The organism is Duganella kummerowiae (assembly GCF_053572355.1).
The window spans coordinates 1-56910 of record NZ_JBKFEH010000008.1; the positions used below are offsets into that span (position 1 = coordinate 1).

At 66.7% G+C, this 56910-nt stretch carries 49 protein-coding genes, 1 rRNA gene and 1 pseudogene (1 of these 51 only partly in view); 21 read left to right on the forward strand and 30 right to left on the reverse strand.

What is annotated here, in order from left to right; translation table 11 throughout:
• Positions 1-67 (reverse strand): 16S ribosomal RNA (locus tag ACLB1G_RS07805); the annotation flags it as partial.
• A 481-nt stretch (positions 68-548) separates the two neighbouring features.
• On the opposite strand from ACLB1G_RS07805, the gene ACLB1G_RS07810 reads away from it, so the two are divergent.
• A complete protein-coding gene (locus ACLB1G_RS07810) occupies positions 549-1007 on the forward strand; it encodes a hypothetical protein (protein ID WP_491626640.1) in 459 nt (152 codons plus the stop codon).
• Between the two features lie 118 nt (positions 1008-1125).
• Here the strand turns inward: ACLB1G_RS07810 and ACLB1G_RS07815 are convergent, their stop codons facing one another.
• Together ACLB1G_RS07815 and ACLB1G_RS07820 are read right to left on the reverse strand one after the other, a co-directional pair.
• Positions 1126-1725: a LysE family translocator gene (locus ACLB1G_RS07815; RefSeq protein ID WP_491626641.1), complete on the reverse strand. Its 600-nt coding sequence runs from the start codon at positions 1723-1725 to the stop codon at positions 1126-1128.
• 128 nt (positions 1726-1853) lie between these two features.
• Positions 1854-1967, reverse strand: a pseudogene (locus ACLB1G_RS07820) (isopenicillin N synthase family oxygenase); the annotation flags it as partial.
• A 175-nt stretch (positions 1968-2142) separates the two neighbouring features.
• Between ACLB1G_RS07820 and ACLB1G_RS07825 the strand changes: the two are divergent.
• From ACLB1G_RS07825 to ACLB1G_RS07835, 3 genes are all read left to right on the forward strand, one after another.
• A complete protein-coding gene (locus tag ACLB1G_RS07825) occupies positions 2143-3117 on the forward strand; it encodes an alpha/beta fold hydrolase (protein WP_491626642.1) in 975 nt (324 codons plus the stop codon).
• Between the two features lie 133 nt (positions 3118-3250).
• Complete coding sequence (locus ACLB1G_RS07830; protein WP_491626643.1) at positions 3251-5992, forward strand: sensor histidine kinase; 2742 nt, start codon at positions 3251-3253, stop codon at positions 5990-5992.
• Positions 5989-7008, forward strand: coding sequence for a response regulator (locus tag ACLB1G_RS07835; protein WP_491626644.1), 1020 nt, complete (start codon positions 5989-5991; stop codon positions 7006-7008). Before ACLB1G_RS07830 ends, ACLB1G_RS07835 begins: the two co-directional genes overlap by 4 nt.
• Before the next feature lie 7 nt (positions 7009-7015).
• On the opposite strand, the gene ACLB1G_RS07840 is transcribed toward ACLB1G_RS07835, so the two are convergent.
• The 8 genes from ACLB1G_RS07840 to ACLB1G_RS07875 all read right to left on the reverse strand — a co-directional run bounded on the left by ACLB1G_RS07840 (position 7016) and on the right by ACLB1G_RS07875 (position 17328).
• Positions 7016-8254 carry an aminotransferase class I/II-fold pyridoxal phosphate-dependent enzyme gene (locus ACLB1G_RS07840; RefSeq protein ID WP_491626645.1) on the reverse strand — a complete coding sequence of 413 codons (1239 nt, stop codon included), beginning with the start codon at positions 8252-8254 and terminating at the stop codon, positions 7016-7018.
• Positions 8255-8300: 46 nt separating this feature from the next.
• Positions 8301-9665, reverse strand: a complete 1365-nt coding sequence (locus tag ACLB1G_RS07845; protein ID WP_491626646.1) for a sensor histidine kinase — start codon at positions 9663-9665, stop codon at positions 8301-8303.
• Positions 9649-10344, reverse strand: a complete 696-nt coding sequence (locus tag ACLB1G_RS07850) for a winged helix-turn-helix domain-containing protein (RefSeq protein WP_491627258.1) — start codon at positions 10342-10344, stop codon at positions 9649-9651. Before ACLB1G_RS07850 ends, ACLB1G_RS07845 begins: the two co-directional genes overlap by 17 nt.
• 229 nt (positions 10345-10573) lie before the next feature.
• The gene (locus ACLB1G_RS07855; protein ID WP_491626647.1) at positions 10574-11692 is read right to left on the reverse strand and encodes a glycosyltransferase family 4 protein; all 1119 of its coding nucleotides are present in this window, start codon (positions 11690-11692) and stop codon (positions 10574-10576) included.
• Between the two features lie 7 nt (positions 11693-11699).
• Positions 11700-12854 (reverse strand): glycosyltransferase family 4 protein, encoded by a 1155-nt coding sequence (locus ACLB1G_RS07860; RefSeq protein ID WP_491626648.1) that lies wholly within the window; start codon positions 12852-12854, stop codon positions 11700-11702.
• Positions 12851-13786, reverse strand: a complete 936-nt coding sequence (locus ACLB1G_RS07865) for an NAD-dependent epimerase/dehydratase family protein (RefSeq protein ID WP_491626649.1) — start codon at positions 13784-13786, stop codon at positions 12851-12853. Before ACLB1G_RS07865 ends, ACLB1G_RS07860 begins: the two co-directional genes overlap by 4 nt.
• Before the next feature lie 9 nt (positions 13787-13795).
• A complete protein-coding gene (gene gmd, locus ACLB1G_RS07870) occupies positions 13796-14839 on the reverse strand; it encodes a GDP-mannose 4,6-dehydratase (RefSeq protein WP_491626650.1) in 1044 nt (347 codons plus the stop codon).
• 173 nt (positions 14840-15012) lie between these two features.
• Complete coding sequence (locus ACLB1G_RS07875; protein ID WP_491626651.1) at positions 15013-17328, reverse strand: NADP-dependent malic enzyme; 2316 nt, start codon at positions 17326-17328, stop codon at positions 15013-15015.
• Positions 17329-17576: 248 nt separating this feature from the next.
• Between ACLB1G_RS07875 and thiL the strand changes: the two genes are divergently transcribed.
• Entirely contained in the window at positions 17577-18542 is a 966-nt protein-coding gene (thiL, locus tag ACLB1G_RS07880) for a thiamine-phosphate kinase (protein WP_491626652.1), read from the forward strand.
• A gap of 101 nt (positions 18543-18643) precedes the next feature.
• Here the strand turns inward: thiL and ACLB1G_RS07885 are convergent, their stop codons facing one another.
• Positions 18644-21223, reverse strand: coding sequence for an EAL domain-containing protein (locus ACLB1G_RS07885; protein ID WP_491626653.1), 2580 nt, complete (start codon positions 21221-21223; stop codon positions 18644-18646).
• 441 nt (positions 21224-21664) lie between these two features.
• Here ACLB1G_RS07885 and ACLB1G_RS07890 point away from each other — a divergent pair, with 441 nt between their 5' ends.
• From ACLB1G_RS07890 to ACLB1G_RS07905, 4 genes are all read left to right on the forward strand, one after another.
• Positions 21665-22153, forward strand: coding sequence for a CinA family protein (locus ACLB1G_RS07890; protein ID WP_491626654.1), 489 nt, complete (start codon positions 21665-21667; stop codon positions 22151-22153).
• A 74-nt stretch (positions 22154-22227) separates the two neighbouring features.
• Positions 22228-22956 (forward strand): P-loop NTPase family protein, encoded by a 729-nt coding sequence (locus ACLB1G_RS07895; protein WP_491626655.1) that lies wholly within the window; start codon positions 22228-22230, stop codon positions 22954-22956.
• A 6-nt stretch (positions 22957-22962) separates the two neighbouring features.
• Positions 22963-23487 carry a hypothetical protein gene (locus ACLB1G_RS07900; protein WP_491626656.1) on the forward strand — a complete coding sequence of 175 codons (525 nt, stop codon included), beginning with the start codon at positions 22963-22965 and terminating at the stop codon, positions 23485-23487.
• Positions 23484-23990 carry an LURP-one-related/scramblase family protein gene (locus tag ACLB1G_RS07905; protein ID WP_491626657.1) on the forward strand — a complete coding sequence of 169 codons (507 nt, stop codon included), beginning with the start codon at positions 23484-23486 and terminating at the stop codon, positions 23988-23990. Before ACLB1G_RS07900 ends, ACLB1G_RS07905 begins: the two co-directional genes overlap by 4 nt.
• Positions 23991-24006: 16 nt before the next feature.
• On the opposite strand, the gene ACLB1G_RS07910 is transcribed toward ACLB1G_RS07905, so the two are convergent.
• On the reverse strand, positions 24007-24921 hold the full coding sequence (locus ACLB1G_RS07910; RefSeq protein ID WP_491626658.1) for a LysR family transcriptional regulator: 915 nt from the start codon (positions 24919-24921) through the stop codon (positions 24007-24009).
• 113 nt (positions 24922-25034) lie between these two features.
• Between ACLB1G_RS07910 and ACLB1G_RS07915 the strand changes: the two genes are divergently transcribed.
• The 4 genes from ACLB1G_RS07915 to cysS all read left to right on the forward strand — a co-directional run bounded on the left by ACLB1G_RS07915 (position 25035) and on the right by cysS (position 29898).
• Positions 25035-26150 (forward strand): porin, encoded by a 1116-nt coding sequence (locus ACLB1G_RS07915; RefSeq protein WP_491626659.1) that lies wholly within the window; start codon positions 25035-25037, stop codon positions 26148-26150.
• A 16-nt stretch (positions 26151-26166) separates the two neighbouring features.
• Positions 26167-26952, forward strand: coding sequence for a substrate-binding domain-containing protein (locus ACLB1G_RS07920; RefSeq protein WP_491626660.1), 786 nt, complete (start codon positions 26167-26169; stop codon positions 26950-26952).
• A gap of 51 nt (positions 26953-27003) precedes the next feature.
• Positions 27004-28302, forward strand: a complete 1299-nt coding sequence (locus ACLB1G_RS07925) for an MFS transporter (protein ID WP_491627259.1) — start codon at positions 27004-27006, stop codon at positions 28300-28302.
• 201 nt (positions 28303-28503) lie between these two features.
• Positions 28504-29898: a cysteine--tRNA ligase gene (gene cysS, locus ACLB1G_RS07930; protein WP_491626661.1), complete on the forward strand. Its 1395-nt coding sequence runs from the start codon at positions 28504-28506 to the stop codon at positions 29896-29898.
• Positions 29899-29922: 24 nt separating this feature from the next.
• On the opposite strand, the gene fabF is transcribed toward cysS, so the two are convergent.
• On the reverse strand, positions 29923-31185 hold the full coding sequence (gene fabF / locus ACLB1G_RS07935; RefSeq protein ID WP_491627260.1) for a beta-ketoacyl-ACP synthase II: 1263 nt from the start codon (positions 31183-31185) through the stop codon (positions 29923-29925).
• Positions 31186-31305: 120 nt separating this feature from the next.
• Between fabF and ACLB1G_RS07940 the strand changes: the two genes are divergently transcribed.
• Genes ACLB1G_RS07940 through ACLB1G_RS07950 form a run of 3 tightly spaced genes read left to right on the forward strand, consistent with a single transcriptional unit; the run spans position 31306 to position 33803 of the window.
• The gene (locus tag ACLB1G_RS07940) at positions 31306-32337 is read left to right on the forward strand and encodes a helix-turn-helix domain-containing protein (protein ID WP_491626662.1); all 1032 of its coding nucleotides are present in this window, start codon (positions 31306-31308) and stop codon (positions 32335-32337) included.
• 45 nt (positions 32338-32382) lie between these two features.
• Positions 32383-32703 (forward strand): ArsR/SmtB family transcription factor, encoded by a 321-nt coding sequence (locus ACLB1G_RS07945; RefSeq protein ID WP_491626663.1) that lies wholly within the window; start codon positions 32383-32385, stop codon positions 32701-32703.
• Positions 32700-33803 carry a cation diffusion facilitator family transporter gene (locus tag ACLB1G_RS07950; protein ID WP_491626664.1) on the forward strand — a complete coding sequence of 368 codons (1104 nt, stop codon included), beginning with the start codon at positions 32700-32702 and terminating at the stop codon, positions 33801-33803. Before ACLB1G_RS07945 ends, ACLB1G_RS07950 begins: the two co-directional genes overlap by 4 nt.
• 3 nt (positions 33804-33806) lie before the next feature.
• Here ACLB1G_RS07950 and cysK read toward each other — a convergent pair whose 3' ends face one another.
• Genes cysK through tcdA form a run of 3 tightly spaced genes read right to left on the reverse strand, consistent with a single transcriptional unit; the run spans position 33807 to position 36239 of the window.
• Positions 33807-34739: a cysteine synthase A gene (cysK, locus tag ACLB1G_RS07955; RefSeq protein ID WP_491626665.1), complete on the reverse strand. Its 933-nt coding sequence runs from the start codon at positions 34737-34739 to the stop codon at positions 33807-33809.
• 42 nt (positions 34740-34781) lie between these two features.
• Entirely contained in the window at positions 34782-35336 is a 555-nt protein-coding gene (locus ACLB1G_RS07960; RefSeq protein ID WP_491626666.1) for an FKBP-type peptidyl-prolyl cis-trans isomerase, read from the reverse strand.
• Between the two features lie 45 nt (positions 35337-35381).
• A complete protein-coding gene (gene tcdA / locus ACLB1G_RS07965) occupies positions 35382-36239 on the reverse strand; it encodes a tRNA cyclic N6-threonylcarbamoyladenosine(37) synthase TcdA (RefSeq protein WP_491626667.1) in 858 nt (285 codons plus the stop codon).
• A gap of 84 nt (positions 36240-36323) precedes the next feature.
• Between tcdA and pdxH the strand changes: the two genes are divergently transcribed.
• A complete protein-coding gene (gene pdxH, locus ACLB1G_RS07970; protein ID WP_491626668.1) occupies positions 36324-37577 on the forward strand; it encodes a pyridoxamine 5'-phosphate oxidase in 1254 nt (417 codons plus the stop codon).
• 51 nt (positions 37578-37628) lie between these two features.
• Positions 37629-38897 carry a class I SAM-dependent methyltransferase gene (locus ACLB1G_RS07975; protein ID WP_491626669.1) on the forward strand — a complete coding sequence of 423 codons (1269 nt, stop codon included), beginning with the start codon at positions 37629-37631 and terminating at the stop codon, positions 38895-38897.
• A 60-nt stretch (positions 38898-38957) separates the two neighbouring features.
• On the opposite strand, the gene msrA is transcribed toward ACLB1G_RS07975, so the two are convergent.
• On the reverse strand, positions 38958-39485 hold the full coding sequence (msrA, locus tag ACLB1G_RS07980; RefSeq protein ID WP_491626670.1) for a peptide-methionine (S)-S-oxide reductase MsrA: 528 nt from the start codon (positions 39483-39485) through the stop codon (positions 38958-38960).
• Positions 39486-39601: 116 nt separating this feature from the next.
• Here msrA and ACLB1G_RS07985 point away from each other — a divergent pair, with 116 nt between their 5' ends.
• The 3 genes from ACLB1G_RS07985 (at position 39602) to ACLB1G_RS07995 (ending at position 44442) form a co-directional block, all read left to right on the forward strand.
• Positions 39602-40105: a flavin reductase family protein gene (locus ACLB1G_RS07985; RefSeq protein ID WP_491626671.1), complete on the forward strand. Its 504-nt coding sequence runs from the start codon at positions 39602-39604 to the stop codon at positions 40103-40105.
• Positions 40106-40195: 90 nt separating this feature from the next.
• Complete coding sequence (locus ACLB1G_RS07990; RefSeq protein ID WP_491626672.1) at positions 40196-41380, forward strand: acyl-CoA dehydrogenase; 1185 nt, start codon at positions 40196-40198, stop codon at positions 41378-41380.
• Between the two features lie 413 nt (positions 41381-41793).
• Entirely contained in the window at positions 41794-44442 is a 2649-nt protein-coding gene (locus tag ACLB1G_RS07995; protein ID WP_491626673.1) for a TonB-dependent receptor, read from the forward strand.
• Between the two features lie 59 nt (positions 44443-44501).
• Here the strand turns inward: ACLB1G_RS07995 and ACLB1G_RS08000 are convergent, their stop codons facing one another.
• From ACLB1G_RS08000 to ACLB1G_RS08055, 12 genes are all read right to left on the reverse strand, one after another.
• On the reverse strand, positions 44502-45188 hold the full coding sequence (locus tag ACLB1G_RS08000) for an OmpW/AlkL family protein (RefSeq protein WP_491626674.1): 687 nt from the start codon (positions 45186-45188) through the stop codon (positions 44502-44504).
• Between the two features lie 23 nt (positions 45189-45211).
• Positions 45212-46564, reverse strand: a complete 1353-nt coding sequence (locus tag ACLB1G_RS08005) for an SGNH/GDSL hydrolase family protein (protein WP_491626675.1) — start codon at positions 46562-46564, stop codon at positions 45212-45214.
• 292 nt (positions 46565-46856) lie between these two features.
• The gene (locus tag ACLB1G_RS08010; protein WP_491626676.1) at positions 46857-48371 is read right to left on the reverse strand and encodes an alpha/beta hydrolase family protein; all 1515 of its coding nucleotides are present in this window, start codon (positions 48369-48371) and stop codon (positions 46857-46859) included.
• 220 nt (positions 48372-48591) lie between these two features.
• Entirely contained in the window at positions 48592-49623 is a 1032-nt protein-coding gene (locus ACLB1G_RS08015; protein ID WP_491627261.1) for an L-threonylcarbamoyladenylate synthase, read from the reverse strand.
• Between the two features lie 68 nt (positions 49624-49691).
• Entirely contained in the window at positions 49692-50882 is a 1191-nt protein-coding gene (locus tag ACLB1G_RS08020) for a 5-(carboxyamino)imidazole ribonucleotide synthase (RefSeq protein WP_491626677.1), read from the reverse strand.
• Between the two features lies 1 nt (position 50883).
• The gene (gene purE, locus ACLB1G_RS08025) at positions 50884-51387 is read right to left on the reverse strand and encodes a 5-(carboxyamino)imidazole ribonucleotide mutase (RefSeq protein WP_491626678.1); all 504 of its coding nucleotides are present in this window, start codon (positions 51385-51387) and stop codon (positions 50884-50886) included.
• Between the two features lies 1 nt (position 51388).
• Positions 51389-52285, reverse strand: coding sequence for a phosphoribosylaminoimidazolesuccinocarboxamide synthase (locus tag ACLB1G_RS08030; RefSeq protein WP_491626679.1), 897 nt, complete (start codon positions 52283-52285; stop codon positions 51389-51391).
• Positions 52286-52396: 111 nt separating this feature from the next.
• Positions 52397-53461 (reverse strand): class II fructose-bisphosphate aldolase, encoded by a 1065-nt coding sequence (fba, locus tag ACLB1G_RS08035; RefSeq protein ID WP_491626680.1) that lies wholly within the window; start codon positions 53459-53461, stop codon positions 52397-52399.
• A 97-nt stretch (positions 53462-53558) separates the two neighbouring features.
• Positions 53559-55007, reverse strand: a complete 1449-nt coding sequence (pyk, locus tag ACLB1G_RS08040; RefSeq protein ID WP_491626681.1) for a pyruvate kinase — start codon at positions 55005-55007, stop codon at positions 53559-53561.
• 137 nt (positions 55008-55144) lie between these two features.
• Positions 55145-56359, reverse strand: coding sequence for a phosphoglycerate kinase (locus tag ACLB1G_RS08045; protein ID WP_491626682.1), 1215 nt, complete (start codon positions 56357-56359; stop codon positions 55145-55147).
• Positions 56360-56425: 66 nt separating this feature from the next.
• Complete coding sequence (locus tag ACLB1G_RS08050) at positions 56426-56758, reverse strand: AzlD domain-containing protein (RefSeq protein WP_491626683.1); 333 nt, start codon at positions 56756-56758, stop codon at positions 56426-56428.
• Positions 56751-56910: the 3' end of an AzlC family ABC transporter permease gene (locus tag ACLB1G_RS08055; protein ID WP_491626684.1), read on the reverse strand. 596 nt of this gene lie beyond the right edge of the window; the window shows 160 of its 756 coding nt (coding positions 597-756); the start codon falls outside the window, past its right edge; its stop codon occupies positions 56751-56753. Before ACLB1G_RS08055 ends, ACLB1G_RS08050 begins: the two co-directional genes overlap by 8 nt.

Below are 56910 nucleotides of genomic sequence, written 5' to 3' on the forward strand. Positions count from 1 at the left end.
GTTCGACTTGCATGTGTAAGGCATGCCGCCAGCGTTCAATCTGAGCCAGGATCAAACTCTTCAGTTTAATCTCTGTTGTTTGTCGGATCATTTCTGATCCAAACTCGTCCCATTGGTCCGAGTTTGCCCACTCAAAATACTGACTTCAATACTTTTTGTGAACATTTGATTTTTTAAGTTTCGCGCCATCCGTAGACTGCGCGTGCACTTCATCAAACGTCCACACTTATCGACTGTAAATTGTTAAAGAACTTCGGTCCTGCGTCGCTGACGAAGCGTTGTGTTCGTTCAGCAGAGAAGCGAGATTATGCAGCGTTTCGTTTATCTCGTCAACCCCCGTTCAACTTCGCGTTTTGCTGCGTTGTCTTGCGAGGGACAGAACTGTAACTCAAAAGGCACGCACCTGACAAGTAGGCATCTCGACGATGCTATCTTGGCATGGCGAGGTATTGAGAGAACGACACTAGTTCTTTTTGCGAAATCTTGATTTCCATAAAGAATTAAATGGCATAATAGGGCCTGTAGTCTCCCAACCTGTACCGACTCCCATGAACGACGTAGCCGCCACCCTGGAACTCCTTGACGAGCAAGCGAAGGCTTGCCGCTGGATCCTTGCGAAGACCTGCGGCTGGGGCCTGGCGGCCGCCGTGGTAGGCATGTTCGGCGAAGATTTCCTGGCCGGCGCCCGTCCCCTGTTCCCCATGATCGACCAGAACTATGCGCTCTGGCAAAATGGCTACATCCTGACACTGGCCCTGATTGCTGTGATCTGGTTCGCCGCCGTGGTGCAGAAGATCAACCAGCACCAGGAAGTACGCCAGCGCATACGCCAGTTGCGCCAGATGGAAATCGAACGGGAACGACGCGAACGCCTGCGCGCCGAACGGGCCGAGGAACGCCGCCTGGCCGCTGCAGCGGCGGCCGAAGCGAGGCGAAAGGAATCGCGCGCCGCTGTCGTGATGTCGCGTCCAACCAAGGCCACCACCGGCGGCCGCTTCGATTACTAAGCCCAACCGGGCCGCTTCAGCGCGGACAGGGCAAGGCGCAGCAGGCTGCGGCAACCAAGCGGCACGCCAACATGGCGGGCAGCCGCAACGACGCCATGCTCATATTGCCTCTCCCCTGTTATAACCAGATCGCCAGCGCCGAATACACGGTCAGCGCCACCATCACCCCGCAAAACACCTTGCGCCACAAGGGCTGCGACAGATAGCGCCGCAGCAGCGCGCCGGCCCCTGCCCACACCGAAATGCACGGCAAGTTCACGGCGCAGAACACCAGGCAGTACACGGCCACCGCCAGCGGCGCCGACATGCCCTGCGGCAGGAAGGCCGATCCGCCGGTAATCGCCATCACCCAGGCTTTCGGGTTACAGAACTGGAACAGCGCCGCCGCCACGAAGCCCATGGGCTGCGGGGCCTGCTCGGCCTGGCGCTCGAAGGACATGGCGCGCAGCTGCCACGCCAGGTACAGCAGGTAGCCGGAGCCGGCCGCCTTGAGCGCCAACTGCGCCGCCGGCAGCGCCATCACCAGCGCGCCTATGCCGGCCGCGCAAATCGCCAGCAGCACCCCGAAGCCGATGGTGATGCCAAGCATGTGGGGGATCGAACGGCGGAAACCGAACCAGATCCCGGACGAGGTCAGCATGATGTTGTTGGGCCCCGGTGTGATCGAGGACACGAAGGCGAACATCGCCAGCGGCAGGAAGGGAAGCAGGGCTTGCATGGTCGTTCTCCTGGAATCGGGACATCCATGCTAGCCCAAGCCACCAGTACAGTACCGCTACACTTTTACCAATAATCTCCGCTGTAGTGATGGTGCTTGTACCAGTACACTCACCAGCTGGTCGTCCTCCAGCGCATCAGCATGTCCCCGATATTGCAGGTGATGACATCGTCGTCCGGCTCCATGCTGGTCCATTCCTGCGTCTCCATTTCCTTCCCGGGGCAGACCTGCAGCCCGCCCCGTCGCCGGCCTGAGCCGCGCTGGCGGATGGTCTCCACCTTTAGGCATAACCACATTTCTGCAAAGGGGGATTGCACCTTTGGGCGTATCCACTTTCGGGTGGACGCCCTACCATGGCTCTACCGGCTCGATAACGGTCAACGCCGCAAACAACCAACCACAGAAAGGTAGTCCATCATGTCCACCAGCGAACAAGAACAGATCAACCCCGCCCGCCGCTCCGCACTGATGGGCAGCGCCGGCCTGGCCGCCGTGGCGGCCGCCGCACTGGCCACCGTCGGCGCCGACGCCGCGGCCGCCCCGGCTAAGGTCGAACTGACCGCCGACACCATCAACACCCGCGATGGCGTCATCATCTACTACAAGGACTGGGGTCCGAAAAACGGCCAGCCGGTGGTCCTCAGCCATGGCTGGCCGCTGAGCTCGGACAGCTGGGAATCGGCCGCGTTCCACCTGGCCAACAACGGCTTCCGCGTCATCACCCACGACCGCCGCGGCCATGGCCGCTCCAGCCAGCCCTGGGACGGCAACGACATGGACCACTATGCCGACGACCTAGCCCAGCTGATCGAGAAGCTGGACCTGAAGAACATCATCCTGGCCGGCTTTTCCACCGGCGGCGGCGAAGTGGCGCGCTACGTGGGCCGCCACGGCACCAAGCGCATCGCCAAGCTGGGCCTGATCTCGGCCGTACCGCCGCTGATGCTGAAAACCGCCGACAACCCGGGCGGCCTGCCAATCGAAGTGTTCGACGGCATCCGCGCCGGCTCCGTGGCCGACCGTTCGCAACTCTACCTGGACATCGCCTCCGGCCCCTTCTACGGCTTCAACCGCCCCGGCGCCAAGAAATCGCAGGGCCTGGTGCAATCGTGGTGGTCGCAGGGCATGCAGGGTGGCCACAAGAACACCTATGACTCGATCAAGGCGTTTTCCGAAACCGACTTCCGCGAGGATTTGAAAAAATTCGACAAGCCGACCCTGATCATCCACGGCGACGACGACCAGATCGTGCCCATCGATGCGGCCGGCAAGGCTTCCGCCAAGATCGTGAAAAACGCCAAGCTGATCGTCTACCCCGGTGCCCCGCACGGCCTGACCGAGACCCACAAGGACAAGTTCAACGCCGACTTCCTGGCCTTCGCCAAATCGTAATCCGATAGCGTCGCGCCATCACCACAAGCCGCCCGCGAGGCGGCTTTTGTCCGTGGATAATCGTGGATAGTTTCCACACGGATATGCTAAGCTGGTCGCTACCCTGCGCCCCGCGCCAGCTTCGCTACCTGTCATGACCACGGCCTCCCTGCAGCACCTGTTCGCGCCGCCCCCGGATCCTGCCCTGCTCCACTACGGCCAGTACACGCCCTCGCTGGTGGCCCTGTCCGTGCTGGTGGCCATCTTCTCATCCTACATGGCGCTGCAGACCACGGCCCAGGCCCAGGCCGGCCGTAGCCGCTGGCTGCGCGCCGCTATGCTGGCCAGCGGCAGCCTGGCGCTGGGTTTCGGCGTGTGGGCCATGCACTTCATCGGCATGCTGGCCTTCGACCTGTGCACCAGCGTCGCCTACGATCCCGTCATTACCCTGCTGTCGGTGCTGCCCAGCCTGGCCGCATCGGGCGTGGCCCTGGCCATCATCGCGCGCCGCCGGCTGCAGCGCTGGTCGCTGCCGGTGGGCGGGCTGCTGATGGGGGCCGGCATAGGCGCCATGCACTACACCGGCATGGCCTCCATGCAGGTGGCGCTGGAGCTGCGCTACGATCCCTGGATGTTCGCCCTGTCCATCGTGGTGGCCGTGGCGCTGGCCACGCTGGCGATCTGGATCAGGTTCGGACTGCGCGGCCTGCGTGGCCCGCGCCTGCCGCGTGTCGCACGCGGCCTGGCCAGCGCCTGCGTGATGGGCTGCGCCATCGCCGGCATGCATTACACCGGCATGGCGGCGGCGCGCTTCGTGGGTGTGATCCCGCCCGGCCAGCGCTACACCACCAACACCACTTTCCTGGCGCTGGCCCTGACCGTGATCACGGTGGCCGTCACCATCCTGGTCCTGGCCGTCAACGGTCTGCTGCGCTACCGCGAACTGTTCCTGCAAAAAAGCGAGAGCGAGGCCGGCATGCGCACCCTCCTCACCACCACCGCCGACGCCGTCATCACCGTCGACCGCCAGGGCACTATCGAGGAATTCAACGCCGCCGCCGAGCGCATGCTGGGCTGGGCTCGCGAGGATATCCTGGGCAAGAACATCCGCGTGCTGATGGGCGACGTGGCGCGCGCCGAACGCGATGGCCTGCTGCACTACCTGCGCCACCACGGCGCGCCCGCGCTCGCCGGACGCGAGGTGACGGCGCTGCGGCGGGACGGCAGCCTGCTGCCCATCCGCTACGTGCTGGGCCACGCGCGCCTGGCGCGGCGCGAGATATTCGTCCTGTTCGTCACCGATATCAGTGAGCGGCGCGCCATCATGCAGGCCCTGCGCGACAGCGAACAGCAGTTCCGCACCCTGATCGGCAACATCCCCGGCGCCGCCTTCCGCGCCAGCACCGATTTCAGCCAGCCGCCCGCATTCGTCAGCGACGGCATCGCGCGCCTGACCGGCTATCCGGCCAGCGACTTCGTGGGCGCAGCCCCGGCACGCGACTACTTTGAACTGCTGGCCCCAGCCGACAGTGCCACACTGCGCGCCACCATCGCCGCCAGCCTGGGCACCGGCATGCCCTACCAGGTCGAATACCGTATCCAGCATGCCGACGGCAGCCTGCGCTGGGCGCTGGAATACGGCGCCGTCACCCGCGACGACGCCAACCCCGAACGCAGCTGGATAGACGGCGTGGTGCTGGATATCAGCGAACGCCACCAGATGGAGCAGGAACTGCGCATGGCCAAGGAGCGCGCCGAACAGGCCGCCGCCGCCCGCGCCAGCTTCCTGGCCAACATGAGCCACGAAATCCGCACGCCCATGAACTCCATCCTCGGCTTCACCGACGTGCTGCTGGACAGCCAGCTGGACGAAGCCCAGCGGCGCCACCTGGACACCGTCCGCACCCAGGGCCGCGCCCTGCTGCGCCTGCTGAACGAAGTGCTGGACACGGCCAAGCTGGACAAGGGAGCGCTGGAGCTGGAGCCGGACGACTACAGCCTGCTGGCCCTGATCGACGAACTGGCCTCGACCCATGGCGGCAATGCGCGCGCCAAGGGCCTGTCCATCGATATCCATTACGATCCGGCGCTGCCGGCCGCGCTGCACGGCGACCAGCTGCGCATGCGCCAGATCCTCGGCAACCTGCTGGACAACGCCATCAAGTTCACCGCCAGCGGCGGCGTCACGCTGCGGGCCTGGGCCGCCCAGGGCCAGCTGCAGCTGGCGGTGCAGGACACCGGCATCGGCATCGCGCCCGGGCGCCTGGAAGCCATCTTCGATCCCTTCACCCAGGCCGACAGCTCGATGGCGCGCCGCTACGGCGGAACCGGGCTGGGCACCACCATCAGCCGCCAACTGGTGGGCCTGATGGGCGGCCGCATCTGGGCCGAAAGCGTGGTCGGCGAAGGCAGCACCTTCCGCGTCAGCCTGCCGCTGCAGCCTGCCCGCCGCGCTGCCATGGCCGCCACCGCCCCCGGCCAGGCTTACGTCCTGCCGCCACCGGGCAGAGGGAGGCCCGCCGACGCGCCGCAACAGCTGCCGCCGCCGGCCCGGCCCGAGGCCGTGGACGCACTCCATCCGCCGCGCGCGCCGCAGCCGGCCCCTCAGGCGCCCGCCGCCGGCACGGACGCCAGTCCCGACCTGGCCGCCGCCCGCCAGGCCGGCGCGCAACTGATATCATCCCTGCAGCGCGGCGCCCTCGACGATGGCGCCATGGAAGCCATGCAAGCCAGCCTGGCGGCCGCTCCCGGCGCCGGTGACGCCGAACAGGCCGCCGCACGCGCGCATGCGCTGGCGCTGTCCCAGATCCAGCGCGCCATCGCCGATTTCGACTTCGGCCTGGCCGAGGAAAAGCTGCAGACCCTGCTCAACACCCTAGCCACGGACCCGCCATGACCACCTCCTCCCCGTCGCTGCCGCTGATACTGGCGGTGGACGATGAAGCTTCCAACCTGCAGCTGCTGCGCCAGGTGCTGCAGAACAGCTACCGCCTGCTGTTCGCCAAGGATGGTCCGCGCGCGCTGGAACTGGCGCGCCAGGAACAGCCGGACCTGATACTGCTGGACGTCATGATGCCGGGCATGACCGGCTACGACACCTGCCACCAGCTCAAGGCCGGCCGCGACACGGCCGCCATTCCGGTGATCTTCGTCACCGCCCTGAACGACTCCGCCGACGAGGTGGAAGGCTTCGACGTGGGTGCCGTCGACTACATCACCAAGCCGCTCAGCCCCGCCATCGTGCGGGCCCGCGTGCGCACCCATCTGTCGCTGGTGCGCGCCGAGGAACTGAAGCGCTCGCGCCTGGAAATCGTGCAGCGCCTGGGCCTGGCTGCAGAGTACAAGGACAACGAGACCGGCCTGCACGTGATACGCATGAGCCACTACGCCCGCATCCTGGGACTGGCCTGCGGCATGACGGAAGCCGAGGCCGACGACCTGCTGCACGCCGCGCCCATGCACGACGTGGGCAAGATCGGCATCCCCGACCGCATCCTGCAGAAACCGGGGCCGCTGGATGCGGAGGAATGGAAAACCATGCAGTCGCACGCCACCATCGGCGCCGACATCATCGGCGTGCACCAGCGCGGCATGCTGAAGATGGCGCACGAACTGGCCCTGACCCACCACGAGAAGTGGGACGGCAGCGGCTATCCGAACGGGTTGGCGGGGGAGGAGATCCCGCTCAGCGGCCGCATCGTGGCAGTGGCGGACGTGTTCGACGCCCTCACCTCGGCCCGCCCCTACAAGAAAGAATGGCCGGTGGAACAGGCCGTCGAGCACATGAAGGCGCAGCGCGGCCTGCACTTCGACCCGCGCCTGGTGGACCTGTTCCTGGCCCGGCTGGACCAGGTGCTGGAGATCAAGCAGCGCTGGGCGGAACAGCCCGCGCCGGCGGCGCCGCCGGCTTAGAGGTCTTTCAGGCGGCCAGTTCCGGCTCGGCGCGCAGCACCGCCTGGCGCCCGGCCAGGCGCGCCATCACGCCCACCACCCGGTCGATCTGCTCGCGCGTGTGGCCGGCGTTCATCATGAAGCGCAGCCGCGCCTGGCCCACCGGCGCCGCCGGGAACTGGATCGCGTCCACATGGATGCCCTCGGCGCGCAGCTCGCGCGCATAGCGGCGGCACAGTTCCGCATCGCCGATCAGCACCGGCAGGATGGCGGTCTCGGTGCCCAGGAAGGTGTAGCCCAGCGGCGCCATGCGCGCGATGAAATAGCGCTGGTTGTCCCACAGCCGCTGGCGGCGCTGCGGTTCCTCCTCCAGCAGGTCGAGCGCGGCCACCAGCGCCGCCGCCTGGTCCGGCGGCGGCGGGCAGGTGAAGCCGTAGGCCGAGGAAGTCAGGCGTATGACGTCGGCCACTTCCTTGTCGACGGCGACAAAGCCGCCGATCGCGCCCAGCGCCTTGCTCAGCGTGCCCATTTGCATGATGTGCTCGCTGTAGCAGCCGTAGTGCTCGGACGTGCCGCCGCCGCTGGCGCCCAGGATGCCGGTGGCGTGGGCGTCGTCGATGTACAGCAGCGCGCCGTGGCGCTCGGCCAGCTGCACCAGTTGCGGCAGCGGCGCGATGCCGCCCTCCATGCTGAACACGCCATCGCTGACGATGATGGGCGTATGACCCTCGGCGTCGCCGGCCTTCAGCAGCGACTCCAGGTGGTCCATGTCACGGTGGCGGTAGGTGTGGCGCAGCGCGCCCGACATCTGTATGCCCTCGCGTATGCTGATGTGGTTGTACTCGTCCGAATAATAGGCGTACTTGTGGCGCTTGCGGGGCCGGAAGCCGTGCAGGCGCGCCACCAGGGCGGCCTTGACCAGGGTCGACAGCACGCCGATGTTGGCCATGTAGCCGGTCACGTACAGCACCGCGTCGCTCTTGTGCTTGAGGGCCGCCAGGCGCGCCTCCAGGGTGCGGTAGACTTCCAGGTCGCCGCCCAGCAGGCGCGATTCGCAATTGCCCACGCCGTAGCGGTCCAGGCCGCCCTTGGCCGCAGCCACCAGGCGCGGGTGGTTGGCCAGCGCCAGGTAGTTGTTGGTGCTGAAGGACACCACCTGCTCGCCGCCGCTGACGAAGCAGGGGTCGGGCAAGGTGCTGTGCACCGCCGATTCGTGGTGGGTGGGATGGTGGCGCAGCCAGGCTGCGATGTCGGAAAGATCATGCATGCCGCTATGGTAGGCGGCCGCGCCTTGCCGCCGGATTACGGCCGCATTACGGATTGGATAGCCAGGCCGGCAGCAGCAGGCGCGCCACCAGGCCGGGATGGCCATCCTCCAGCGCCAGCGCGCCGCCGTGCAGTACGGCGGTGGCGCCCACGATGGCCAGCCCCAGGCCATTGCCGGGCAGGTGGCGGCTCTGGTCCAGGCGGTAGAAGCGCTGGGTGACGCGGCCCATTTCCTCGGCCGGAATGCCGGGGCCGTTGTCGCACACGGCGATCCAGGCCTGGGCCCCCGCGGCGCCGGCGCGTACGGTCACCACGGCGCCGGCGCCGGCATACTTCAAGGCGTTGTCCAGCAGGCTGGCGACGGCGCTGGCCAGCAGGTTGCGGTCGCCGTCCACCAGCACCGGCCCGCCCTGCTCCAGCACCAGCGCCACCCCCGCATCCTCGGCGCTGGCTTCGTACATCTCGGTGATGTCGGCCGCGATGCGGCGCAGGTCGATGCGCTCGAAGGTGTGTGGGCGCATGCCGGACTCGGCCTCGGCGATCTGCAGCAGGCGCTCGAACAGGCGTATCAGGTCGTCGATATCGTCGATGGCGTCGTGCGCGGCCGTCCCCAGGGTGGCCACCGTCGGACTGTGCCGCAGCGCATCGTCCAGTTTGCTCCGGACCCGGCTCAGCGGCGTGCGCAGGTCGTGCGCGATCGCGTTCGAGACATGGCGCACGCCGTCCATCAGGCGCTCGATGCGGTCCAGCATGCGGTTGATGTCGCCGCTCAGCAGCGCGAATTCGTCGTTGCCGCTGACCGGCACGCGCGGACTCAGGTCGCCGGTCTCGACCTGGGCCGCGGTACGGCGGATGGCGCCCAGGCGACCTTCGACCTGGCGCCGGAACAGCAGCGCGCCGGCCACCGTCAGCAGCAGCGAGACGGCGGCGCCGGCCGCCAGCGCGCGCGCCACCAGGCCGCGTATGGCTTGCTGCTCTTCCTGGTCACGGCCCACCACCAGCAGCCCGCCCGGCGGCAGGCGGCGCACGTACAGGCGGGCGTCGATGACACGGCCGGCACGCGTCACGTCGGCGCTCAGCAAGCCCTGCTCCAGCGCCGGCCAGCGCGTCAGGTTGCCGGCCACCTGGCGGCCCTGCGGGTCCAGCAGCAGATAGATCTCGCGCTCGCTGTCGATGCCGTCGCTGAGCTGCTGGCGCACGGCCCCGGCCAGCGCCGCCATGCCGTCGTCCAGGCGCTGCGCCAGGCGTTCGGACTGCGCCACCAGCTTGCGGTCGATATCGCCATCGAGCACGCCTATGGTGCCGAAATAGAAGACCGCCGACACCGCCGCCATCGAGGCCGTGCCGAGCAGGCCGTAGCCCAGCACCAGCTTGGCGGCGATCGAGTCGTGCAGCTTAAACAAGGCCTGCATCCGGCGCCGGTCCGAGGCGGTAGCCCACCCCGCGCAGGGTGTGGATCAGGGTCACCGGGTAATCCTTGTCGATCTTGGCGCGCAGGCGGCTGATCTGCACGTCGATCACATTGGTTTGCGGGTCGAAGTGGTAGTCCCACACGGATTCCAGCAGCATGGTGCGGGTCACCACTTGGTTGGCGTGCCGCATCAGGCATTCCAGCAACCGGTATTCGCGCGGCTGCAGCGCGATGGCCTTGCTGCCGCGCGTCACACGCAGGGTGCGCAGGTCGAGCACCAGGTCGGCCACCTGCAGGGTGGTGGCGTCGGCTCCCGGGCTGGTGCGGCGCAGCAGGGCTTCGATGCGGGCCAGCAGCTCGGAAAAGGCAAAGGGCTTGGACAGGTAGTCGTCGGCGCCGCCGCGCAGGCCGGACACGCGCTGCTCGATATGGGTCATGGCGCTGACGATGATGACCGGGGTCTGCTTGCCCAGCGCGCGCAGGCGGCCGACTATGGACAGTCCGTCCACTTTACCGGGCAGCATGCGGTCCATGACGATCACGTCCCAGTCCTCGCCCACGGCGTGGTCCAGCCCGTCCGGGCCGTTATCGCAGGACGTGACCAGCCAGCCCGCTTCGCGCAGGCCCTTGCAGATGTAATTGGCGGTATCGGCTTCGTCTTCTATGACCAGGCAGCGCACATGGTTCTCCAGGCTGGGCAGCAAGCCTGCATTGTAACCGGGCGCGGCGTTGTGGGTGAGTGTGAGGGTGGTGGTGTAGCGGGGCGGGGTGAACTCCCGTCCGGCAGCGTCGTTGCGTCGCACGACAGTCAGCACTCAGGGTTGTCTTGTGGGACCGCTACCGGAGCCGGGAGTTCGATGGCCATCTTAAGCGCAGCCTGGCGGCGCACGTTTGCGCCAGATCAAACTGTCACGCTGCCGAGGACAGCAGCTCTCGGTACAGCTCAGTATAACTACGGGCCATGCGCTGCGCCGTGAACAGTTCCCAGTAGCGCGCCTCGGCCCGCATACCCATGGCTGCAGCGCGCTCGGGCTGCTCCCACAGGGTGCGCATGGCCGCCGCGAAGGCCTGCGGATCGCTGGGCGGCACCACCAGGCCGGTCTCACCGTCGATGTTAATGTAGGTGGTGCCGGTGCCGATCTCGCTGGAGATCATGGGCTTGCCGAACATGGCGCCTTCCAGCAGCGAAATGCCGAAGGCTTCGGAGCGCAGGTGCGAGGGGAACACCATGGCGTAGCTCAGCTGCAGCAGGGCGATCTTGTCTTCCTCCGCCAGCGCCCCGGCGAAAATCAGCTGGCGCAGGCCCAGCCGCTCGGCGTGGGCCTTGAGTTCCTGCTCGATGGGGCCGGCGCCGACGATCACCACCGGATACTCGGCCAGGGCCAGGGCGTCCAGCAGGATGTGCAAGCCCTTGTAGTAGCGCAGCACGCCCACGAACAGGAAGAAGCGCTCGCCGCAGCGGTCGCGCCAGTAGTCCAGCCGCTCCTGGCGCGGCGCCGCGTAGATGGCGCGCTCCAGGCCGAACGGGATGGTGCAGGTCTTGTGGCGGTAGCGCTGCAGCACCGGGGACGAGGCCAGGTAGTTGGGCGAAGTGGCCACGATGCGGTCCACGCTGGCCAGGAAGCGCCGCTTGAGTGGAGCGTACACGCGCAGCAAATTCTTTTGGCGCACGATGTCGGAGTGATAGGTCACCACGCTGGGGGTGCGGATACGCGCCATGAAATGCGCCAGGTCCATGTACGGCCACGGGAAGTGATAGTGGATCACGTCGGCCTGGCGCGCCAGTTCGGCCAGGCGGCGTATCGCGGACCAGGAAAAGCCGGTCGACGCCACTTCGAAGTCCAGCCCGACCCGGTGTACCGTGTGGCCGTCGATCTCCAGCGTGGCCGGGACCGGATCGCGGCTCAGGGTCAGCACCTCGTTGTGCACGCCCTCGCGCGCCGTGCCCACGCACAGCTGGCGTATCACCTGCTCCACCCCGCCCCAGGAGTCGGGATAGTAGGTCTTGTAGAAATGCAGTACGCGCATGCAGCTCCTAGCGGCCAGCCAGCACCCGGCGGTACACGTCCACCGTGCGGCGGGCCGTATCGTCCCAGGTCAGTTCCAGCGCGCGGCGGGTCCCGGCCGCGCGCAGCCGGGTGCGCAGCTGCTCGTCACGCGCCAGCTCGAGCATGGCGGCCGCCAGCTCGGGCACCGAGAGCGGATCGACTTCCAGCGCCGCGCCGGCGCACACCTCGGGCAGCGAGGTGGCGTTGGACGACACCACCGGCACCCCGCTGGCGAAGGCCTCCACCACCGGCAGGCCGAAGCCTTCATACAGCGAGGGGAACACGAACACGCCGGCGCCCGCGTACAGCTGGCGCAGCTCGGCGCTGTCGGTCAGGTTGCTCAGCCACACCACGTTTTCGCCGCGCTGGCGGGCCGCCTCGATCTGGCGTATCAGGTCGTCGCTGCGCCAGCCCGGCATGCCGACGATGACCAGCTGGCGTGCGGCCCGCACCACAGGCGGCAGCGCCAGGTAGGCTTGCAACAGGCGCTCGATATTCTTGCGTGGCTGCAGGGTGCCGACCGACAGGTAATAGCCCGGCTTGAGGCCGTGGCGCGCCAGGGTGGCGTGCACCTCCTGCGGCGCCGGCGCCTCGAACCAGGCCCGGTCCACGCCGTAGGGCACGACGGTGATGCGGCGCTCGTCCACGCCAAAGCACCGCACCAGTTCCGGCACCGTGAAATGGGAACCGGCGATCACATGGTCGGCCTTGCGCGCGGCCTTGACCTGCAGCCAGTTCTTCAACTTGCGCAGGCGCGGGCTGCACCATTCGGGATGCAGGATGGTGAGCGCGTCGTGCAGGGTGGCCACCACCGGGCAGGCCATGCGCACGATGCGGTAATCGGTGGCGTGGTAGAGGTCCAGCGGGCCGCCCGGCGCCTGCAGGTGGGCGCTGGACGGCAGCAGCAAGTCGCCCAGCATGGCCAGCGGGAAGGAAATCGGGAATGGCCGCCCGACTTCCAGGCGCGCGCCGCCGCCCGGCGGCGCAAAAGAAAACGGCTGCACCTGGCAGCCGGCTTGAGGCAGATGCGCCAGCATCGCCCTGCTGTACACGCCTATGCCGTCGAGCCGGTTGCCGGTCAGGGCCGGTTCCACCGTGGTGGTGGACAGCCCGACCCGCAGCAGGGAGGAAGCGCCGCTCACGCCTGGTACATCCAGCGCAGCGTCTCGGCCAGCGGCGGCGGCGCGATCGCGCCCACGGCCTGCTCCAGGCGGCGCTTGTCGCCGACCAGGCGCACCACCTCGTTGGCCCGCACGAAGGCTGGATTGACGGTCACGGCGATGCGGTAGCCGGCGATCTCCGCCATCATGTCCAGCGCCTCGCCCAGCGAATAGGCGTTGCCGGAACTGACGTTGAAGGTCTGGCCGGCCGGCGCGGCGGCCAGCAGGGCGCGGTAGGCGGCGGCCACCACGCGCACGTCGGAAAAGTCACGCCATACGTGCAGGTTGCCCAGCTCGATGCCGGGCGCCTGGCGGCGGAAGTGCGCGACGATCTTGGGCAGCAGGAAGTTCTCGGCCTGGCCCACGCCCGTATAGTTGAACGGCCGCACGATGATGATGGGCAGCTTGTCCTGCCACAGGCGTGCCATGTACTCCATGGCCAGCTTGCTGACGGCGTAGTCGTTGGCGGGCGCGGCCGGTACGTCTTCGTGGATCAGGCCGACATCGGTATTGCCGTAAATATTGGCGCTGGACGCCAGCAGCACGGCCGAAGGCCGCTCGGCCTGCGGCAGGGCCGCCAGGGCTTCCAGCAGGTGGCGCGTGCCCACCACGTTGACGCGGTAGAACTCCCCGGCATCGGCATGCGCCACGAAGGCGATTGCGGCCAAGTGCACCACCACGTGGGGGCGCACCTGCTGGACCAGCGCCGCCACGGCGGCGCGGTCGGTCAGGTCGACCGGATGCAGGCCCGGCGCGGGCGCGTTGCCGGGCGAGCTGGTGCCATGGATCTCGTAGCCGGCGGCGCGCAGCTCCTGTTCCACGTAGCGTCCGGTGAAACCGGCCAGGCCGGTCACCAGGGCGCGCTTGCCGGCGCCTTCCTGCAGGGGCGCAAGGAGTTGCAGCGCGTCAGCCATGTGCGCCTCTCAGAACGAGAAGCCGGCGCGGTTACGGCGCAGGTCGGCCTCGACCATCATCTGGCACAGCTGCTCCAGGGTGGTGTGCGGCTTCCAGCCCAGTTCGGCGGTGGCCTTGGCCGGATTACCGATCAGCAGCTCGACTTCGGCCGGACGGTAGAATTGCGGATTGACCCGCACCAGCACCTTGCCGGTTTTCTGGCAGGTGCCGACTTCATTCTCGGCCGTGCCGGTCCATTCCAGCGCCACGTCGACCGCCTTGAAGGCCATGCTGACGAAGTCGCGCACGGTCTCGGTGCGGTTGGTGGCCAGCACATAGGTGCCGGGCGCGTCGGCCTGCAGGATGCGCCACATGCCTTCCACGTATTCCTTGGCATAGCCCCAGTCGCGCTTGGCGTCCAGGTTGCCCAGTTCCAGCACGTCCAGCTTGCCCAAGTGGATCTTGGCCACCGAATCGGTGATCTTGCGGGTCACGAACTCACGGCCGCGCAGCGGCGACTCGTGGTTGAACAGGATGCCGGAGGAACCGAAGATGCCGTAGGACTCGCGGTAGTTGACCGTCATCCAGTGCGCGTACAGCTTGGCCACGCCATACGGGCTGCGCGGGTAGAACGGGGTATCCTCGACTTGCGGGATGGCTTGCACCTTGCCGAACATTTCCGAGGTGGAAGCCTGGTAGAAGCGGATCTTCGGATTGACGATGCGGATCGCCTCCAGCAGGTTGACGGCGCCCAGGCCGGTGATCTCGGCGGTGGTGACCGGCTGCTCGAAGGACACGCCGACAAAGCTTTGCGCGGCCAGGTTGTAGACCTCGTCCGGCTGCGCGGTCTGCATCAGGCGGATGCTGGAACCGAGGTCGGTCAGGTCGTACTCGACCAGCTTGAGCGCAGGGTGGGATTGTATGCCCAGCTCCTCGATGCGCCAGAAATTGACCGAACTGGTTCGGCGGTAGGTGCCGGTCACGTGATAACCCTTGCCCAGCAACAGTTCAGCGAGGTAGGCGCCATCCTGGCCGGTAATCCCGGTAATAACCGCTCTTTTTTGAATTTGCATAGTAGTAATCAATCACATCCGCTTCATAACGACCCGATATTGTAACAGAGCGCACATGCCACGTTTCTCACGAATTATTGCGATTACAACAGTTACACAATGTTACATAGCAGAAAATGCAAAGGCCGGCGCGCCTCCGTGGAAACGCTACCGGCCTCGTATCGCGGCGGTGCTTACACCTTGCGTTCCGCCACCGCATCCACCACGCACAGGGCGGTCATGTTGACGATGCGGCGCACCGTGGCCGACGGGGTCAGGATGTGCACCGGCTTGGCGCAGCCCAGCAGGATGGGACCGACCGCGATGCCGTTGCCGGCCGCCGTCTTGACCAGGTTGTAGGCGATGTTGGCCGAATCGATATTCGGCATGACCAGCAGGTTGGCGTCGCCGGTCAGGTGCGAGCCGGGCATGATGGACTGGCGCAGCTTGGAGTCCAGCGCCGTGTCGCCATGCATTTCGCCATCAATTTCCAGTTCCGGGGCGCGCTGCTGCACCAGTTCCAGGGCGGCGCGCATTTTCTGCGCCGAGGCGCTGTCGGACGAGCCGAAATTGGAGTGCGACAGCAGGGCGGCGCGCGGCGACAGGCCGAAGCGGCGCATCTCGTCGGCCGCCATCACGGTGATCTCGGCCAGCTGTTCGGCGGTCGGGTTCTCGTTGACGTGGGTGTCGGTCATTACCAGCTGGCGCTGCGGCAGTATCAGCACGTTCATGGCGGCGTACACCTTGGCGCCCTCGCGCAGGCCCAGCACCTGGTCGATATAGTGCAGGTGCAGCTGGGTGGTGCCGAAGGTGCCGCAGATCATGCCGTCGGCGTCGCCTTTATGGATCATCATGGCGCCGATCAGCGAGTGGCGGCGGCGCATTTCCAGCTTGGCGTATTCCTGGGTCACGCCCTTGCGCGCGGTCATCTGGTAATAGGTCTGCCAGTAGTCGCGGTAGCGGTCGTCGTGGTCGGGGTTGATCACGTCGAAGTCCACGCCCAGCTTCAGGCGCAGGCCGAACTTGGCGATGCGCGACTCCAGCACGGCCGGACGGCCGACCAGGATGGGGCGCGCCAGGCGCTCGTCGACGATCACCTGCACCGCGCGCAGCACGCGCTCCTCCTCGCCCTCGGCGTACACGATGCGCTTGAGCTCGGGCTTGGTGGTCTTGGCCACCTGGAACAGCGGCTTCATGAAGGTGCCGCTGCGGTACACGAATTGCTGCAGGCTGTCGGCGTAGGCTTCCAGGTCCTTGATCGGACGGGTGGCCACGCCGCAATCCTCGGCGGCCTTGGCCACGGCCGGCGCGATCTTGATCAAGAGGCGCGGATCGAACGGCATCGGGATCAGGTATTCGGGGCCGAACGACAGGTTGGCGATGCCATAGGTGGTGGCCACGATGTCGGACTGCTCGGCCATGGCCAGGTCGGCAATCGCGTGCACCACGGCGATTTCCATCTCGCGCGTGATGGTGGTGGCGCCGCAATCGAGCGCGCCGCGGAAGATGTAGGGGAAGCACAGCACGTTGTTGACCTGGTTCGGATAGTCCGAACGGCCGGTACAGATGACGGCGTCGTCGCGCACGGCGCGCACGTCTTCCGGCAGGATCTCCGGCACCGGATTGGCCAGCGCCATGATCAGCGGACGCGGCGCCATCTGGCGCACCATGTCCTGTTTCAGCACGCCGCCAGCCGAGACGCCCAGGAAGATGTCGGCGCCGGCGATCACTTCGGCCAGGGTGCGGGCGTCCGTTTCGCGGGCGAAGCGTTCCTTGTCCGGGTCCATCAGCTCGGTGCGGCCCTTGTAGACCACACCGGCCAGGTCGGTCACGATGATGTTCTCGATCGGGAAGCCGAGGTCGACGATCAGGTCCAGGCAGGCCAGCGCGGCCGCGCCGGCGCCCGATACCACCAGCTTGCATTCCTTCAGGTTCTTGCCCACCACCTTGATGCCGTTCAGCAGGGCGGCGCCGACAATGATGGCGGTGCCGTGCTGGTCGTCGTGGAACACGGGGATCTTCATGCGCTCGCGCAGCTTGCGCTCGATGGTGAAGCACTCGGGCGCCTTGATGTCTTCCAGGTTGACGCCACCGAAAGTCGGTTCCAGGGCGGCGATGATGTCGACCAGCTTGTCCGGGTCCGATTCATTGATCTCGATGTCGAACACATCGATGCCGGCGAATTTCTTGAACAGCACGCCCTTGCCTTCCATCACAGGCTTGGCGGCCAGGGGGCCGATGTTGCCCAGGCCCAGCACGGCGGTGCCGTTGGTGATCACCGCCACCAGGTTGCCGCGCGCCGTGTATTTGTACGAATTGGCCGGATCGATGACGATCTCTTCGCAGGGAGCGGCCACGCCGGGCGAGTACGCCAGGGCCAGGTCGCGCTGGTTGGTCAGCTGCTTGGTGGGAGTGACGCTGATTTTGCCGGGAGTCGGGCACTCGTGGTATTCGAGGGCGGCCTGGCGCAGTTGTTGGCGAATCTCTTCTTTCTTTTCGGGCGAATCCATGCTTGCAGCCTTCCTGTGTGTGCATTCGGAAAGCTTCAGATTCTAGCAGAGTGCTTCCTCTAATTACGTAGGTATTTTTACCAACAGCTATCACTGTTATATACATAGCTTATCAAGATTGGCGCATTTCGGCGAAGTTGTTTTGAGATAGGCGATCGTTTTTCAACGTTCGATAAATTTTTCATATGACAAAAAGTTCTCGGGCCGCAATGCCGCCTGCCCGCGCCGGGCTTGGGTACAATGCCTGCATGCTCTCCGAATTCGACCTCATCAAAGAATACTTCGTACGCGCGCGCCCGGCCCGGGCCTCCCTGGGCATAGGGGACGACTGCGCCCTGCTCACTCCCACACCAGGGATGCAGACCGCCATCTCGTCCGACATGCTGGTCGAGGGCCGCCACTTCTTTGCCGGCGCGGACGCCCGCAAACTGGGCCACAAGGCGCTGGCGGTCAACCTGTCCGACCTGGCCGCCATGGGGGCGCGCCCAGTGGGCTTCACCCTGGCGCTGGCCCTGCCGGCCGCCGAGCGCGCCTGGCTGGAAGGCTTTGCGGCCGGCCTGTTCGCGCTGGCCGACGTCTTCGACATCGAACTGATAGGTGGCGACACCACCAAGGGCCCGCTCAACATCTGCATCACGGTATTCGGCGAAGTGGCGCCGGGACGGGCCCTGCGGCGCGACGCGGCCCGGCCTGGCGACGATATCTGGGTTTCCGGCAGCCTGGGCGACGCCCGCCTGGCCCTGGCCGGCCTGCGCGGCGAACTGGCGCTGGACGACAGTGCGCTGGCCGCCAGCGCGGTGCGCCTGCACACCCCGGTGCCCCGGGTGGAACTGGGCCTGCTGCTGTCCGGACAGGGCCTGGCGCACGCCGCCATCGATATCTCGGACGGCCTGGTCGGCGACCTGGGCCACATCCTGGAACGCTCCGGGGTAGGCGCCACGCTGGACCTGGACGCCCTGCCGGCCGGCGACGTGCTGGCCACCCGCGACCAAGACCTGCGGCGGCGCTATGCGGCGGCCGGCGGCGACGACTACGAGCTGTGCTTCACCGCCCCGGCCTCGGCCCGCGCCGCCATCGTGGCGGCGGCCGCCAGCGTGGCCACCCCGGTGGCGCGCGTGGGCGCCATCGAGGCCGCGTCCGGCCTGCGCCTGACCGATGCCGGCGGCCGGCCGCTGGACCTGCGCCTCGACAGCTACGACCACTTCACTTCCTAGGGGGCGGCGCCAAGCGGCCCAGCCGCCCTGCAGCGCCGGCGCACTGCCCCTGGCGCCCCGCGCTGGCCAGCGCCGGGCCGCTCCCATCCTGCAAGACCTGCCTACAGCGCGGTGGCGTCCTCGCCGCGCCGGCCGGCGCGCTGGCCGGAGTCCTGCATCAGCCAGTAGTGGTGGAAGGCCAGTCGGATATTGTCGCGCAGCTGGGTGTCGTCCCAGGGCTTGGTGTAGTAGCGGTAGACCGCGCCGCCATTGATGGAATCGAGCACCGACTCCAGCCCGGTGTGGCCGGACAGGATGATGCGTATGGTGTCCGGATACATGTCCTTGACCTTGCCCAGGAATTCGGTGCCGCTCATGATGGGCATGCGCTGGTCGCACAGGATCACCTGTACCGGATGCAGGGCCAGCAGCTCGAAGGCCTCGGTGGGCGACACCGCCGTCAGGATGCGGTAGCCGTCGCGCCGGAACAACCGGTGCAGCGAGGACAGCACGTTGACATCGTCGTCCACCAGCAGCAAGGTCTCGGCCTGCTGGCCGGCCTGCGGGTCGGGCGGCAGCCCGCGCCCGCTGCGCACCAGCTCGCCCATGTCCGGCGCGGGCAGGGGCCGGCTGAAGTAATAGCCCTGGATCTCGTCGCAGCGGCTGCGCCGCAAGTATTCGAGCTGCGGGCGCGACTCCACCCCTTCCGCGATCACCCACAGCTTGAGGCTGTGCGCCATGCTGATGATGGCCAGCGAGATGGCGGCGTCGTTGGGGTTGGTGGTGATGTCGCGCACGAAGGCGATATCGATCTTCAGCTTGTCGATCGGGAAGCGCTGCAGATAGGCCAGGCTGGAGTAGCCGGTGCCGAAATCGTCGATCGCCACCTTGATACCCAGCTGTTTCAGGTTGCCCAGCACGGCGATGGTGCGCTCGGCGTTGCTCATCAGGGCGGTCTCGGTCAGCTCCAGCTCCAGCAGCTCGGGCGGCACCCGGTGCCGTTCCAGGGCGGCGCGGACGTCGCCCTCGACATCGCCCTCGGCGAACTGGCGGCTGGCCACGTTGACCGCCACCCGCACCGGCCCGGTGCCGTCGCCCAGCCAGGCCGCGATCTGGCGGCAGGCGGTGTCGATGATCCAGCTGCCGACCCGCACGATCAAGCCCGTGTCCTCCAGCACCGGCACGAATTCGGACGGGAACACCAGTCCATAGCCGGGCCGCTCCCAGCGCAGCAGCGACTCGGCGCCGGCCACCGCGCCCGTGTGCAGGTTGACCTTGGGCTGGAAGTACAGCACCAGCTCGTCCTGCTCGATGGCGTGCCGCAGTGCCAGCTCCAGGTCCAGGCGCGCCAGCACCTGCACGTTCATGCCGGCCGTGAAGAAGCGATAGCCGTCGCGCCCGGCCTGCTTGGCGCGGTCCATGGCGGTGTCGGCGTACTTGAGCAGGGTTTCCGGGTCACGTGCGTCGTCGGGGTACATGGCGATGCCGATGCTGGCCGTCAGCACCGCCTGCTGGCCCTCCAGGTTGAAGGGCTGGCGCAGCGACTCGCGCACCTCGTTGACCAGCTGCAGCGCGTCCTGCTGCTCACGCGTCATGGTCAGCACCAGCGCGAACTCGTCGCCGCCCATGCGGCCCACGGTGTCGCGGATGCGCACGCACTGCACCAGCCGGCTGCTGAGCTGGCGCAGCAGCTCGTCGCCCAGCGCCGCGCCCAGCGTATCGTTGATGTTCTTGAAGCGGTCCAGGGCGATGAACAGCACCACGATGCGCCATTCCTTGTCGTGCGCCAGCTCCACCGCGTCGGCCAGGATCTGGAAGAACAGGCTGCGGTTGGGCAGGCCGGTCAGGCTGTCGTAGTGCGCCATGTGGCGCAGGCGCTGCTCGGCCAGGCGCCGTTCGCTGATGTCGCGCGCCACGCCCAGCAGGATGGCCGGCTGGCCGGCGCGGCGCAGCAACTGCCAGTAGATCTCGACCGGCACCGTGGCCAGGTCGCGCCGCGACAGCTCGCCCTCGTGCAGCTCGGGCGCCAGCGGATCACCTTCGTGCGCCTGCAGGAGGGCCAGCTGGGCGCGCAGCTGGGCCGGCATGCCCAGCGCCAGCCGCTCCGGCCCCTGCGACAGCAGCGCGGCGCGCTCGTAGCCCAGCATGCGGCAGGCGCCTTCATTGGCGTCCACCAGCGCCAGGGTGGCCGCGTCCAGCAGGAAGATGGCGTCGGCGGTGGCATCCATGGCGCTGCGGAAGCGCTGCAGCTCGGCGGTCCGCTCGCGCACGGTCTGCTCCAGGCGCGCGTTGTAGCCGCTGATCTGGCGGTGCAGCAGGCGCACCTCCAGCATATTGCGGATGCGCGTCAGCACCTCGACCGGATCGAAGGGCTTGCTGACGAAGTCGCGCGCGCCGGCGTCCAGCGCCGCCAGTTTTTTCTCCGGGTCGGCGGTCACCACCAGCACCGGCAGGTAGGACGGCTCCAGCGGCCGCAGGGCGTCCATCACGTCGAAGCCGCTCATGCCCGGCATGTGCAGGTCGAGGATGATGATGTCGTAATGGCGCTCGGCGTGCCAGGGCGCCACGTTGCGCGGGTCGTTGGTCGATTGCACCCCGGTGTAGCCGGTCGACTTGAGCAGGTACTCCAGCAGCTCGACGTTGACCGGCTGGTCGTCGACGATCAGGATATTGGCCTGGTAGATATCGCTCTGGCTGATCATGTCCCCCCCTCCATGCGCTCGCAGGGCCGTGCCGCCCGCAGCCTGCCATTTTGGCCAGCAAGGCAATCTACCACGGCGCAGCCATGTGCGCGCTGGTATGTGACGGCATTGCTCAGCAGGTTGAGCAGGGGCGCCGCAGCCCGCGCCATCAGGGCGGCAGGGGGCGGCAGGACTGTGTCTAGCAAAAACGCCATGGCGGTGCGCAGGGTTGAGTGCGTAACGAGCGGCCGGACTGCCTGAGGTGGCAGAGGCGGCCTGGCCGACTGCTGCCAGAGCATACCAGCCCGGGAAGGAAGCGGCGCACGTATGGCTGAGCTCCCTTACCGCCCGTCCAGTGTACCGGCTTTCGCGGCGCCGGGGTGTTTTTTTGGCATCATGCGCGCGGCGGCCGGCGCCGCCCTCATGGTAAAGTGGGCCGTCACCACAGCAAGGAGCAAGCCCATGAGCAGCACAGAGCAACTACGGCAACTGGCGGCCGAGACCGGCCGCGTCCTGCAGGAAAAACAGCTGGTCCTGGCCACGGCCGAATCCTGCACCGGCGGCGGGGTGGCCAGCGCAGTGACCGATATCGCCGGTTCCAGCGCCTGGTTCGACTGCGCCCTGGTCACCTACAGCAACCGCGCCAAGACCGCCCTGCTGGGCGTGCCGGAGGACGTGCTGGCCGCGCATGGCGCCGTCAGCGAGGAGACGGCGGCGGCCATGGCGCGCGGCGTACTGGGCCGCAGCAACGCGGACGTGGCGCTGGCCACCACCGGCATCGCCGGCCCGGGCGGCGCCGTGCCCGGCAAGCCGGTCGGCACGGTCTGCTTCGCCTGGATCGATTCCGACGCCGTGCACACGGAAACCGCCCACTTCGAGGGCGACCGCGACGCCGTGCGCGAACAAAGCGTGGCGCACGCGCTGCAGGGTCTGCTGCGCTTTATCGACTGACGGCCAGCGCGAGGTTGCCTTCCAGCCACAAAAGCTTTACTCTCGTCGCGACACGGCAACCAGGAGTTCCATCGATGCACAACACGGTACATTTCATCCTCCAGGGCAAGGGCGGCATCGGCAAGACCCTGGTCTCGACCATCCTGGCGCAGTGGCTGGCCGGCAAGGACGAGACCCCGCTGCGCTGCTACGACACCGACCAGGAAAACGCCACCTTCTCGCGCTACAAGGCCATGGCGGTGCGCCACGTGCCGGTGATGACGGACAGCCGCACCATCGATCCCAAGCGCTTCGACGCGCTCATGATCGATATCCTGGAGCAGGACGGCAACTGCGTGATCGACAACGGCGCCAACACCTTTTCCCCGCTGATGGGCTACCTGATCGAGAACGACTGCTTCGCGCTGCTGGAGGATTCCGGGCGCAAGGTCTACATCCACACCATCGTGGGCGGCGGCGACACCCTGCACGACACGGCGGTCGGCTTCGCGGCCACGGCCAAGGCCACTACGGTGCCGCTGGTGCTGTGGGAGAACGAGCATTTCGGCCAGCTGCAATCGGCCTCCGGCAAGCAGTTCACCGAATCGCAGACCTACGCCGAATACGCCAGCCGGGTGCGCGGGCGGGTAGTGCTGGCGGCGCGCAACGCCGACACCTTCGGCGCCGACATCAAGAAAATGAACACGGCGCGCCTGACCGCCAGCGAGGTCCGGGAAAGCGACAAGTTCAACGTGATGGAAAAGCAGCGCATCAAGGTCGTGTTCCGCGACCTGTACGAGCAGCTCGACAAGGTCCAGTGGTAAGCAGCCATGGACCAGCCCAAGCTGCGCGCCCTGGTATTTGAAAGGACCGGCGTCCGCATCGACGTCGACGATCCCGTGTTCGCCCTGGTGGCGCTGAACGAAGCGGTGCTGGAAGAAGCGGTGGAGCGCCACATCGCGCGCATCGACGCCGCCTCGGAAGCGGCGGCGGCGCGCCTGGCCGCGGCCGGTGCGCACGCCGCCCACGATCCAGGAGCCCACACGGCCCCGCCCCTGCCCTACCACCCGGCGCCGGCCACGCCGGTGCAAGCCATACCCACCCGTAGCCCGGCGTTCGCGCCGCGCGAACTGCGCCTGCTGGGCGCGGCGGCCGCCATCTCGCTGCTGAGCGCACTGCTGGTGCTGGGCGGCCAGGCCCTGCTGCGCCAGAGCGCGCCCGTTCCGGCCACACCAGCCAGGGAACTGAGTCCCGATCAGGTCCAGGCCCTGCGCCAGGCCGAAAAGCTCAACAAGGCCATCGACAAGCTCGATCCCAAGACCCGCGCGGCGCTGGAAACCGAGTTGCGCAAATGAGCGCCCGGACCCTGCGCATCGAAAACCGCCTGCTGTCGCTGCGCGGCCGCATGACCGTGACCGAACAGCACGGCGAGCAAGCCTACCAGGCGGTGGGCGAATTTGCGTTCTGGCCCACCTGGACCATCACCCGGCGCGACGGCGAGTCGGCCAGCCTGAAACGCAAGGCCTGGACCTGGCTGCCCGTGTGGCTGGTGAGCGGGCCTGTCGGCGAGTTCACGGTGCGCCGCCGCTTCACCTGGTTCAAGCGCCGCTACCAGGTGGAAGGCGGCCCCTACGACGGGGCCATCCTGAGCGGCTCCACCTTTGACCTCAAATTCCTGCTGGAGCGCCACGGCGCGGTGCTGGCCCGGGCCGCCGGTCCGCTGCTGTCGCTGCGCGACCGCCACGACATCCTGCTGGACAGCGACGATCCCCGCCTGGAATGGCTGACCGTGATCGCCATGGTCATCGTGCATCAGGAACGCCAGTCCGAATCCAGCCACGCCGCCGCCGGCGATTGACTTCCGCAGCGGCCGCTCAGCCGCCAGCGGCCGGGCGCTGCAGGAAGGACTCCGACAGCATCCCGAACAAGGTGCGGGCGGCCGGCGCCATGCTGTGGTTGCGTTTGCTGATCAGGCCCAGGGTGCGCTGGATGGCCGGGTTCACCAGCGGCACCCCGACCACTGCGTCGGAACGGCCCGGCAGCACCGACAGGCCCGGCACCGCCGCCACGCCCATGCCGGCTTCGACCAGCGCCAGCACGCCGGAGACGTGGTTGACCTCGCAAAAAATCTGCGGATGCTTTTCCACTCCCGCCAGGGCGGCGTCGATCACGCTGCGGTTGCCGCTGGACTTGGCCACCGCGATGTAGCGCTGCCCGGACGCCTCCTTCCAGCCCAGCCTCTTGCGCCGCGCCAGCGGGTGGTCGCGCCGCATCGCCAGCACGTAGCTTTCCACATAGATGGGCTCGAACACGATGTCCGGCGACTCCGCGCCCGTGAAATTGATGCCGAAATCGGCCTCGCCGGACAGCACCAGGTTCAGTACGTCCTGCGCACTCTCGTCATGCACGCGCACCCGGATGCGCGGGAAGCGCTCGCTGAAGCGCTTCAATACCTCAGGCAGGAAATGCCAGACGGCCGACGGCACGCAGGCCACGGTCACGGTGCCGGTGCGGTGCGCGGCCAGGTCGGCCACGCCCAGCACGGCGTCCTCCAGGCCGTCCAGCGCAGTGCGCACGTTGACCAGGAAGGTCTGTCCCACATTGGTCAGCTGCACCCGGCGCGTGGTGCGCTCGAACAGCTTGACGCCCAGGCTGTCCTCCAGCTTCTCGATACGGCGGCTGAGCGCCGATTGCGACAGGAACAGGTCGGCCGCCGCCTGCCGGAAGCTGGCGCGCTCGGCCACGGCGACAAAGGCCTGCAGGTCGTGGAGATCGTAATTGATGCGCATGGTGCATGAATACGCTGGAAAATTGCAATTATCAAATTATGCCATTTGTTGGATCATGGGCGCACTACACCATCACAACAATAACAAGGCCAACCGCCACCAAAGGAGACCCCGTGCGCCCTGCCTGCACCTTTACCCTGTTATTTGCCGCCAGCGGCAGTTGCCTGGCCCAGACCAGCCTGGACCTATATGGCATCATCGACGCCAGCCTGCGTAGCAGCAGCGGCCTGGGCGCCGCCAACGCGCCCACCCCGTCCGGGCAGACCAGCGCCATCAGCAGCGGCGTCGACAACACCAGCCGCTGGGGCCTGCGCGGCCGCGAGGCGCTGGGCGGCGGCTGGGCCGCGCTGCTGCGCCTGGAGGGCGGCATCAACGCCGATACCGGCACCCAGGCCAAGAGCGACCGCCTGTTCGACCGCCAGGCCTGGACCGGGCTGGAAACGCCCTACGGCACCGTGATGGCCGGGCGCCAGCCCAACCTGTTGTCGGACGCCCTGATCACGGTCGACCCGCTGGGCAAGCGCTACGCCAGCTTCAATCCCAATATCAACGTTGCCGGCCTCAGCAACACCGCCTTCGGCACCCACGCCTTCGGCCGCCAGTATGGTCCCAGCGGCTACGCCGACAATTTCTACCGTCTCGACAACACCCTCAAGTACACGGCCAGCAACGGCCCGTGGCAGGCGCGCGCCGCCTGGTCGTTCGGCGAGGTGGCCGGCGACAGCGCCGCCTCCGCCAGCCATGGCGCGGCCCTGGCTTACCAGCGCCCGGACTGGGTAGTCTCTGGCGCCACCATGCAGTTCCGCAGCCGCGAAGGCCTGCCGCTCGATGCCTGGACGCTGGGCGCGGCCTGGCACGCCGGCGCCTGGCAATTCAAGGCCAACGCGGCGCGCAACCAGGCCGACACCGGCACGGTCCAGGGCGCGCTCCAGCCGATCATTCAGCGTGTCACCCAGCGCGTGCTGTCGGCCGGCGTCAGCCGCCAGGCCGGCGCCGACGTGCTGGTCACCACGGCCTGGTACAGCGTGCGGCGCAGCGCCACCGGTTTCCCGGACGACGGCTTCGAGCGCGGCTTCGTGTTTGTCGAAAAGACGCTGGCGCCGCGCACCACCGCCTACGCCGAGGCCGACTACACCACCTGGCGCGGCAACGCGGCCGGCGTCACGGCCGGCACCCCCAACGCCCGTCACGGCAGCGGCCTGACGCTGGGCCTGATGCAAAAATTCTGAGCGAGAGAGGATAAACATGCAAGCACCTACCCTGAAAACCCGGACCCTGGCCGCACTGGCCGCGCTGGCGCTGTGCGCCGCCGCCCAGGCCGCCGAACTGCGCGTGGTCAGCTCGGGCGGCTTCGCCCAGGCCTACAAGGACCTGGCCGGTCCCTACCAGCAAGCCAGCGGCGACCAGCTGCAGTCGGAATGGGGCCCGTCCATGGGCAAGACCCGCAACGCCATCCCGGCGCGCCTGGACCGGGGTGAGCCTATCGACGTGGTCATCATGGTGGGCGACGCGCTCGACAAGCTGATGGCCGAGGGCCGCCTGGAGCCGGGCAGCAAGGTGGTGCTGGCCTATTCGCCGATCGCCTGCGCCGTGCGCCAGGGCGCGCCGCGCCCCGACATCAGCACCGTGGACGGCCTGCGCCAGGCCTTCCTGGCGGCGCACAAGGTGGCTTATTCGGACAGCGCCAGCGGCGAGTACATCAAGCACCAGCTGCTGGACAAGCTGGGCATCCGCCAGCAGATGGAAGGCAAGGCGGCGCAGATCCCGGCCACCCCGGTGGGCGAGATCATCGCCCACGGCGAAGCCGATTTCGGCTGCCAGCAGCGCAGCGAGCTGCAGCCGGTGTCCGGCATCGCCATCGCCGGCCTGATCCCGCAGGAAGTGCAGCTGCGTACCGAGTTTTCCGGCGCCCTGGTACGCGGCGCCGCCCACCCCGAGCAGGGCCGCGCCCTGCTGCGTTTCCTGGCGGCGCCGGCCAACGCCGCCGCCATCGAGGCCACCGGACTGGAACCGGTCGCCGCCCGTCACTGACCCCTTAGAGAGCGCATCATGAACAGCTATTCCTCCACCGCCGCCCAGTCCATGGCGCCGCCCGCCGCCGCACCGGCGCGCAGCCAATCCAAGCTGGGCTCCGTCCTGCGCGTCACCAGCGGCAACTTCATCGAGATGTATGATTTCTTCCTGTTCGGCTTTTACGCCCAGCAGATCGCCAACGCCTTCTTCCCCGCCTCCAGCGAGTACGCGGCGCTGATGATGACCTTTGCCACCTTCGGCGCCGGCTTCTTCATGCGGCCGCTGGGCGCCATCTTCCTGGGCAGCTACATCGACCGCATCGGCCGCCGCAAGGGCCTGGTGCTGACGCTGGGCATCATGGCCTCCGGCACGGCGCTGATCGCCTTCGTGCCCGGCTACGCCACCATCGGCCTGCTGGCTCCGCTGCTGGTGCTGATCGGCCGCCTGCTGCAGGGCTTCTCGGCCGGTGTGGAGCTGGGCGGGGTATCGGTCTACCTGTCCGAAATGGCCACGCCCGGCAACAAGGGCTACTACGTCAGCTGGCAGTCGGCCAGCCAGCAGGTGGCCGTGATCTTCTCCGCCGCGCTCGGCTATGGCCTGAACCAGTCCATGCCCAAGGACGTGATCGCCGACTGGGGCTGGCGCATCCCCTTCTTCATCGGCTGCTCCATCATCCCGATCGTGTTCTACATCCGCCGCTCGCTGCAGGAGACCGAGGCCTACCTGAAGCAGAAAAGCCATCCCACCTTCCGCCAGATGATGCGCACCATCGCCCTCAACTGGCCACTGGTGACGGTGGGCGCCATGCTGGTGGTGATGACCACGGTGGCGTTCTACATGATCACCGTGTACACCCCGACCTTCGGCAAGAGCGTGCTCAAGTTGAGCACCGAGGACAGCCTGCTGGTCACCCTGTGCGTGGGCCTGTCGAACTTCATCTGGCTGCCCATCATGGGCGCGCTGTCGGACCGCATCGGCCGCTGGCCGGTGATGGCGGCCTGCTCGGCGCTGACCGCGCTGACGGCCTACCCGGCGCTGTCCTGGCTGATCGCCAATCCCAGCTTCGGCCACATGGTGATGGTCGAACTGTGGCTGTCCTTCCTGTACGCCAGCTACAACGGCGCCACCATCGTCGCGCTGACCGAGATCATTCCGGCCCAGGTGCGCACCACCGGCTTCTCGCTGGCCTACAGCCTGGCCACGGCGCTGTTCGGCGGCATGACCCCACTGCTCTCGACCTGGCTGATCGAAGCCAGCGGCGACAAGGCGGCGCCCGGCTACTGGATGGCGGGCGCTGGCGCCATCAGCCTGGTGGCCACCTTCCTCGTGTATCGCGGCATCGTCAGGGAGCGCACGGCGCGCCCCTGACGCGTCCCACGGGCGGCGCTGTTGTTCGCGCGCCGCCCGTGATATAGTGCTTCCATGTCCGCGTCTTCCCTCCCCTTCTTTTTTGCAGCATGTCCGCACAGGCCTGTAGAAGCCTGTTGATCGCGTTCATCCTTACATCCCAGTCTTCCGCCAGGCCACAGTGAGCACCGCTCCTGTGGCCTTCGTCTTTTTGGAGCCACCATGGAGTTGAAGCTTTACGATACCTACGAGCGGCGCCTGCGCGCCTTCGAGCCCCTGGAACCGGGCCGCGCCGGCCTGTACGCCTGCGGTCCCACCGTGTACGACTACGCCCACATCGGCAACCTGCGCACCTACCTGTTCGGCGACATCCTGCGCCGCGTGCTGGCCCTGAACGGCTATGCCGTGAAGCACGTGATCTGCATTACCGACGTCGGCCACCTGACCTCGGACGCCGACACCGGTGAGGACAAGATGGAGAAAGGCAGCCGCCGCACCAGCCGGTCGGCCTGGGACATCGCCGAGTTCTACACACTGGCCTTCCAGCACGACCTGGCGCAGCTGCACATCCAGCCGCCGTCCGTGTGGGCGCGCGCCACCGAGCATATCCCGGAGCAGATCGCCTTCATCGAAGGCATAGAGCGCAACGGCTACGCCTACCGCACCGAGGACGGCATCTATTTCGACACCATGCGCCTGGAACGCTACGGCCACCTGGCGCGCCTGAACATCGCCGGCCAGCAGGCCGGCCATCGGGTGGAGGTGGGCGGCAAGCGCTCGCCCACCGATTTCGCGCTGTGGAAGTTCAGTGGCGGCGAGCGGCGCCAGATGGAATGGGACAGCCCCTGGGGCCGCGGCTTCCCCGGCTGGCACATCGAATGCTCGGCCATGTCGGCGCGCTACCTGGGCGCCCTGTTCGACATCCACATCGGCGGCGAGGACCACATCCCGGTCCACCACACCAATGAGATCGCCCAGCACGAGGCTTGCCACCACCATCCGCCGGCGCGCTACTGGGCGCACGGCGCCTTCCTCAAGCTGGAGGGCAGCGACAAGATGTCCAAGTCGGACGGCAGCTTCCTGCGCCTGGCCACGCTGGTGGAGCGCGGCATCGATCCGCTGGCCTACCGCTACCTGGTGCTGTCGGCGCACTACCGCTCGCCACTGACGTTTTCCTGGCCGGCGCTGGACGCGGCGCAAACGGCGCTGGGGCGCCTGCGTGGGGCGTACCACCGGTTGCCGGATGGCGGACTTCCCGATCCGGCCTGGCAGCAAACCATGCTGGCCGAGCTGAACCAGGACCTGAACACCCCGCGCGCGCTGGCGCTGCTGTGGGAACTGCTCAAATCCGCGCTGCCGGGCGACACCCAAAAAGCCACCCTGGCCTGGCTGGATCAGGTGCTGGGACTGGGCTTGCAGGAGTGGCAACCGGCGCGGCATGAAGCGCCGCAGGCGGTGCGGGACCTGGCGGCGGCGCGCGCACTGGCCCGCGAGGACAAGCGCTGGGCCGACGCCGACCGCCTGCGCGCCGCCATCGAGGCGGCCGGCTACACGGTGCGCGACACGGCGAACGGCGTGCTGCTGGAACCGCTGGCCGTCAAGCCAGGTGCAGCGTGATGCGGACCGCGCCCGCACGCGGCGCTATGGCCAGCGGCGGAACAACAGGCTGGCATTCACGCCGCCGAAGCCGAAGCCGTTCGACAGCGCATAGTCCGTGTGCAGCACACGCGGCCCGCCCGCCACGATATCGAGTCCCTGCGCCGCCGCATCCCGGTTCACGAAATTCAGGGTGGGCGGCGCCAGCTGGTCGCGCAAGGCCTGGATGGTGAAGATGGCTTCCACGCCGCCGGCCGCGCCCAGCAAGTGCCCGGTGGCCGACTTGGTGGCGGAAATGGCAGGTCCGGCGGCGGCCGGAGCGCCGGCCGACGGGTCGCCGCCCGCCGGATCGCCGGCCGCACCAAACAGCGCGCGGATCGCGGAGAGTTCGGCCGCGTCGCCCACCGGGGTCGAGGTCGCGTGCGCGTTCACATGGCCGACCTGCGCGGCTGCGATGCCGGCCTGGCGCAGCGCCAGCTCCATGGCGCGCCGTCCGCCCGCACCATCGTCCGGCGGCGAGGTCATATGGTGGGCGTCGGCGCTGGTGCCGTAGCCCACCAGTTCGGCAATGGGCACGGCGCCGCGCCGCAAGGCGTGCTCCAGCTCCTCGATCACCAGGATGCCGGCGCCCTCGCCCATGACGAAGCCGTCATGGCCCTGGTCGAAGGGCCGCGAGGCTGCCGCCGGATCGTCGTTGTAGCCGGTGGACAGGGCGCGCATGGCGGCAAACGAACCGAGGCTGACGCGGTCTATGCACGCCTCGGCGCCGCCGCACACCGCGATATCGGCTTCGCCCGCCCGTATCAGGCGGGCGGCGTCGCCTATGGCTTGCGCGCCGGCCGCGCAGGCCGTGATGGGCGCGCCCAGCGGGCCGCGCAAGCCGTGCCGTATCGAGATGTGGCTGGCCGCCATATTGGCCAGGAAGCCGGGCACCGTGAACGGCGACAAACGGCGCGGGCCGCGGCCATCCGTGGTGCGCACCGCATCGACCACGGCGCCAAAGCCGCCGATACCGGAAGCGACGATGGTGGCCGTGCGCAGCCGTTCATCCTCGGTGGCAGGATGCCAGCCGGCCTGGTCCAACGCCTCCTGCGCCGCCGCCAGTGCGAACAGGGCGTAGCGGTCCATCTTTTTCTGGTCCTTGGGATCGGCGGCCAGGGACGCGTCGAAGTCCGGCACCACGGCGCCCACCTTGCACGGGATATCGGCCGTGACCTGTTCGTCCAGCCGCACGACGCCGGACTGGCCCGCCAGCAGGCGCTGCCATACGGTTTCCCGGCCGCTGCCCAGCGGCGTCACCAGGCCCATGCCGGTCACCACGATACGTTTATTGCTCAAGATACTCTCCTGGAATAGGCAAACCCCGCCACACCGGGCGCAGTATAGGTGTATTCTGACGGGCAAGCTTCGCCGTTCCAGCCAATCCATATGCAAAACACGCCATCTCTATCCGATACGGTCTCCGTCCATGTGGTGCACGGCATGCTGGCCTTCCTGCGCGCCAGCCGGGGCGACGCGGCCCTGGCCGGCGTCCTGGCCGGCGCCAGTATTCCGGCCGCGCTGCTGGCCCGCCCCGACGCCCGCATCACGCGCCGCCAGTACGTGGCGCTGTACCGGGCGGCAGCCGCACTGCTGGACGATGAAATGCTGGGACTGTGGTCGCGCCCCATACGCGGCGGCACCCTCAAGTATCTGATGCTGAGCCTGCTGGACACGCCCACCATCATGGTCGCGCTGAACCGCTTCGTGCGCTTCTGGAATTTGCTGCTGGACGATTACCGCCTGCACCTGTCGCGCAAAAATGCCGTGGTCAAGCTGGCCCTGCTGGCGCGCGCACCGGGCACGGCCGCCCATCCCCTGGGCCACGGCCTGCTGCTGAAACTGGTGCATGGGGTCGCCATCTGGCTGCTGGGGAGGGAGATCGGTGTGCACAAGGTGGAATTCTGCTTCGCCCCGCCGCGCTTTGTGGATGACTACCAGTTCCTGTTTCCGGGCGGGGTAAGCTTCCATGCCGAGGCGAGCAACATCCAGTTCGACCAGCGCGATTGCGATTCCGCCTTCCGGCGCGAGAAGCACCAGCTGTGGGGTTTCCTCAAGCACGCGCCGGAAAGCTGGACCTTCGCAGCCGTCAACCGCAGCTCGCTGGCCGCCCGCACCCGCGCCTTCCTCGAACCCAGGATAGGCGAGGCTTCCACCATCGAGGACCTGGCCGCAGCCCTGCACAGCTCGGTGCGTAGCCTGACCCGCAGGTTCGCGGCCGAAGGCAGCGGCTTCCAGCGCGTCAAGGACGAACTGCGGCGCGACATCGCCGTGCACCGCCTGACCCACTCCAATGTTGCGGTGGGCGCGCTGGCCCTGGACCTGGGTTTTTCCAACTCGGCCGTATTCTGCCGCGCCTTCAAGCAATGGACCGGCAGCAGCCCGACAGCTTACCGGCGCAACGAAAGGGATACCGAATAAGCGGCACTCGTGCTAACATATGAACACCTATTCAAATGTTAACCCATGTGCACCACTTCCTACACCGATGATCCGGCCGTGGCCCAGCTGGCCGACCTGTTCCACCTGCTGGGCGATCCGACCCGGCTGCGCATCGTGCTGTCCTGCGCCTACGATCCCATTGCCGTCAGCGATATCGCCGCCAGGCTGGACCTGAGCAGCTCGCTGGTCAGCCACCACCTGCGCCTGCTGCGCGCCGCCCGCATCGTCAAGTCCGAACGCCAGGGCAAGCAAGTCTTTTATTCCGCCGCCGATGCGCACATCAGCGGCATGCTGGGCGAAATGCTGGAGCATATCGCCGAACCCTCCACCGGAAACGACGCATGAGCAAGCACCACGACCACGGCCGCAGCCACGGCCATGACGGCCATGACCATGACGGCCATGAGCACAAGGACCACGGGCACAGCAGCGGACATGGCGAGCACGGCCATGATCATGCGGCCGGCCACCAGCATGGCAAGGCCGAGGCACACGGCCATCGCGGCCACGGGCATGAACATGGGCACAAGCATGGTCATGGCCACGATCACGGCCATGGACACCACCACGGCGACCCGGCCACCATGGGCCGCGCCTTCGCCGTCGCCATTGTGCTCAACACGGCCTTCGTGGCGATCGAGTTCGGCTACGGCTTCATCGCCAACTCCACCGCACTCATGGCCGACGCCGGCCACAACCTGTCCGACGTGCTGGGCCTGATGCTGGCCTGGGGCGCGGCCATCCTGGCCAAGCGCGCGCCCAAGGGACGCTATACCTACGGCCTGCGCAGCACTTCCATGCTGGCCGCCCTGTTCAACGCCATGCTGCTGATGGCGGCCTGCGGCGGCATCGCCTTCGAGGCCGTGCAGCAGCTGATCCATCCCGATCCGGTGCAGGGCGTGACCGTGTCCATCGTGGCCGGGGTCGGCATCCTGGTGAACGGCTTCTCGGCCTGGCTGTTCATGTCCGGCAGCAAGGACGACATCAACATCCGCGGCGCCTACCTGCACATGGCGGCCGACGCCGCCATCTCGCTGGGCGTGCTGGTGTCGGGCCTGCTGGTGATGACCACCGGCTGGAGCTGGCTGGACCCGCTGGTCAGCGTGGCCATCGTCGGCTTCATCGCCTGGAGCACATGGTCGCTGCTGTGCCAGTCGCTGCGCATGATGCTGGCCGCCGTGCCGGACCACCTGGACCGCAGCGAGATCGAACACTTCCTGCACGACCGCCCCGGCGTGACGGCCGTGCGCGACCTGCACATCTGGTCCATGAGCACCACCGAGACGGCGCTCACGGCCCACCTGGTGATGCCGGCCGGCCATCCGGGCGACCAGGCCCTGGACGACATCACCCGCGCCCTGCGCGAGGACTACAACATCCAGCACAGCACCCTGCAGGTCAGCCTGGGCACCACCTCGCACGACTGCTGCCTGCAAGCGACTTAGGTCCTAGTCGGCCAATCCCGCGTACAAAGCCGTACTGAGATAGCGCTCGCCAAACGACGGGATCACCACCACGATCACCTTGCCGGCGTTCTCCGGCCGGCGCGCCACCTGCAGCGCGGCCCACAGCGCCGCGCCGGACGAAATCCCCACCAGCAGACCCTCGCTGCTGGCGGCCGTGCGCGCGGTGGCGAACGCGTCCTCATTCTTCACGCAGATCACCTCGTTGTAGACCTTGGTATTGAGCACGGCCGGCACGAAGCCCGCGCCTATGCCCTGGATGGGGTGCGGGCCCTTGACGCCCTGGCTCAGCATGGGTGAAGCCTCGGGCTCCACGGCGATGCACTGGAACGAGGGCTTGCGCGCCTTGATCACCTCGCCCACGCCGGTAATGGTGCCGCCGGTGCCGACGCCTGCCACCAGGATGTCGACCTGGCCATCGGTATCGCGCCAGATTTCCTCGGCCGTGGTGCGCCGGTGCACATCCGGGTTGGCGGGGTTGTTGAATTGCTGCGGCATCAAATAGCGCGGGTCGGATTCGGCCAGCTGCTCGGCGCGCCGGATGGCGCCCAGCATGCCTTCGCTGCCGGGCGTAAGCACCAGCTCGGCGCCATAGGCGCGCAGCAGGGCTCGCCGCTCGCGGCTCATGGTGTCCGGCATGACCAGGGTGCAGCGGTAGCCGCGCGCGGCGCACACCATGGCCAGGGCGATGCCGGTATTGCCGCTGGTCGGTTCGAGGAAGATGGTGTCGGGACCGACCTGCCCTGCGGCCTCGGCCGCTTCCACCATGGCCAGGCCGATGCGGTCCTTGACGCTGTGGGCCGGATTGTAGAATTCCAGCTTGGCCAGCAGCTGGGCGCCGGCGCCGGCCGCCATGCGCTGGATGCGCACCAGGGGGGTGTTGCCTATCAGTTCAGTGACGTCGTTGGCTACATTCATGGGACACTCCATGCGGGGGATGGAGTGCCCAGTCTACTCCCACTACTTCACATCGACCAGTTCCACGTCGAAGATCAGGTTGGAATTGGAGGGGATGTCGCCCATGCTGCGCTTGCCGTAGGCCAGCTCGGCGGGAATGATCAGGGTGCGCTTGCCGCCCACCTTCATGCCCACGATACCCTGGTCCCAGCCCTTGATGACCTTGCCTGCGCCCAGCACGAAGTCCAGCGGTTCGCCACGGCCGGGGCCGCGCGAGGAATCGAACTGGCGGCCGTGCATGTTCTTGGCCAGCGGGCGGTACAGCCAGCCCGTGTAATGCATGTAGACGGTGGCCCCGGTGGTGGCCTCCTTGCCGGTGCCGACCTTGGTGTCCTTGATGATGAGCTGGTCCGCCAGCGGGCCGGGCTGTTCCGAACCCGCCAGCTGTTTGGGGGCTTCCGGCGCCGGGGCAGCGGCCGGGGCTGCGGGAGCTGCGGGAGCTGCGGGAGCTGCGGGAGCTGCGGGAGCTGCGGGAGCTGCGGGAGCTGCGGGAGCTTGCTCGTTCTGGGCCGACGCCGACAAGGCCACCAGCAGGCCCAGCAATACAGTACGCTTCATGAGGTCGCTTTCAAAAAGGGAAACGCGGGAAATCATAGCAAAAAATCAGGCTGCCGCCTGCTGCGCCGCAGCATCCTGCTGGACCGGCGCTGCCAGCGCGCGCAGCACGTGGCCGGCCGCCACCATGCCGAAGGTGGCCGTCACCACCACGGCCGAGCCAAAGCCGGCGCAATTGAGGCCGGTCACGCCGCCACCCTGGCCGCCGCGCTCGTCGCCATCCACCGAGCACGCCTCGCCGGTTTCAGGGAAGGTCAGCGGCTCCATGGAAAATACGGCGTCGATATGGAACTTGGTTTTCTCGCCGCGCGGGAAGCCGTACTTGTTGCGCATCAGCTTGCGCACGCGCTTGAGCAGCGGTTCCTGCTCGGTCTTGGCCAGGTCGCGCACCTGGATGCGGGTGGGGTCGGTCTGGCCGCCGGCGCTGCCTATCATGATCAGGGGCAGGCCGTGCTGGCGGCAATACGCGGCCAGGGCGGCCTTGGACTTGGCGCTGTCTATGGCGTCCACCACGTAGTCGTAGCCGCGTCCGCCTATCATCTGCTCCAGGTTGTCGGGCGTGATGAAGTCTTCCACCTGCTCCACCTGGCAATACGGATTGATCTGGGCGATGCGCTCGGCCAGGGCATGGATCTTGGCCTGGCCCAGGGTGCCGCTCAGGGCCTGGATCTGGCGGTTGATATTGGACTCGGCCACGTTGTCGAGGTCGATCAGGGTCAGGCGGCCGACGGCGCTGCGCGCCAGCGCCTCCACGATCCAGGAGCCGACCCCGCCGACGCCGATCACGCACACATGGGCGGCGCGGAAGCGTTCCAGGGCGCGGGCGCCGTACAGGCGCGCGATGCCGCCGAAGCGGCGCTCGAAGTCGACCGTATCGGCCAGGGCAAGGGTGTCAGGTGCAGTCATCCCGGCATTTTAACGGACGCGGCCGGAAAAATTATTCTAGAATGGTTTTGTTACGTAATAAACCACCGCCGCGAAAGCCACGCCATGAGCACTACCCCGAGCACTTCCCTGATCGACACCGCCCCCGATTTCAGCCAGCCCATCGCCGTCCTCAAGCACTGCCACGACCGCATCCGCAAGCAGCTGCAGACCCTGCAAAATTTGCTGGGCCACCTGCCCAAGCACGGCGCCGACCAGCAGGCGCGCCAGGCCGCCACGGCGGTGCTCAAGTATTTCAACCATGCCGCCCACTTGCACCACGAGGACGAGGAAAACAACCTGCTGCCCATGCTCAAGGCCACGGCGCGCGGCGCCGACGCCACCCTGCTGGAAGAGCTCACGCCCGCCATCCTGGCGGAGCACCAGCGCATGGACAGGGATTGGCATATAATTAAATCGCAACTTGAAAGTATCGCCAACGGCGGCTCGACGGCGCTGTCGGCCCAGGATGTGCAGCGCTACGCGGACGCTTACGCGGCGCACATGGTGATCGAGGAAACCCACATCGCCCCCATGGCGAAGCGTTTGTTCAGCCCCGAGCAGATGGCCCAGCTGGGCTGCGCCATGCAGGAGCGGCGCGGCATTGCCCCCTCCCTGCCGTCCAGCCAGGCGCCGGAGACGGGGCCGCGCACGGCGCCGCCGGTGCCGGTGACGGCCAGCGGCGTGGTGCTGGCGGATTTGCGGCTGGAATACGGCCGCGCCAGTTTGACGGAGCAGGACGTGCTGGACGATCCGATCGCCCAGTTCGCCAAGTGGTTCGAGGAAGCCATGCACGCCCAGGTCAACGAGCCCAACGCCATGAGCGTGGCTACCGTGGGCGCCGACGGGCGGCCCAGTTCGCGCATCGTGCTGATCAAGCAGTACGACCAGCGCGGTTTCACCTGGTACACCAATTACGAGAGCCAGAAAGGCCGCCAGCTCAAGGAAAACCCGCACGCCGCCCTGCTGTTCTTCTGGAGCGAGCTGGAACGCCAGGTGCGGATCGAAGGCACGGTGGTGCAAACCTCCGTCGAGGAAAGCGACACGTATTTCTACAGCCGCCCGGTGAAAAGCCAGGTGGCGGCCGTGGCCTCGCAGCAGAGCGAACCTATCGCCAGCCGCGAGCAGATGGAAGCGAATTACGAGGCGGTCGTGGCCGCCAGCGGCGACCATCCGGTCCGTCCCGCGCACTGGGGCGGCTACCGGCTGCAGCCGGAAAGGCTGGAATTCTGGCAGGGGCGCCGCTCGCGCTTCCATGACCGGATCGTATATGTCAGGCAGCCCGATGGGAGCTGGCTCAAGGAGCGGCTCCAGCCGTAATGCAGGGATAGGCTGCCGGGATCGAATGTTTGATCATTACCGGAGGCTATCTTGTTCGTGCAAAACCGACTCAGCGCGTGGATCACGCGCATACGCCAGCAAATCGCCCTGCCGCTGCGCATCGAGCTGTGGAACGGCCAGCAGATCGACTTTTCCAATGAGGCGCCGCGCGTCACCATCCGCCTGCCGCGCATGTCCTCGGCGCGCTATCTGCTCACGCCCTCGCTGTCCAACCTGGGCACGGCTTATGTCGAGGGCGACATCGAGGTCAAGGGCGCCGCCAACGACATGATCAACATCGTCAACGCCCTGGCCCGCACCTCGCTCAAGCCCGAGGGCAAGTTCGCGCGCGTGGTGCGCAGCATAGGCCACAGCCGCCACCAGGACGCCGAGGCCATCCGCTACCACTACGACGTCTCCAACGAGTTCTACCAGCAATTCCTCGACCCCAACATGGTGTATTCCTGCGCCTACTTCGAGCACGGCAACGAGGACCTGGCCACGGCCCAGGTAAAAAAGCTCGACCACATCCTGCGCAAGATACAGCTGCAGCCGGGCCAGACCTTGCTGGACATCGGCTGCGGCTGGGGCGCGCTGGTGATACGCGCGGCCCAGCAATACGGGGCGCGCTGCGTCGGCATCACCCTGTCGGAAAACCAGTACGCGCTGGCGCGCGAGCGCGTGCGGCAGGCCGGGCTGGAGCACCTGGTGGAGATCCGCCTGCAGGATTACCGCGACGTGCGCGGCCAGTTCGACCGCATCACCAGCGTCGGCATGTTCGAGCACGTCGGCCTGCGCCACCTGCCCGAATACTTCGGCATCATCCACGCGCTGCTGGCGCCGGACGGCATCGCCATGAACCACGGCATCACCTCCACCGATCCGGACAATGGCGAAACGCCCTACGGCGGCGGAGAATTCATCGAAAAATACGTGTTCCCGCACGGCGAGCTGGCCCACATCGGGCAAGTGCTCAAGGCCATGCAGCAGGGGGCGCTGGAAGCGCTGGACGTGGAAAACCTGCGCCGCCACTATGCCCGCACCTGCGCCATCTGGACCGATAATTTCGAGGCCCAGGCCGAGCGGGTGCGCGCCCTGGCCGGCGACAAGCGCTTCCGCATCTGGCATGTGTACCTGGCCGGCTGCAGCTACGCCTTCGAGCAGGACTGGATCAGCCTGTACCAGATCGTGTGCGCCAAGGCGGGACGCCCGGCCTCCGCCCTGCCCTGGTCGCGGCGCCACATGTATCCGGCGCCACCGCAGCAGCCGGCGGCGACGGTGCTGGCCCAGCCAGGCGTGGGAGCGCTCAGCCTGTCATAGCGGGCTGGTCAACAGGGTTGCAGCGCCTGCCACGCTACTGGCTAATGTTGAGCCAGCCTCTTAACGCAGGAACTGCTGGTGTATCTTGCGGAACTTGTCCAGCTTGGGCGCCACCACGAAGGCGCAATAGCCCTGCAGCGGATGCTGGCTGAAGTATTGCTGGTGGTAGTCCTCGGCCGGATAAAAGGCCTGGGCCGGCGCCAGCTCGGTGACGATGGGCGCATCCCACACGTGCGCCATTTCGGCGATGACCTGGCGCGCCGTGGCTTCCTGCTGCGGCGACAGGAAATAAATCACGGAGCGGTACTGGGTGCCGATATCATTGCCCTGGCGGTTCAGGGTGGTGGGATCGTGGATGGTGAAAAAAATCTCCAGCAGGGCGCGGTAGTTGATCACGTCCGGATCGAATTCCAGCCGCACCACTTCCGCGTGGCCGGTGTCGCCGGCGCAGATTTGCTCATAGCTGGGGTTGGGCTGCTGGCCGCCCGTATAGCCCGACTGCACCCGGGTAACCCCGCGCACCTCCAGGTAGATCGCCTCCGTGCACCAAAAACAGCCCCCGCCCAGTATCGCGGTTTCCGTGCCCATGATTGCCTCCGCCCGTGGAAAACTGATGGTCTTTACTGTAACGCAAAGCTGTGCAGCTTGCATGTGCGGCGCGTCGCTTTACGCGATCAGGGGCATTCTTTGGCATAATGTGTCACATGAATACCAGTTCCCCCCGCGCCGACGCGCGTGCCTTCGACGCCGGCCACTTCCGCCAGGCGCTGGGGCAATTCGCCACCGGCGTGACCGTCATCACCACCCGCCTGGCCGATGGCAGTTTCCGCGGCCTCACGGCCAGCTCCTTCAATTCCGTCTCGCTGGACCCGCCGCTGGTGCTGTGGAGCCTGGGCGCGGCCGCCAACAGCCTGCCCATCTTCAGCGGCAACTCGCATTATGTGATCAACGTGCTGTCGGCCGAGCAGGCCCACCTGGCCAGGCTGTTCTCCACCCGCACCGACGATCCCTGGGGCCAGTGCGATTTCGACCTGTCGCGCACCGGCCAGCCCATCCTCAAGGATGCGGCGGCCTGGTTCGAATGCCACAACCGCAGCCGCTATCCGGAAGGCGACCACGTGATATTCGTGGGCGAAGTGGAACACTGCGAATTCAGCCCGCGCCCGCCGCTGATCTTCCACAACGGCAAGCTGGGACCGCTGGGCTGAAAACGACAATTCGTGTCGCCATTTCAAAAGCCGGGCGGCGGCCTGCGGCATAGAATGCCGGGATTACCACCATCAGAGACAGGACATCCGATGAGCCACGCCCGCGCCGCCTTCCACTGGGACGATCCCCTGCTGCTGGACCAGCAACTGAGCGACGACGAACGCATGGTGCGCGACGCCGCCGCCAGCTATTGCCAGGACAAGCTGGCGCCGCGCATCCTGGAAGCCTTCCGCCATGAAAAGATGGACGTGTCCATCTTCCGCGAAATGGGCGAGCTGGGCCTGCTCGGTCCCACCATCCCCGAACAATACGGCGGCCCAGGCCTCAACTATGTCAGCTACGGCCTGATCGCGCGCGAAGTCGAGCGCGTCGATTCCGGCTACCGCTCCATGATGAGCGTGCAATCCTCGCTGGTCATGGTGCCGATTTATGAATTCGGCTCCGAGGCGCAGCGCCAGAAATACCTGCCCAAACTGGCCACGGGCGAGTGGATAGGCTGCTTCGGCCTGACCGAACCCAACCACGGCTCCGACCCGGCCTCCATGGTCACGCGCGCGCGCAAGGTGGACGGCGGCTATGCCCTCACCGGCGCCAAGATGTGGATCACCAATTCGCCCGTGGCCGACGTGTTCGTGGTGTGGGCCAAGGATGACGAAGGCGCCATCCGCGGCTTCATCCTGGAAAAAGGCATGGCCGGCCTGTCGGCGCCCGCCATCCACGGCAAGTTCGGCCTGCGCGCCTCGGTTACCGGCGAAATCGTCATGGACAATGTGTTCTGCCCCGAGGAAAACGCCTTCCCGGACGTGCGCGGCCTGAAAGGTCCGTTCACCTGTTTGAACTCGGCCCGCTACGGCATCGCCTGGGGCGCGCTGGGCGCGGCCGAAGCCTGCTGGCACACGGCGCGCCAGTACGTGATCGACCGCAGCCAGTTCGGCCGTCCGCTGGCCGCCAACCAGCTGGTGCAGAAGAAGCTGGCCGACATGCAGACCGAAATCACCCTGGGCCTGCAGGGCTGCTTGCGCCTGGGCCGCATGAAGGACGAGGGCACGGCCGCCGTCGAAATCACTTCCATCATGAAGCGCAATTCCTGCGGCAAGGCGCTGGACGTGGCGCGGGTGGCGCGCGACATGCTGGGCGGTAACGGTATCTCGGACGAGTTCGGCATCATCCGCCACATGGTCAACCTGGAAGTGGTCAACACCTACGAGGGCACGCACGATATCCACGCCCTGATCCTGGGCCGGGCCCAGACCGGCATCCAGGCGTTTCAGTAATCCAACACGGCCTGTCGTGGCACGACCAGTAGTGGCACGGTCTGTACCGGCCGTGCTACATTAGGCTTCACATAGATTTACATTCCTTAACCGCGCCTGATTCCGATCAATCCGCTGAGGAATGTTACAAGCTGTAACGGCCGCCGCCACACTCGCCCGGCGGCCGCTTTCCCCTCCTCTCCCCCTGCCATTTCCTCCCGAGGGCATAAAGCTGTCTTTACAGCTGTGACGCTTTATAACTGTTGGTTATTGTCACTCTTATCTTTTGGTTATTGCCGCTCTGTAGCCCGGATGGTCTGATGGGCCACCTTGAATGTCCATAAGCACATTCTTGGCACTGTATCCGTCCCGCTTCTTACCAGGCGGAACGAACGACACACACCCAAAAACAGATACTCCAGGAGTTTTCACCCATGATGATAGAAAGAGCACTCTCACGTTCGCTGCGCCTGATGTTCGCCGGCGGCCTCGCCCTCGGCATGCACGGCGTCCATGCCCAGTCCAGCGACGACAACGGCGCACCCATCCAGCGCGTGGAAGTGACCGGGTCCAGCATCAAGCGGCTGGCCTCGGAGACAGCCCTGCCGATCACCACCATCAAGGCCAGCGATTTCGCCAAGCAGGGCCTGACCACGGCGGCCGAAGTGCTGAACACCATTTCCATGAACCAGTCTTCCGAAGGCAGCAGCCAGTCGGTGGGCAGCGGCACCGGCGGCATCGCGACCGCCGACCTGCGCGGCCTGGGCAGCGACAAGACCCTCGTGCTGCTGAACGGCCGCCGCATCGCCAACCACCCGTTCAACGGCTCCTCGGTGGACCTGAACATCATTCCGCTGTCGGCCCTGGAACGGGTGGAAGTGCTGCGCGATGGCGCCTCCGCCATCTACGGCACTGACGCCATCGGCGGCGTGATCAACTTCATCACCAAGCGCCAGGTGACTGGCGGCAGCATCAGCGTAGAGCGCACCCAGCCGCAGGCCAGCGGCTCCGGCGGCGAGAGCCGCCTCAACCTGTCGGGCGGCTACGGCGACCTGGACAAGGATGGCTGGACCGTGTTCGGTGTGGCCGACTTCCACAAGCAGACCGCGCTGTGGGCCTCGGAGCGCGACTTCTCCGACACCAGCGTGCGCGCCGACAAGGGCGTGAACAACAGCTCGGGCACCTCGCAGCCGGCAAACTTCTATTCCGACAACGGCATCACCGGCAACCCCTACTACGCCAGCGGCTGCGTGGGCACCGGCCTGGTGGCCAAGGCCTCCAACGGCACCTGCCGCACCGATACCACCAAATACATCCAGAGCATCCCCAAGACCCAGCAGGAGTCCTACCTGGGCAAGGCGACCTTCAAGCTCAACCAGGATGACATCGCCACCATCGAATACCTGCACAGCCGCAGCACCAACCTGAGCAGCATCGCGCCGTCGCCGCTGACCGGCATCACCATGACCTCGGCCAGCCCCTACTATCCGGGCAGCAGCGCCGGCGTGCCGGCCGTGGCCGGCCTGACCGGCGAAAACCTGACCCTGAACTGGCGCACCGTGGCGGCCGGCAACCGCCAGGGCTATGACGTCAACACCTCGGACCGCCTGGTGCTGGCATCGGAAGGCCTGATTGCGGGCTGGGACTACAACATCGGCTTCACCCACGCCATCAGCCACGCCACCAGCGCCTATGTGAACGGCTACACCAACGACTCGCTGATCAAGGCCGGCGTGCTGAGCGGCCTGCTGAACCCCTTCGGCGCCCAGTCGGCGGCCGGCGCCGCCTACATCGAGGCGGCCCAGCTGCGCGGCGAGTACCTGAACGCCAGGATGACCAGCACCGGCGTCGACGCCAAGGTCAGCCGCGAAATCTACACCCTGCCGGCCGGCGCGGTGGGCTTCGCCATCGGCACCGAGTTCCGCCACGACAAGGCCACCTACGACATCAACACGGCCCTGACCTCGCAGGCGTCCAGCTCCGGCTATGCCGACGCCCAGGACCAGGCCGGCCAGCGCAACATCGCCGCCCTGTACTCCGAGCTCAGTGTGCCGCTGCGCAAGGACCTGGACCTGTCGGTGGCGGCCCGCTACGACCACTACAACGACGTAGGCGGCAGCTTCAACCCGAAAGTCGGCCTGCGCTGGCAGCCGGCCAAGGAAGTGCTGCTGCGCACCTCGTACAACACCGGCTTCCGCGCCCCCACCCTGTACGACCTGCACGGCCCGGCCACCTCCACCTTCACCAGCAACGCCTACAACGATCCGGTGCTGTGCCCGGGCGGCAGCGCCGTCAGCGGCGCCAACCCCAACGTGGCCTGCAACCAGCAACAGTACATCCGCAGCGGCGGCAACGAGAACCTGAAGCCGGAGAAATCCAAGACCTTCAGCATTGGCGCGGTCTACGAGCCGACCAACGCGGTCAGCATGTCGCTGGATTACTTCAACATCAAGATCCGCGACAAGATCGGCACCGTGTCCGAGTCCACCATTTTCGGCAACTATGACAAGTACAAGAGCTACTTCGTGTACTCGGCCGACGGCAAGACCCTGCAATACGTGAATGCCGTGCTGGACAACCTGGGCGAAGTGCACACCTCGGGCCTGGACGCCTCGCTGCGCTGGAAGCTGCCGCGCTCGGCGGCCGGCGACTTCACCTTCAGCATCGACGGCACCTGGGTCCACAGCTACGAGTACCAGAACGAGACCGGCGGCGCATACACCGAGAACGTGGGCGTGTACGCCGACAATGGCCCGGTGTTCCGCTGGAAGCACAACGCCACCATCGCCTGGAAAAAGGGCGTATGGAGCGCCAACTTCTCGAACAAGTACTTGAGCGGCTATGAAGACCAGAACGCGGTGGCGGCGCAATACTACCACCACGTGCGCGCCTACTCGACCTACTCGACCTCGGCCAGCTACGCGGGCTTCAGGAATGTCGACCTGACGGTGGGCATCAAGAACCTGTTCGATAGCGCCCCGCCGTACACCAACCAGACCACGACCTTCCAGACCGGCTACGATCCGCGCTACACCGATCCGCTGGGCCGCACCTTCTTTGTGAAGGGTACCTACAAGTTCTAATCGCGAGAACGCAAAAAAGCCCGGCATGCGTGCCGGGCTTTTTCGTTGGATGCCTGCGCTCAGCGGAACTTGTAGCCTATGCTGAAGCTCACCGCCACCGGATCCAGGCGCACTTCCTGGACCTGGCCGGGCGAGTAATGGGCCGTGGTTTTCAGCTTGGTCTTGATGGCCGTGGCGTCCACGAACCAGCGCTCGTTGATGCGGAAGGTTGCGCCGATCTGGGCGCTGGCGGCCCACTTGTTGTCCAGACGGAAGGTTGTGGGACTGCCGCCGGGATTCATGATGGCGGTCAGCTGGCCGGTGCCGGTCTCCTTCTGGAAGTAGGCATACGTCACGCCCAGGCCCACGTAGGGACGGAACACGGCGTTCGGCGCGAAGAAGCGGTATTGCACGAAGGCGGTGGGCGGCAGCACTTCCGAGGTGCCCAGCTTGCCCGTGCCCTTGATGGCGCCGTCGCCGATCAGGTCATGCTTGTACGGCAGACCCAGGTCCAGCTCGCCCGAGATATTGTCGGTCACCATGTAGGCGATGGTGAAGCGCGGTTTGGTGTCCGAGTCCACGTCGGCCGTGGTGTGCGGCAGCGCCGGTGCGCTCACGTCACCCGATTCCACCTTGGGCGTGATCTTGTTGACGCCCAGGGTGAACAGCACGCTTCCCTTTTCCTGTTGCGCCGATGCGGCCGAGGCCGCGCACAGTGCGCCGGCCAGCGCCAGCAGTTTTGCCGCTTGGATGTATCCCTTGTTCATGTCGTCTCCAGATTGTTATGTGCTTACAGCCAGCCCCGTACCACCATCTTCTCGGCCACATAGCGGGCCAGGAGCAGGTTGTTGAACGGCGAGGGATGCAGGTCGTCGGCGTAGGAGTAGTGGCTGACGTCGCCCGACTTCAGGCTCTTGGCCGTGCAGGTCAGGGAGCTGCCCAGCGGGTTGTTGGGCGAGGTCAGGTCGCAGGCCGGTTCGGTGACGTTGGTCAGGCCGTAGGGGCCGGGGTTGGTGGCCTGGTCGTGGCTGACGGCGTAGACGTCCACGATCAGGGCCTTGGACTCGCTGCCCAGGCCGCTGTTCAGGGCGCTGTTAAAGGTCGACACCATGGTGCTGACCAGCGCCTTGGTGGAGGCATCCAGGCTCAGCCCCTTGGGGGTATTGGCCACGTCCGGAATGTTATTGACCACCACGTAGTTGGCGCCCTTGCCGATGATCTGGTTTTTCACCAGCGTCACCAGGTCGCTGGCGGCGATCGCCATGGCGTTCACCAGCACCGGCGCCTGCGCGGTGGCGTAGTCGGTGCCGGCCTTGGTGCCGGCGGCGGTGGCAGCCGCGATGATGGGCGTGTAAACCGCGCTGGTGCCGGTCGCCGCGTTGCCCGGCTGGGCCGCGGAGGTGGCGATGGCGACGTTGGTGATGCTGGTCTGGGTGCTGCCGGTGCGCGCACTCTCGGTGGCGACGGCGGCGCCAATGGCGGCGCCTGCGGCGGCCGGGTTGGTGGCGGTCGCGGCCAGCGCGCTTATCAGGTAGTTCACATAGGCCTTGGCGCCGGTGGCGGTGGCGGTATCGCCCATCACCTGCACCAGGTACAGCAGGTCATTGGCGCCGGCCATGACGAACACCACTTCGGTGCCGCTGAACTTGCCGCCGCTGGCGGCCAGGTGGTTGGCGACCTGGGTCACCACCGGCACGGTCAGGGCGCCCAGCGCGCTGCCGGCGGCGGCGTTGCCGGGGCCGACCGGATTGGTCACGCGGGCGCCGCCCTGGGCGTAGCCGTAGCAGTTGGCGTTGTTGACCACGGCCACTTTCAGGCCACGGGTGGCATCACCGTTCAGGCCGGTCTGGGCCGCGCAGGGCGCCGGCAGGCCGAACTGGGCGGCCATCAACTCGGTCCAGTTCTTGCCCGTCAGCGCGGCGTTGATCGAGGTATTGTCGCCATTGATGGTGAACTTGCCGCCACCCAGGGCAGCCACGGTGCCGACCTTGTAAGAGCCGACGTCGGACAGGCTGTCGCCGAACGACACCTGCTGCGTGAATTTGACTTTCAGAGTCTGGTCGCCGGGCGACGCTCCGTTGCCGCCGCAGCCTGCGAGGACGGCCAGTGCCATTGCAGCAAGTGCAAACTTGGTGTGACGCATGTTGTCTCCTGTTGATATTGTGGTGATTCCGAACGGCCGTGCTATTCGTACAACAACTAATATGCCAGTCCTGATATCGCTTGTATAGGAAAACACCGGAGAAAATGCCTGCGGTGTAGCAAAAAAGAGCAATGGTTCGGTATGGTCATGCAAGGCAATCCTTGTTGCAGCACAGCATAAAACCGCCTTCAGGGCCATTTCAACATGAGCGTGGCTAGGCGCAGCGCCGAAGACAGTGCGCCTGCACGGCGAGGAGCTGCAACGACGCCATGGTCATGTTGAATACGTCCTTTTAGGGGACGCTGCTGAAGAACAGGCGCGCAGCGCGCATGCAGAACGGCGCGGCCAGTCCTGCATGGTAGCTGTCGCGCACGGCAGCGCTGCCGGACGCCAGTCGCAGCACCGTCTTGGCGGCCTGGAACTCGGTACGGGTTGCGGTATAAGCATCGTTGCCCAGCGCGCCGTCGAGGTTGAGCGTAATCAAGGAAGCTGCTGATTTCCCTTGAGCGGTGAAATATGCGGACGCGGCTGTCGCATTTTGGAACGGCACCACCGGGTCTTCATCTCCACCGCACAGCAGCAAAGGTACGGACGGCAGGTAATTGCGCAAATCGTTCTTCACCAGCCACTTGCGCAGCGCTTGGGCCGGTGCGCAGGACAGCGGATAGCCGTTGGACAAGCCGCACGGGTTGGCCTTCTGGTCGGCGAGGTAGTTGTTGCGGTAGGCCGTCTTGATCAGGTGGTCGGCGCCAAAGAAGCTGGCATAGCCAGAGGTTTGCGGCAGCGAATCCTGGGCAAACAGCACATCGTTGGGCAGCTTGCCGGCCGCCACCAGGTCGCCGGCGCCCAGCGTGCCGGGCAGCAGGGTCTCGATACCGCTGGCGTATTTATCCTCGTAGACCTCGTTCGGCAAGGTGTAGATACCGGCGCCGGCGCGCTGGGCGGCCGTCAGCAGCATGGGCAGGAAGGCGCTAGACCCCACCGTGGGGGCGCCGCCGAAGATGGCGTCGCCGAACTGGGCCAGGGCATAGGGGCCGGACAATGGCGCGGCGGCCGTCACGCTGAATTCCGCGCCATATTGGGTCTGCATGGCGCGCTGCGTGGCCAGGGCCACGTAGCCGCCCTGCGAGTAGCCGGTCAGCAGCAGACGGCTGGAGGCGCTGGCGCCGATGGCGGCAAACACCTGGCGCGCGGCGCGCAGGCCGTCCACCATGTCGGCCGACTGCTGGGCGCCATCCAGATAGCCGCTGTAGGCCAGCGAGGAACCGGCATAGCCCGCATAGTTGGGCGCCACCACCAGGTAGCCCTGCGAGGCGAACATGGCGGCCACCAGGCGCGGCTCGGTGGCGGCCAGGTTGGCCATGTCATTGCTCTTCTGCAGGGAAGTGCCATGGGCGTACAGCAGCACCGGGCGGGCCCCCATGCAGGCGGCGTTGCTGCCGGACGGAACCATGATGGCGGTGCTGGCTTCGGTATCCTCGCCAGCCGAGCCTATGGTGTGGTAGCGCAGGGTGTAGGTGGTGACGGCGCAGGTGGGCGTGCCGGTGATATTGGTGCCGCCGGTCAGGGCGCTGTTGACCAGCTGGCCCAGGATAGCAGCCGGCAGCGTGTTGACGCTGCCGCTGCCGGTGGCGACCGGAACCACCGTGGCCGTGCCGACCACGTTGCCGCGCAAGGATACCGGCGGCGCAGGCGTGACCACGGCCACGCCGCCGGGGCCGCTTCCGCCGCCTCCGCCGCAGGCCGCCAACAGCACAGGAAGGAATACGGCGGCCAGCCGGCCGTGGGGAATTTCGAACTTGCGCATATCAGCCATCCTCAGCAATGCCTGCGGACTGGAGTCGCCGCTGGCAAGCTCAGGATAGCAAATCGAAAAGTGTGCTGGGGGAAAAGGTTGTAACGTGCTCGGCTTGCCACGAGCTGTCGTTGCCGCGCACGCGGCAACCCATGCCGAGTGCGCAGTTACGAGGCTTCAGCATGGATTGCCGCTTTCGCGGCAATGACGGTGCTGCTGCCGCAGGTTTTAATCAGGCGCCCAGGATGCGGTCCAGCACGCCCGTGGAGCCGAAGGCGGCGCGGCGCAAACGGTCGTTGACGCCCAGCCAGGCGTCTTCCTGCGGCGGCGCCTCCACCAGGATCAGCTCGGAGCCGGTCTGGTCCATGTCGCGCAGGGCCGCGTACAGGCCGTGCGCGTAGCCGGCCGGGTCGGCGGGCAGGTGCAGGCAGGGACCGGCGCCGGCCGGCAGCGACCAGGCGATCAGCGCCACGCGGTGGCCGTGCGCGTCCAGCTGGGCCAGTGTACGGCGCAGCTGCTCCGTGTCCTGCAGGGACACCGGGGTGTGCGGCGCATAGTGCGACTCCAGCGTGCCCGAGGCGCGCGGCGCGGTCTGGTCGGGGGCAGACGGCAGCACCCCGATCACATCGGCGATCTGCTGCGCGCTGATATGCCCGGGGCGCAGCAGCACCGGGCCATGCGTGGCCAGGCGCGACAAATCGAGAATGGTGGACTCGATGCCAACCTCGCTGCTGCCGCCATCCAGCACGGCCGCCACCGGCAAGCCGGCGCCGATCTCGCCAGCAAACTCGTCGCGCACATGGGCGGCAGTGGTCGGGCTGACCTGGCCGAACTTGTTGGCGGACGGCGCGGCGATGCCGCCCTTGCCGCCCTTGAAGGCGGCCAGCAAGGCCAGCGCCACCGGGTGCGAGGGGCAGCGTATGCCCACCGTGTCCTGGCCGCCGGAGACGGCGTCCACGATGTGCGGATTGCGCTTCAATATCATGGTGAGCGGGCCGGGCCAGAAGGCGGCGGCCAGCTGGCGCGCCTGTTCCGGTATGTCATCGGCCCAGTAGTCCAGCGGGGCGCCAGACGCAGCGGCGCCCGCAGCGATATGGACGATCACCGGATGGTCCTGGGGCCGGCCCTTGGCCGCGTAAATGGCGGCCACGGCCTGCGGGTTTTCCGCGTCCGCGCCCAGGCCATAGACGGTCTCGGTCGGGAAGGCCACCAGCTGGCCGGCTTCCAGCGCGGTCGCGGCAGCCGCGATGGCGTCCGCGTCCACGGTGGCGCCGGCCGCGACGGCAGCCGAGCCGCCAGCGGCGGCGTCCGGCCTGGCGTGATCGCCCTGGCTCACGGCGCAATACCCAGGATGGCGCACGCCGCCTGCAGCTGCGCCTGCGCTTCGGCCAGGGTGGGCGCGATCAGGGTCAAGTGGCCCATCTTGCGCGCACGGCGCGGTTCTTCCTTGCCGTACAGGTGCAAACAGGCGCCCGGCAGCCCCAGGATGCGGCCCCAGGCCGGTTCGCGCGGCGTCTCGCTGTCGCCGTCAAACCAGACATCGCCCAGGATGTTGAGCATCACGGCCGGAGAATGCTGGCGCACCTCGCCCAGCGGCAGCCGCGCCATGGCGCGCACCTGCTGCGCGAACTGGCTGGTGACGCAGGCGTCGATCGTGTAGTGGCCGCTGTTGTGCGGACGCGGCGCCATCTCGTTCACTACCAGCGAGCCGTCGGCCAGCACGAAGAACTCGATGCACAGCACGCCCACATAGCCCAGCTCGGCCACGATGGCGCGCGCCGCATCCTGCGCCTTGCGGGCGCACTCCTCGGACACGTTCGGTCCCGGCACCGTGGTGGTAAACAGGATGCCGTCGCGATGCACGTTCTCGGCAATCGGATACACCACCGATTGCCCATCGGCGCCGCGCACGGTCAGCACCGATACTTCGTAGGCCAGCGGCAGCATCTTCTCCAGCAAACAGGTGACCCCGCCCATGGCGGCGAAGGCGGCGCGCACGTCCTCGCGCGTGCGCACCCGGACCTGGCCCTTGCCGTCGTAGCCCATGCGCACCGTCTTCAGGATACCGGGCAGCAGCGCATCGGTAATCGCCGCAATGTCTTCCTCCGAAGCGATCACCTGGTGCGGCGCCGGCAGCACGCCCGACCTGGGCGCGCAATCGACAAAGAAGCGTTTTTCCAGGATGCGGTCCTGGGCCACCGACACGCCGCGCGCATCGGGCGCCACGAACACTTGCTGCGCCAGGCGCGACAGGCTGTCGGCCGGCACGTTCTCAAACTCGGTAGTGACGGCCACGCACTGCGCGGCCAGGGCATCCAGGCCGGCGGCGTCGCTGTAGCCGGATTGGACCAGGCGCTGGGCGACCTGGCCGGCCGGGCATTCGGCCGACGGTTCCAGCACGGCCACCTGGTAGCCCATGCTTTGCGCGGCCTGGGCGAACATGCGGCCCAGCTGGCCGCCGCCCATCACGCCCAGCCAGCTGGGCGGCAGCGCGGGATGATTCGTATTGCTCGAGTTGCTCATTTCATTCCAGCGGTAAGGTCATGGCCTGGGCCACGGCAGTCTGCTGGACGCGGAAGGCTTCCAGCTGTTCGGCCAGGGCGTCGTCGGTGGCGGCAATCATGGCCACCGCCGTCAGGGCCGCGTTGGCGGCGCCGGCCTCGCCGATGGCGAAGGTGGACACCGGCACGCCCTTGGGCATCTGTACGATGGACAGCAGCGAATCCTCGCCGCGCAGGTACTTGGACGGCACCGGCACGCCCAGCACCGGCACGATGGTCATGGCCGCGACCATGCCCGGCAGGTGGGCCGCGCCGCCGGCGCCGGCAATGATGGCGCGCAGGCCGCGCGTCCGGGCGCTTTTCGCATAGGCATACATTTCATCCGGCATGCGGTGCGCCGAAATCACCTGCGCCTCGAACGGCACGCCAAACTGCTTGAGGATGGCGACCGCGTTTTGCATCACGTCCCAGTCCGAGGACGAGCCCATGATGACGCCGACCAGCGGCTTGCTGTTCTGGTCCGCCATCTCAGGCCTTCAGCTTCTCGCCGGTCAGGCGTTCGATGGCCTCGAAATACTTGGCCTGGGTTTTCTCGATCACCTCGGCAGGCAGGGCCGGGGCCGGGGCGGTCTTGCCCCAGTCGGTCAGGGTTTCCAGGTAGTCGCGCACGAACTGCTTGTCGAAGGACGGCGGCGAGATGCCGGGACGGTAGGAATCGGCCGGCCAGAAGCGCGAGGAATCGGCGGTCAGCACTTCATCCATCAGGTGCATGACGCCGTTCTCGTCCAGGCCGAATTCGAACTTGGTGTCGGCAATGATGATGCCGCGCGTGGCGGCGTACTCGGCCGCCGCCGTGTACAGGGCGATGCTGGTGTCGCGCATCTTGGCGGCCAGCTCGGCGCCGATGCGGCTTTCCATTTCAGCAAAGCTGATGTTTTCATCATGCTCGCCGAGGTCGGCCTTGGCGGCAGGGGTGAACAGCGGCTGCGGCAGCTTTTCCGCCTGCTGCAGGCCGGCCGGCAACTGGATGCCGCAGATGGCGCCCGTGGCCTGGTAATCCTTCCAGCCGGAACCGATGATGTAGCCGCGCACCACGGCCTCGACCATGATGGGCTTGAGGCGCTTGGCCACCACCGCGCGGCCTTTGACCTGCTCCACTTCCTCCGGCGCCACCACCGATTCCGGCGCCACGCCGGTCAGGTGGTTGGGCACGATGTGGCCCAGCTTCCCGAACCAGAAATCGCTCATCTGGTTCAGGACCTTGCCCTTGCCGGGGATGGGTTCATTCATGACCACGTCGAAAGCGGACAGGCGGTCGGTGGTGACGATCAGGATCTTGTCGTCGCCGACGGCGTAGTTGTCGCGGACCTTGCCGTGGCCCAGCAGCGGGAGGGACTTGATGGAGGATTGGTAGAGGCTGTTCATAGCGGAGGGAGGGACTTATCAATAAAGCAAAACCGGCTGGGGTACGTGCCCTCCAGCCGGCCAAGAGAGCCGGAACGGCGCAGGCTGCGCCATTCCGTGACAGGCAGGATTTTACTTCACAATCTGGGCCAGTTCACCGGCCTTGTACTTCTCTGCCATTTTTTCCAGCGGAATCGGCTTGATCTTGCTGGCCTGGCCTTCGCAGCCGAAGGCTTGCAGGCGTGCGCGCACGATCTGCTCGGCGGCGGCGCGAGCCGGCTTGAGGTAGTCGCGCGGGTCGAACTTGGACGGGTTCTCGACGAAGAACTTGCGGATGGCGGCCGTCATGGCCAGGCGGATGTCGGTGTCGATGTTGATCTTGCGCACGCCGTGACGGATGCCTTCCTGGATTTCTTCCACGGGCACGCCATAGGTTTCCTTCATGTCGCCGCCGAATTCGCGGATGATGGCCAGCAGCTCCTGCGGCACGGAAGACGAACCGTGCATCACCAGGTGGGTGTTGGGGATGCGGGCGTGGATTTCCTTGATGCGGTCGATGGCCAGGATGTCGCCGGTGGGCTTGCGGGTGAACTTGTAGGCGCCGTGCGAGGTGCCGATGGCAATCGCCAGGGCGTCGCACTGGGTGCGCTGCACGAAGTCGGCGGCCTGGGCCACGTCGGTCAGCAGCTGTTCGCGGGTCATGGTGCCTTCGGCGCCGTGGCCGTCTTCCTTGTCGCCCTTCATGGTTTCCAGCGAACCGAGCACGCCCAGCTCCGCTTCCACGGTCACGCCGATGGAGTGGGCGAACTTGACCACTTCGCGCGAGGTGTCGACGTTGTATTCATACGAGGCCACGGATTTGCCGTCGGCTTCCAGCGAGCCGTCCATCATGACCGAAGTGAAACCGGAGCGTATCGCGGCCATGCAGACGGCCGGCGACTGGCCGTGGTCCTGGTGCATCACCACAGGGATGTGCGGGTAGGCTTCGACGGCGGCGTCGATCAGGTGGCGCAGGAAGGCTTCGCCGGCGTACTTGCGGGCGCCGGCCGAGGCTTGCATGATCACCGGGCTGTTCAGGGCGTCGGCTGCGGCCATGATGGCCTGCACTTGTTCCAGGTTGTTGACGTTGAAGGCGGGAATGCCGTAGCCGTTTTCAGCGGCGTGGTCCAGCAGTTGACGCATGGATACGAGGGACATGGTATGACTCCAAACTATAAAAAAACCGGGACGTCCCCGGCGGCGCGCGGCGCAGACTCAGCCTGCGCGTCGCCGGGGACCGTGTTCTGCGGCTGGCTCAGGAGAACTGGCCGACCTTGATAATCTTCATGGCGTTGGTGCCGCCGGCCTGGCCCATGGGCTCGCCGGACGTCACCACGATCATGTCGCCCTGCTTGGCGATGCCGTATTCCACCAGCAGCGCCTCGGCGTTCTTCAGTACTTCCACGCTGTCGCCGTTCTGCGGCAGCTGGTAGGCGCGCACGTTACGGTACAGCGTAGCCTTGCGCTGCGTCACCACGCTGGGGGTGAGCGCCACGATGGGCGTATCGATGCTGTGGCGGCTCATCCACAAGGCCGTCGACCCCGACTCGGTCAGCGCCACGATGGCCTTCACGCGCAAATGGTGCGCCGTGAACAGGGCGGCGTAGGCAATCGACTGGTCGATGCGGGTGAAGGTCACGTTCAGGAAGTCCGCATCCAGCTTGTTGTATTCCGACTGCTCGGCCTCGACACAGATGGCGGCCATCATTTCCACCGTTTCGATGGGGTAGCGGCCAGAGGCCGTCTCGGCCGAGGTCATCACCGCGTCGGTGCCGTCCAGCACCGCGTTGGCCACGTCCGACACTTCGGCGCGGGTGGGCACGGCGTTGAAGATCATCGATTCCATCATCTGGGTCGCGGTAATCGTCAGTTTATTCGATTCCCGTGCCATTTTGATCATTCTTTTTTGCAGTGCGGGGACGGCCGCGTTGCCGACCTCCACCGCCAGGTCGCCGCGCGCCACCATGATGCCGTCCGAGGCGTCCAGGATTTCCTGCAGGGCGGGGATGGCTTCGGCGCGCTCGATCTTGGCGATCATCATGGGCTTGTGGCCGTAGGGCTCACCGGCGATGTTGGCCAGCTGGCGCGCCATTTCCATGTCGGTGGCGTTTTTCGGGAAGGAGATGGCCAGGTAGTCGGCCTGGAAGCTCATCGCGGTCTTGATGTCTTCCATGTCCTTGGCGGTCAGGGCCGGCGCGGTCAGGCCGCCGCCCAGGCGGTTGATGCCCTTGTTGTTGGACAGTTCGCCGCCGATTTTCACGGTGGTAAAGATTTCGTGGGCTACCACCTTGTCCACCACCAGCACGATCAGGCCGTCATTGAGCAGCAGCTGGTCGCCGGGGTGCAGGTCGCGCGGCAGGGCCTTGTAGTCCAGGCCGACGCGGTCCTGGTTGCCCAGTTCGCCGTTTTCGCCCCACTTGGCGTCCAGGATGAACTTGTCGCCCTTGGCCAGTTCGATCTTGTTGTGCTCGAACTTGCCGACGCGGATCTTGGGACCCTGCATGTCGGCCATGATGGCCACCTCGCGGCCGCATTCGGCCGCCGCGTCCCGTACCAGCTTGGCGCGGTCGATATGGTCCTGTGCCTTACCGTGCGAGAAATTCAAGCGCACGACGTCCACGCCGGCGCGTATCATTTTCACCAGCACGTTGAAATCGGTGGAAGCAGGGCCTATCGTTGCGACTATCTTGGTACCACGGGACATAGAATTCCTTGAGCTTGAGGGTAAGGCGGACAGCCCCCATGGGTGTAGGGGCCAGGAAACTTCGGTCGTCGGCAGACCGGGATTGTACCGGCAAACCCGGCCGCCGACTGATCGATTTGCTGCGTTTATCGGCCGGCTTATTGCGCCGCGCGCTGCACCAGCACTTCCACCGCAGGCAAGGTCTTGCCTTCCAGGAATTCCAGGAAAGCGCCGCCGCCGGTGGAAATATAGCCAACCTTGTCGGTGATGTCATACTTGGCGATGGCGGCCAGGGTATCGCCGCCGCCCGCGATCGAGAAGGCCTTGGAGTTGGCAATCGCCAGCGCCAGGGTCTTGGTGCCCTCGCCGAACTGGTCGAACTCGAACACGCCCACCGGGCCGTTCCACACCACGGTGCCGGCGGCTGCAATTTGCTGCGCCAGCAGGGCGGCGGTCCTGGGACCGATGTCCAGTATCATGTCGTCGTCGGCCACGTCGGCCACGTCCTTGACGGTGGCGGCGGCGCTGGCCGAGAACTCCTTGGCGGTCACCACGTCGACCGGGATCGGCACCTGGGCGCCACGGGCGGCCATGGCGTCTATGATGGCCTTGGCTTCATTGACCAGGTCGGCCTCGGCCAGCGACTTGCCTATCTTCAGGCCGGCGGCCAGCATGAAGGTGTTGGCGATGCCGCCGCCGACGATCAGGTTGTCGACCTTGTCGGACAGGGTTTTCAAGATGGACAGCTTGGTCGACACCTTGGAGCCGGCCACGATGGCCAGCAGCGGACGGGCCGGCGCGCCCAGCGCCTTGCCCAGCGCGTCCAGTTCGGCGGCCAGCAGCGGACCGGCCACGGCCACCGGGGCGAACTTGGCGATGCCGTGGGTGGAGGCTTCGGCGCGGTGGGCGGTGCCGAAGGCGTCGTTGACGTAGACGTCGCACAGGGCGGCCATTTTCTGGGCCAGCTCGTCGCTGTTCTTTTTCTCGCCCTTGTTCACCCGCACATTTTCCAGCAGGACCACCTGGCCCGGCTGCAGGTTTTCCAGGCCGGCGCCGTCCACCCAGTCCTGTTTCAGTTCGACCGGCTGGCCCAGCAGCTCGGACAGGCGGGCAGCCACCGGCGCCAGGCTGTCCTCGGGCTTGAATTCGCCCTCGGTGGGACGGCCCAGGTGCGAGGTGACCATGACCTTGGCGCCAGCTTGCAGGGCAGCCTTGATGCCGGGCACGGAAGCGCGGATGCGGGTATCTTCGGTGATATTGCCGGCATCATCCTGCGGCACGTTCAGATCGGCGCGGATGAACACACGTTTGCCTTGCAGCGCATTGTGCGCCACCAGGTCTTGCAGACGGAGGAATGTGAGGACAGCTTGCATGGCGGTTGGTGGGGAAGTTAATGGAATCTTGCTATTTTACTCCAAGCCCGCCGCCCCAAAACCCGTTTATGCAAACTGGTGCATGAGCCGCAGGGCCGTAAAAAACGCCATCCCGAAGATGATGGTTTGCAGCATATTGCGCCGCAGCAAATAAAAGATGATGGACACGATGCCGGCCACCAGCTTCAGGTTGCCGATGTCCAGCTGCAGTTGCCCATTGTTGAGCATCAGGTCGGGCGCGATGATGGCGGCCAGGGCGCAGGCCGGGGCGTAGCGCAGCATGTCCTGCACCCGGCGCGGAATGTTGATGTGGTGGCCGACCAGCCAGAACGAGGCGCGCGTGGCGGCGGTGGCGATGGCCAGCGCGGCAATGGTGAGCCAGATTTCCCAGTCAGCCACGGCGGCCTCCCCTGGCCAGACGGTTGAACAGCTCCTCCACCAGCATGGCGCTGGCCATGCCGGCCAGGGTGGCGGCCAGCAAGCCCAGCTTGTACGGCAGGGCATGGGCCCAGACCGCCACCGCGCCGGCCACCAGCACTCCGGCAATGGCG

Coding starts and splice junctions, on each gene's coding strand:
- ACLB1G_RS07835 (WP_491626644.1), top strand. CDS start 5,989: ATGACCACCTCCTCCCCGTCGCTGCCGCTGATACTGGCGGTGGACGAT.
- ACLB1G_RS07840 (WP_491626645.1), bottom strand. CDS start 8,254: ATGCATGATCTTTCCGACATCGCAGCCTGGCTGCGCCACCATCCCACC.
- ACLB1G_RS07920 (WP_491626660.1), top strand. CDS start 26,167: ATGCAAGCACCTACCCTGAAAACCCGGACCCTGGCCGCACTGGCCGCG.
- ACLB1G_RS07900 (WP_491626656.1), top strand. CDS start 22,963: ATGGACCAGCCCAAGCTGCGCGCCCTGGTATTTGAAAGGACCGGCGTC.
- ACLB1G_RS07945 (WP_491626663.1), top strand. CDS start 32,383: ATGTGCACCACTTCCTACACCGATGATCCGGCCGTGGCCCAGCTGGCC.
- ACLB1G_RS08000 (WP_491626674.1), bottom strand. CDS start 45,188: ATGAACAAGGGATACATCCAAGCGGCAAAACTGCTGGCGCTGGCCGGC.
- ACLB1G_RS07830 (WP_491626643.1), top strand. CDS start 3,251: ATGACCACGGCCTCCCTGCAGCACCTGTTCGCGCCGCCCCCGGATCCT.
- purE (WP_491626678.1), bottom strand. CDS start 51,387: ATGGCGGACCAGAACAGCAAGCCGCTGGTCGGCGTCATCATGGGCTCG.
- ACLB1G_RS08005 (WP_491626675.1), bottom strand. CDS start 46,564: ATGCGTCACACCAAGTTTGCACTTGCTGCAATGGCACTGGCCGTCCTC.
- ACLB1G_RS07845 (WP_491626646.1), bottom strand. CDS start 9,665: ATGCAGGCCTTGTTTAAGCTGCACGACTCGATCGCCGCCAAGCTGGTG.
- pdxH (WP_491626668.1), top strand. CDS start 36,324: ATGAGCACTACCCCGAGCACTTCCCTGATCGACACCGCCCCCGATTTC.
- cysS (WP_491626661.1), top strand. CDS start 28,504: ATGGAGTTGAAGCTTTACGATACCTACGAGCGGCGCCTGCGCGCCTTC.
- tcdA (WP_491626667.1), bottom strand. CDS start 36,239: ATGACTGCACCTGACACCCTTGCCCTGGCCGATACGGTCGACTTCGAG.
- ACLB1G_RS08020 (WP_491626677.1), bottom strand. CDS start 50,882: ATGAGCAACTCGAGCAATACGAATCATCCCGCGCTGCCGCCCAGCTGG.
- ACLB1G_RS07890 (WP_491626654.1), top strand. CDS start 21,665: ATGAGCAGCACAGAGCAACTACGGCAACTGGCGGCCGAGACCGGCCGC.
- ACLB1G_RS07990 (WP_491626672.1), top strand. CDS start 40,196: ATGAGCCACGCCCGCGCCGCCTTCCACTGGGACGATCCCCTGCTGCTG.
- ACLB1G_RS07985 (WP_491626671.1), top strand. CDS start 39,602: ATGAATACCAGTTCCCCCCGCGCCGACGCGCGTGCCTTCGACGCCGGC.
- ACLB1G_RS07895 (WP_491626655.1), top strand. CDS start 22,228: ATGCACAACACGGTACATTTCATCCTCCAGGGCAAGGGCGGCATCGGC.
- ACLB1G_RS07950 (WP_491626664.1), top strand. CDS start 32,700: ATGAGCAAGCACCACGACCACGGCCGCAGCCACGGCCATGACGGCCAT.
- thiL (WP_491626652.1), top strand. CDS start 17,577: ATGCTCTCCGAATTCGACCTCATCAAAGAATACTTCGTACGCGCGCGC.
- cysK (WP_491626665.1), bottom strand. CDS start 34,739: ATGAATGTAGCCAACGACGTCACTGAACTGATAGGCAACACCCCCCTG.
- ACLB1G_RS07815 (WP_491626641.1), bottom strand. CDS start 1,725: ATGCAAGCCCTGCTTCCCTTCCTGCCGCTGGCGATGTTCGCCTTCGTG.
- ACLB1G_RS07875 (WP_491626651.1), bottom strand. CDS start 17,328: ATGGATTCGCCCGAAAAGAAAGAAGAGATTCGCCAACAACTGCGCCAG.
- ACLB1G_RS07855 (WP_491626647.1), bottom strand. CDS start 11,692: ATGCGCGTACTGCATTTCTACAAGACCTACTATCCCGACTCCTGGGGC.
- ACLB1G_RS07910 (WP_491626658.1), bottom strand. CDS start 24,921: ATGCGCATCAATTACGATCTCCACGACCTGCAGGCCTTTGTCGCCGTG.
- ACLB1G_RS07825 (WP_491626642.1), top strand. CDS start 2,143: ATGTCCACCAGCGAACAAGAACAGATCAACCCCGCCCGCCGCTCCGCA.
- pyk (WP_491626681.1), bottom strand. CDS start 55,007: ATGTCCCGTGGTACCAAGATAGTCGCAACGATAGGCCCTGCTTCCACC.
- fabF (WP_491627260.1), bottom strand. CDS start 31,185: ATGGGCCTGGTGACGCCGCTGGGCAGCGGCCGGGAAACCGTATGGCAG.
- ACLB1G_RS07960 (WP_491626666.1), bottom strand. CDS start 35,336: ATGAAGCGTACTGTATTGCTGGGCCTGCTGGTGGCCTTGTCGGCGTCG.
- ACLB1G_RS08030 (WP_491626679.1), bottom strand. CDS start 52,285: ATGAACAGCCTCTACCAATCCTCCATCAAGTCCCTCCCGCTGCTGGGC.
- ACLB1G_RS07905 (WP_491626657.1), top strand. CDS start 23,484: ATGAGCGCCCGGACCCTGCGCATCGAAAACCGCCTGCTGTCGCTGCGC.
- ACLB1G_RS08010 (WP_491626676.1), bottom strand. CDS start 48,371: ATGCGCAAGTTCGAAATTCCCCACGGCCGGCTGGCCGCCGTATTCCTT.
- gmd (WP_491626650.1), bottom strand. CDS start 14,839: ATGCAAATTCAAAAAAGAGCGGTTATTACCGGGATTACCGGCCAGGAT.
- ACLB1G_RS08045 (WP_491626682.1), bottom strand. CDS start 56,359: ATGCAAGCTGTCCTCACATTCCTCCGTCTGCAAGACCTGGTGGCGCAC.
- ACLB1G_RS07865 (WP_491626649.1), bottom strand. CDS start 13,786: ATGGCTGACGCGCTGCAACTCCTTGCGCCCCTGCAGGAAGGCGCCGGC.
- ACLB1G_RS07810 (WP_491626640.1), top strand. CDS start 549: ATGAACGACGTAGCCGCCACCCTGGAACTCCTTGACGAGCAAGCGAAG.
- fba (WP_491626680.1), bottom strand. CDS start 53,461: ATGTCCCTCGTATCCATGCGTCAACTGCTGGACCACGCCGCTGAAAAC.
- ACLB1G_RS07885 (WP_491626653.1), bottom strand. CDS start 21,223: ATGATCAGCCAGAGCGATATCTACCAGGCCAATATCCTGATCGTCGAC.
- ACLB1G_RS07940 (WP_491626662.1), top strand. CDS start 31,306: ATGCAAAACACGCCATCTCTATCCGATACGGTCTCCGTCCATGTGGTG.
- msrA (WP_491626670.1), bottom strand. CDS start 39,485: ATGGGCACGGAAACCGCGATACTGGGCGGGGGCTGTTTTTGGTGCACG.
- ACLB1G_RS07925 (WP_491627259.1), top strand. CDS start 27,004: ATGGCGCCGCCCGCCGCCGCACCGGCGCGCAGCCAATCCAAGCTGGGC.
- ACLB1G_RS07995 (WP_491626673.1), top strand. CDS start 41,794: ATGATGATAGAAAGAGCACTCTCACGTTCGCTGCGCCTGATGTTCGCC.